Genomic DNA, 50,080 nt, shown 5'->3' on the forward strand with positions numbered 1-50,080 from the left:
TGCAGCGGTCGGGCATTCGCTTGGTGGGCAGACGGTGGGGATGTTACTTGGCGCGCGGTTGACCGATACCGCCGATCCGGAGGCGCAGGATGTCAACCTTCTGGAGCCGCGGATCAAGGTCGGTGTGTTGCTGGCAGCCCCCGGCAATGGCGGGGAGAGCCTTAGCGAGCATGCGCGTGCGAACTATACCGCGCTTAACCCCGATTTTTCCCATATGACGACACGCACCCTTGTGGTGGCAGGGGATGAGGACGATAACCCGCACCTGACCACGCGCGGGGCGGCATGGCATACCGACCCGTTCCATTGCAGCCCGGGCGGTGATTATTTGCTTACACTCAAGGGCGGCAAGCACGGGCTGGGCGGTATTGCAGGCTACGATGCCAAGGAAGCCGATGACGAAGATCCCGATCGCCTTGCCGTGACCCAGCGGATGAGTGCGGCCTATCTGCGCAGCGCATTTGATAAAAGCGACCCGGCATGGGCAAAGGCGTGTGATGCGCTGGTAACCCATGGTGCGGAACTGGCGCATGTGACGGGCAAGTAAATTTCGATGTGCTTTGTGGGCCATGGTGGTGGGTGGCGTTAGCAGTCGGGGGCTGTGCAGATTGCAGTTACCCGCAATCGGGCGTAACGTGATGACCGTCCTGAACAACGTCCCTGAACATCATGGCCCAAAGCGAACTTGAGAAAATGCAGGCCGGTGACTGGTATTCCTGCCTTGATCCGGAACTCACCGTGATGCGCCATCGCGCCCTTGAGGCCTGTCATGAGCATAGCGTGCTTTATCCCGCAGAGCGCGGCAATATCGGGCCGAAACTGCGCGCGCTGTTTGCATCATGTGCGGATGATGTGCGGATCGAGGCGCGGTTTCATTGTGCCTATGGGGTGAATATCCATCTCTCTGAAGACGTGTTTTTAAATGTCGGCTGCGTGATCCTTGATACCGCACCCGTCAAGATCGGGCGGCATTCGATGCTCGGCCCGAATGTGCAGATTTATTGTGCCGATCATCATCGCGATCCGGAGCTTCGCAAACAGCATCTTGAGATTGGCCGGCCAGTAACGATTGGCGACAATGTCTGGATCGGCGGCGGGGCGATTATTCTGCCGGGGATCACGGTTGGGGATGACGCGATCATCGGCGCCGGGGCCGTGGTGACGCGCGATGTTGAGGCGGGTGCGACGGTTGTTGGTAATCCGGCAAAGCCAGTTGCGCGGTAAACTTTTTGCTGAAGCCTACTGTGTCCTGATTCCCGCCTGCACGGCAATGACGGCACCCCCCAAAAAAAAGAGGCAACCGGCCAGGGGTGGACGCGGTTGCCTTGAGTTGGGACAAACCTTAATTCAGGATGTCACAGGGAAGCATTGAGGTCGTGAAGGTCGTAAAGTCCGGTCAGGCAACGTCATCCGTTGCCGGGTGGCGTTTGCGGCCCGTGATCATGGCGCGCACCAGATTTTCGTGATGGCGCAGGCTGGCCAGCAATACGCCGCCGACATGCAGCAGCACCAGGAACAACAGGCCGTTTGCCAGCGCCTCGTGAGTTTCCTCAACCCATTCAGAACCCCAGAACATGGTGGTGGTGTACATCCAGCCGGTCAGCGCGCAACCGGCCATGGCGAGCATGAGGGCGACGATCATCGCCGCCCCGGCCGGGTTATGGCCGAGATAACGGGGTTCGGTGCCGCGCAGGATATCGCCAAGATATTGAAGCGTTGCCGCCGGGCTTTTAATGAACTGGGTGAAGCGGGCATATCTTGTGCCGATCAGGCCCCAGATCAGGCGCAGCGCAATCAGGCCGCCCGCGGCATAGCCCGCCCAGTGATGCAGGCTGTCCCATTCATCGGCCGTGATCCAGGCAATGACGAAACTTGCCGCCAAGCCCCAGTGGAACAGGCGGACAAACGGGTCCCATACTTTGACAGACATGATGCGTGCTCCTGACTGTTGAATGCGTTTTTAGCTGGCTGGTTCAGAGAGGCGGCTTTGACCGAGGACACCCGTGCAGGCAGGCACGGGGTCGGGGACAGACTTTCGGTCAAAGCCGCACTCACCCGAGGGAGGCGCGATTAAAATCAGTCGTCTTCCTTGACGAGCTCAAAGGTCGCCGGGTTGAAATAGGCTTCAACCTTTTTGCCATCGGCCTTGACGGCATAAACTTCGTAGCAGCCTTCATCTTCCTTGATCTTGCGGACGTCCCAGCCCTCGGCTGTCAGCTTTTCCTTGAGCGCATCCATGCTCTGCCATTCGGATTTCGGCACGTTGCAATAATCGTCACTTGCCTGTGCGGTGTGGGCAGTCAGGCCAAGGGCGGCGGTGGCAAGAAGCGTGGTCGCAAACAGGCCAAAGGCGGCTTTCTTCAAAACAGTGTTTTTCACGGCTCGGTTCCTTCATAAGATAGGGGATATGTCATGATCGGTGCGGAGTATGGCGTGCTTCCCTGACAACAACCTGAACCCGATATTTTTCGACGTTCAGCACACTGTCAGGAAACGCCCTTAACCAAGGGCGATTGTGCAAAGTTTTGCGATGAGGTTGGCGTGCGTATTCTTCTGGTCGAAGATGAATTGATGCTGGCAGACGCGGTGCGCGATCATTTGCTGGCAAGCGGCGAGGCGGTTGATCACAGCGCAAGTGTGGTCGATGCCGAGATCATGCTGCGCGGGACCAACTATGATGTGTTGCTGCTTGACCTTAACCTGCCCGATGGCAAGGGGCTTGATCTTCTGCGCGATCTTCGCCGCAAGGGATCGGCCACACCGTGTATTATCCTGACCGCGCAGGATCAGATTTCGGATCGGATCGAAGGATTGAATGCCGGGGCGGATGATTATCTGGTCAAGCCGTTTGATCTGAACGAGTTATCGGCGCGTTTGGCCGCCGTGTCGCGGCGCTATAGCGGCAATCCCAATCCATTTGTCGAGCTGGAGGGCGGGGTGGAGGTCGATCTTGCCGGGCGGTCGGTGCTGCGCGATGGCGAACATATCGATCTGACATCACGGGAATGGGCGCTGTTTGATCAGATGGTCAAACGGCCGGGACAGACCTTATCGAAACGCCAGCTTGAAGAAGCGCTTTATGAATTCGGGGCCGAGATCGAAAGCAACACGGTTGAGGTTTATGTCAGCCGGTTGCGCCGCAAGCTTGGCCGTGACGTCATCAAGACCGTGCGCGGTGTTGGCTATCGGGTTGAGGGATAATGAAGATCAGGGCGCAAAACAGTCTTCAGTTCATTCTGACCAAACGCCTGACCTTAATTGTCGCGGTGTTTTGGGTGATCGGGGCACTGTTTGCGGCCTATACGGCGCGCCATGAGATGGAGGAGGGCGCCGATACCGCCCTTATCGAGACGTCACGGCGGACCTCGACCCTTATCATCGATTATCTTGAAAACCATCAAGGCGCGGGCGGGATCGTTGTTTTGCCCGAACCGGGCTTTGACGCTGTTCATGATGATGACGACGACAGCGATCATGACGATCATGATGGTGATTTCGACGATTTCGATAACTTCATGCAATATCAACTGCGCGATGCAAAGGGTGACGTGCTGCTGCGGTCGCAAAATGCACCGGAGACGCCGTTTGATACGCCATTAAAGCCCGGTTTCAGCGATGGTGATGAGGTGCGCGTTTATACCAGTGTGACCGGCAATGGCGATCTGTTCATGCAGGTGGCCGAACCGACCGAGCATCGCAATGAAGCGATCATTGAAACCATGGTGTCGCAGTTTACGCCGCTGATTTTCCTGATCCCGGTGACCATTCTTGCGGTGGTTTATAGCGTGACCCACGCGCTTGCCCCGGTGCGCCATGTCCGTAATGAGATCGAAACGCGGGGCGAAGGCAACCTGACCCCGATTGCGCAGGATGACCCGATCGAAGAAATCAGCACCATTGTCACGGCGGTCAACCGGTTGATGGCAAAGCTTGAGGCGGCACTCAGTGTCGAGCGCAGTTTTACCGCCAACAGTGCCCATGAACTGCGCACCCCGATTGCCGTGGCGTTGGCGCAAACGCAAAGGCTTTTGGCGGAACTGCCCGCGGGGCACGCGGCCCGCAAACGTGCGGTCCAGACGGAAGAGGCGCTTAAGCGCCTGTCGCGGTTGTCCGAAAAGCTATTGCAGCTGGCACGCGCGGAATCAAGTGGGGGCTTTAGCCCGACCGGGCATAATCAGGACCTTGGCCCGACGCTTAATCTGGTGATTGAAGACCTCAAACGGGCCGGGATGGAAGGGGCGCATATCCGTTTTGATACGGAAAATCTGGCGACATTATCGGCCAATATTGACCTTGATGCCTTTGCGATTTGCATGCGCAACCTGATTGAAAATGCCCTGAAATATGGTGCGGATGACGAACCCGTCGATATCCGTGTAGTCGAGGATCACATCGTTCAGGTGTCCAATGGCGGCGTGCCGGTCAGCCCGGCAGAACTGGCGCAACTGACCACCCGGTTCAAAAGATCGAGCAACAAGGCCGATGGTTCGGGATTGGGTCTGGCGATTGTCGAGGCGATTGCGCGCAATACCAAGGCAGAGCTCAAGCTTTATTCCCCACGGCCCGACCATGCGGACGGGTTCATGGCCGAGCTTCGGTTGCATCAAAGCTAATGCTCATAAACCTCATCCAGCCGCCAATATCCAGAAGGCTGCGGGGTGATCGGATGACTAGGGGTAAGGGTAACTTCCCTGACAATACAAGACTGGCGCGTGAGCTACTGTTCGTTTCTCCACCAATCACCTTACAGTCCCAAAAATCAGAAGACGGTTCTGATTTTTGGGACTGTAAGGTTAAGGTTTTTAGTGTCACTTTTTTGATATACAATCTAGGGTAGTGTCTGCTTCTTGTTGTAAGTCAGAAGGTTTTCTTATGCTGTGCACGTTTTCTCGAAATTTTCCAAAGAAAGTAGAAGGATTTCTTGAGAAAGAGCGCAAATTAAGCCGACGCTTTCGAGAGGAGACGGTTACAGATTTACTCGTTGGAGGGATATTAGGTGTTTGCGGCAGAAACGTCATTGTTGACTTTTCTGACGAGGTGAACACCGGTGCTGATTTGGAGCTGGTGTACTATGATATAGCTACCAATCTGCATTTCAGGCTTGTTATACAAGCGAAGCGGTCTTTTGGTCGTGGTAAGTACTGGAAGAGGCACAGCGTGCGAGAGTTGTTCCATCGCACGAAAGGCACAAAAAGACTGCAATCGGATGTTTTGATCAAGTGTGCAAGTACATCTGCAGGCTCAACGTATCCGTATTATCTCATTTACAACACGAAACATACATGTGAGCTAGCCCGCAAAGCTGGAGCTCATCAATTGCAGGGAGTCAATGTTGTAGATGGATACTTTATGAATAGTCGTGTGAAGCGCGCAGCAAAACTTTCAAGACCGTCAAAAATGAAAAGTTTAAAGGAGCTTCATCTTCAATTTTTTCCGCTATCAACGCTATTATGTTTTGGTCTTCGAGTAAGGGGCATTATTGGTCGAGCAATGGCTCTGTCGGTTGGTTCGACGGACAGTATTGAGCAATCAATAATTGTATCATCTATTCCAACGCCAACAGATATTCTCAATGTGGTCCGTAAGTGTCGCGAAAATACAATTGAAAGTCTCGCTCAAACGGAAATTGAGAAGAAAGAGGTCGAAAGCTCAATTCCGATGCCCAAGTTGTCCGCACAGTTGCCACCGCATATCCGGAGCTTGATAGACGGAGAACCGGTCGGAGAAAAGGATGCGGGAACTTCAGTGATCTTTATTTCTGATTCATCACTTAGGTAATGTTACTTGCCCACCCCGACCTTGATCGCGAGTTTGCGAAGCGGGCCGATGCGGTTGATGGCGGTGAGGCCAGCATAGCGCAGGTCGCGCAGTGTTTTGGGTTCGAACATCGACGCACGGTTGAGCAGATCAATGCCGCCGACCCGCATGACGGTTTTGGGCAGTTGACGCCGTTCGTAGGATTTCAGAAGCGGGGTCGCGCCGATATCCTCATTATGCAGTTTGGCCTTGGCCATCAGTTCGGCCAGGGTTTCGATGTCATGCAGGCTCATATTTAACCCTTGCGCGCCAATTGGTGGCACGACATGGGCGGATTCCGCAATCAGGGCAAGGCGGGCGGCAATCAGGCGCGATGGCACTTGCGAGATCATTGGCCAGACGGCGCGCGGGCTTGCGACGGTCAGCGGGCCAAACAGGTTCATGGTGTCGTGGGTGATCTCGGCTGACAGGGCCTCGTCACTCATGGCATTCAGTTCATCGGCGCGGGCTGCCGGGACCATCCAGACGACGGACGAGCAGGGCTTGCCATCAAGGTCGGGCATGGGGACCAGTGTTAGTGGGCCGCCGGTGCGGTGGATTTCGGTCGAGATGTTGTCATGCGGTTTGTTGTGGGTCACGACAAAGACCAAAGCACTTTGATCATAGGCCCAGCGTTTGTGTTTGATCCCGGCCATGTCGCGCAAGGACGAGTTCCGGCCATCGGCAGCAATGACGACTTTGGCCCGAACGGTCTGGCCTTCCGAAAGCGTTACTTCGCCATAGCGCGAGGTGCCTTTAAACGCCGTCACGGTGGTGGAAAAGCGGAAATCGACATTATCAAGTTCGGCCAGGCGCGCCATCAGGGCGACACGGGCGGCCTTGTTTGAGACGTTCCAGCCAAAGAAGCCGTTTTTGGTTTCAGAACCATCAAAGTCGGCGGTTTCGCGCGGGGTGCGCTCCGCACCACCGGCATCAACAATCCGCATGACGCGAAGCTCAGCCCCGGTCGGTTTGATGGCATCCCAGACGCCAGCTTTTTTAAGCGTCTCGATGCCCGGCTCAAGGAAGGCGGTGGTGCGCAAATCGGTACCTTCGCCGATGTCAGAGGGGGCAGGGTCGACAATCACGATCTGATGGCCATCGGCGGCAAAACGCGCCGCGGCACTCATTCCGGCGATCCCGCCGCCTGCAATCAGAATATCGGTTTCGATCATGACTGTTTATCCCATTCTCTGGCCGGATATGGCGGCACGCATCTGTGCGGCTATGACCGGCAAATCGTTGCGGGCAATGTGCCCTGTTGGGTCACTATACGCAACGATTTTGCCATCCGTTTTGATCCAGATTACGGCAAGGCGATTTTGGTGAGTGGCGATAAGGCGGGCACGGGGATTGCCCCATAAGGAAAATTGGGCCATTTTGGGAGTGCCTTCCGCGAGGAGCGCCTTCCGCCACCACCCCAAAAACAAGGAATAAGATCATGCTCGCCTGGGTATATCTGTTTATTGCGATCAGTCTTGAAGTGATCGGGACGATATCGCTGAAATTCTCCAACGGATTTACCGATTGGCGCTTTACGTTTCTGAGTCTTGGCGTCTATGGGCTCAGCTTCTGGGTGCTGTCGCTGACATTGCGCATCATTCCGGTCGGCACGGCCTATGCGGTGTGGGCCGGGCTTGGGACGGCAGCCGTCGCAATGATCGGCTGGCTGTTCTTAAAGGAACCGATGACGGCCCTTAAGGCCGTATTCCTGCTGATGATCATCGGCGGCGTGGTTGGTTTGAAGTCGATCAGCACGGAAAGTTAATGGTGTTAGCATTGGCGCGTCAGGAAACGGGCCTTGTCATGGACTTGATGTCGGCTGCGATGTCCTGATGAACCGGTGACCAGCCGAGATCGCGGATGGCAGCCTGGTTTTCCATAGCCTGATGATGGGCAAGGCCGGCTGCCCAACTGCCAAGCCGGTCCATGGCGGTTTGGGTGCTGATTGTTTCAATCTGGCAATCATTATCCCCGAAATGCTTGGCAATCAGTTGAGCGAGGCGTTGATTGGTCACACCATTGATGGCAACACCGAACCAGGATGATCGCGGTTGGGCATGGCATAGGGCCCGGCGATAGAGGTCGGCCAGATCGTCGGTATGGATTATCGGCAGGCTAACCTCCGGGCTTCCGATAACGGTGACGCGGTTTTCGGCGCGTGCGGTTTCGATATTGCGCGCCAGCATTCCGTAATGGCCGTGTCGGCCCGTGGCATAGACACAAGCCGGATGGATGATGATCCCGTCAATGCCATCATCGCCAAGGACGCGGTGAATGCCTGCACACATCCATTCAAAGTCTGGCAAGGGTGCGAATGGTGCGCTTTCATTGATGACGTCATGCGGGTTGGTTTGGGGAAACAACCATGTGCCGCCGGTATAAATAAAACGCACCTGATCGGGCATTTGGCGGGCGGCGGGGATCAGGTGATCGAGCAGGATGCGATCAGTTTTGGCCATATCGCCGTCAAATGTGCAGGCGGTGTGAATGATGGCATCGACTGAAGGCAAGTTGTTGATCCACGCGGCGGGGTCGGTAATGTCGCCCATGATCGCGGTTGCGCCAAGATCGGTCAGCATTTTGCGACTGGTCTTGGACCGGGCGAGGGCGAAGACATGGTGATCATGGCAGATCAGGTTGTTAACGATGGCCGAGCCGATCAGACCGGAGCCACCCGTGACAAAGATGCGCATTTTGTTTTCTCGCTTGAATACGATGCGATCCTTGTCCAACCTCAACTGTGGTTGAGGTCAATGCGAAATGTTGTCATTCATTTTTGGACACCATCGTCCAAGTGTTATGACGGCTTGCGCGGTGGTTCCTTGAGGAAGGTTTTGTTAATTTTGCCTGATCGGGTTGTTGAAGTGGCTTGAGGCATTGACGCCAGATGATTGGCAAGGACAAGGTTACACTCAATATTCTATGCCCGTGATTTCAAGACAAGAGTGACAATTGTTGTTGGACGCTGTTTCGTGATCGAAAAGACCGGCCCTTTGTATCTTCAGCGACTTGTCCAGATGTTATGCATCTGTGCGCCGTTGTTATGGCTTGCCGGATGCACCGGGGTGACCGTCGGCAAAATATCTTCGTCCGATTATCTGGCAGATCGGCGGAATGACATCCTGACGACGGGGCGCCTTGGTCAGCAAAGCGTTTCTACATTGATCCGCATCGGGTTCAGAACGCAGTATCAATGCACGAACTATATTGATGCTTGTCGCAACCGGGTCAGTGAGTCCGACCAGGTCTCCGACGAGGAGAGACTTTCGCTGCTGTCGGAGTTGTGGGTGTATGACGCGATACACAGCGAGGAAACCGAACCCGGTGTTGATAAATCCATTTTGGTGGACAAATGGCTGAATGCGGCGCGATCTGCATATGGATACCTGTTCTTTACGCAGCGTGACCCGGAGGAACGGGCGTTTGAAGATCGTCAAACCCAAGTCCGCGACTATTACAATTACGCAACCCAGCGCACGTTCCTGCTGATGTTTGATATCCGCAAGGAAGCCGGATTTGAAACCGATCAAGCTGTTTGGGCAAAACGGGCAATCAAGGGTTGGCAGGTACTGGTTGATATGACCGATATACACCTGCCGCCTGAAAGCGATGTTCCAGAAGACTTGATCGCTGCCGGATCACTGACCTTTTCGGGGATTGAGCATATTTATCGGCGGGACGGGCTTGGCAGCGAACTTGTCGTTGTTGGTCGAGCCCCTCAGGGCAGGAAGGTTTCCGGCCTGCCATTCGAGCAGACTTCATATCCCGTCGTAACAGGGGTGATCGAGTTTTCCGGGCGCAGTCTTGAGGAAGTAATGGGGAACAATAAGGCCGTCCTGCGCCTTCTCGACCCATATCGCTCGGCAAAGCTTTCGCTTGCGGGAAAAGACGTGCCTTTTGCCGGTAACTTCACATCGGGATACGGGTTGTGGTTGGCTCGTGGCGATTTCACACGGCAATCCTGGCGCAGCTTCTTTGGTCTTGAAGGTGGCATCGACGAGCCACGCATCATCATGATGCAACCCTATGACCCAGACAGGCGGGTCATTTTGATGTTGCATGGATTGGTGAGCGGACCGGCCGCGTGGGTTAACACAGCAAACGACATTCTTGGCGATAGCCGTCTGCGTCGGAGTTATCAGGTGTGGCAGGTTTATTATCCGACCAATGTTCCGATTGTTGTTACCCATGCAGAAATAAGACGGGTTTTGCGTGATACGCTTGATGTTCTCGACCCGACCCGTACTGCGCAGGCATCGAAAGACATGACGATTATCGGGCACAGTATGGGCGGGATTTTGGCGCGCCTGATGGTATCAGAATCAGGAGATACCTTTTGGGATGCCATCCAAAAGAAATACAGTCTCGATGAAGAACATTTTGAAAGGTTGCAGAACGATTTTGCGGACTATTTGCACTTTTCGCCGATCAAAGAAATTGATGACGCAATCTTTATCGCAACCCCTCATAGCGGGACCCCGGAAGCGGACACAACATTGTCACGGTGGATGTCAAAGCTGATTAGCTTGCCTACCAATATGGTCTCGCAGTTGAAGATGCAATCACATATCGCCACGTTGAACGATCAACAACGCGAAGTGATCAATATGATCGTCGATGAATGGGGAACCGCCAACAGTCTGACCAGTTTGAGTACTTATAACCAATTCCTGTTATTGGCCGCAGATATTCCAATAAGCCCAACGGTGCGGTATCACTCGATTATTGGCGTGACAGAACCTGACGTCCCGCTATTTGCCGCAGATGACGGTTATGTGCCCTATGTAAGTGCACATATCGAAGGGGCAGATAGTGAAACTGTGGTTACGTCATCGCACAGTGTGCAGGCCAGCACAGAGGCCATCAATGTGATCCGTGCTATTCTTGCCGAAAAGGTTCGTCGGAATAGCGGTTCGGGGCACTAAACTGGTTTCAGACCTCTTGCAGAGCATTCCCGCAACCGCACACCAAAAAGCGATGCGACATCAGGCGATTTCGAAAATGCCATCAATTTCAACCGCAACACCGAGCGGCAGGGCGGCAACGCCAACAGCGGAGCGCGCATGTTTGCCCGCATCGCCAAAGATTTCGACCATGGTGTCAGACGCGCCATTGACGACTTTGGGCTGATCGGTGAAGTCGGGGGCGGAATTGACAAACGCGTTCAGTTTGACAACGCGGGTGACCTTATCAAGATCGCCGATGGCGGCCTTGAGTTGCGCAACAAGGTTGAGCGCGCAAAGGCGGGCGGCCTTCTGACCGGTTTCGACGTCATAGTCGGCACCGAGTTTGCCGATAAATTTCAACTCGCCATTTTCCATGGTGATCTGACCGGAAATATGAACCAGCTTGCCCGAAATGACATAGGGCACATAGTTTGCAACCGGTGCGGTCGCAGTCGGAAGCGTAATGCCGAGATCGGCAAGATGAGCGTCGATTTTACCAGCCATGATGATCCATCCTTTTGCTTGGCAGATGTTCAAATTTGTCCCCAACTTATCGGGGTTGCGGGGCAAACAAAACAGTTTCTTTGTATCGATGCAATCGTGCGCAGGGGCGTTGTGGCAAGTATTTGTGCGATCCTTTCAAACAGTTGAATAAAATCGAATTGCCATAAGGGGAAAGGCCCGTAACAATGGGTTATTGGCAGCACGGCGAAAACCTGCTGCCTTGTTTTTGGGAATTTGATGCGGTGCAAACCGCGTAGGGGTTGGGTGAGATGACGTTGCGGGATCGGTTCGGGAGTGTTCATGGTGGCTGGATTGCCCTTTTGGGGGTTGTGATCCTGTCGCCCGATGCGCTTTTGCTGCGTCTGATTGCGGCCGATGATTTTACAACCGCGTTCTGGCGGCTGGGCTTTTTGACCGTGGCGCTTTTGCTGGTGGCCCTTTGGAACGGGGCCAAGCGGGGCGAGGGCATCGTGCAATCGATCCGGCCCAACGGGTTCGAGATGCTGACCGGTCTGTTTTACGGCGGGACCTGTACGCTTTTCATGTTTTCGGTACGCAATACCGATGCCGCCAATACCCTGATCATTATTGCCGCGACACCGCTTCTGGCCGGGTTGATTGGCGTGTTTATCTTTAAACGTTCGCAGCCGATCCGGACATGGGTTGCCTCGGTCGTGGTGTTTGTTGCCTTGCTTGGCATGTTCAGTGCCGGGTTTGGCGGGAAAAACGCGCTGGGGGATATGTTGGCCCTTGGGGCGGCGATCTGTATGGCGGGTTATTTCAATGTGCTGGGTGCCAAGCCCGAAGTTGATGCGCTGAAGGGCATGTTGTTTGGCGCGTTTGTCGTCACCCTGATCCTGCTGCCCGGTGCCGAACCGTTATCGCCAATTGGTCTGGATTGGGTGTGGCTGTTGATGCTGGGCTTTTGGGTGTTGCCGGTATCGTTCCTGCTGATTGCGTATGCATCGCGCAAAATTCCCGCCGCCGAGGTCAGCCTGATCATGCTTAATGAAGCGATCTTTGGATCGTTTCTGGTCTGGGTGTTTGTCAATGAAGTGCCCGACGAAATGACCCTGATCAGCGGAACAGTGGTGATCACCACGCTTGTCATTCACAGCCTTTTGGGGCTACGCGCCAGCAAACGCGCCAACAAACAAGCAAGGGCCGCGGCCTAACGGATCCGCAAGCATTCCGGGTGACTTCAGCTTGTTGTCAGCTTCGCACGGTATGCGAGGGGCATGGTTCATTGCCCCAAGGATGCCCGGATGCGTCGAATTCGTTCCTTTTTGCACCTTTCACCGATTGATTATCGATTTGGCCTTTTAACACTCGCGGCCTATTTCACGCTGGTTCTGAACTGGAAGGTCCTTAGCCACTTTTACGGTATTCTGCAGGGCCTTGGTGATTATGACATGGGCTTTGCGATCAGTGCGCCGTTTGTTCTGATCTGTGCGTCACTTGTGGTTTTCACGCCTTTTTCCTGGCGCTATCTGTTCAAGCCGTTCTTTGTTTTTCTGATCATCACGGGTGCGCTGGCGCATTATGCGATGTTGAAATACGGCATCGTGTTTGATCGCGGCATGATCGAAAACGTGGTCGAGACCAATCAGGGTGAAGCGCTTTCATATTTCAACTTGCAGGCCGTATTGTGGTTTGCCGTGACCGGGCTTCTGCCGGCCGCGATGCTGATCCTTGTGCCGCTTAAATTCCCGAAAACGATTTTGCGCGGGATCGGGCAGCGGCTGGTTTTGATGATCTTGCCGGTTTTGGTGTTGGGCGGGATCGGATCGCTTTATTTCAAGGATTACGCATCGGTCGGGCGCAATCACAAGGTTCTTGGCAAGGAGCTTGTGCCATCGAACTACATCGCCGGCACGATCCAGTTGGTAAAGCGGCGATATCTTTATGCCGACATGCCGTTTCAAACCATCGGGCAGGATGCGCGCAAGGTCGCGCCAGACGGCGATAACAAGCCGACTTTGATGTTTCTGGTGATCGGTGAAACCGCACGCGCCCAAAGCGTTGCGGCCAATGGTTACACGCGCCCGACATCGCCCTTTACCAGTCAGATTGACGGCATGCTGGCGTTTCAGGATGTGTCATCGTGCGGCACGGCAACCGCAGTTTCGGTGCCGTGCATGTTTTCGCCGATGGATCATGCCGGTTATGACGGCGACGTCGCACGTCACAGTGAAAGCCTGATGGATGTGCTGACACATGCCGGTGTCGACGTTCTGTGGAAGGAAAATGACGAGGGCTGCAAAGGGGTGTGTGACCGGGTGCGCCATATCGACATATCGCCCGATGATTTCCCCGGAGATTGCGTGCTTGGCACCTGTTTTGATGCGGTGATGCTGCGCGGTCTTGAGGGGGAAGTCGCATCAGGTGAACCGCACGATCAACTGATTGCCTTTCACCTGATGGGCAGTCACGGGCCGACCTATTACAAACGCTATCCCGATGAGCATCGGGCCTTTGTCCCCGATTGCCCGCGCAGTGATATTGAAAATTGCAGCGCCGAAGAACTGATCAATACCTATGACAATACGATCCGATATACCGACTTTATCGTCGCCCAACTGACCGAACGCCTGAAAGCTTATCAGGACGATTACAACGTGGTGTTGCTTTATGTGTCGGACCATGGGGAGTCCTTGGGTGAGGGCGGATTGTATCTGCATGGCGCGCCCTACATGCTCGCGCCCACGGAACAAACCAAGGTGCCGATGATGATCTGGATGTCGGACGGCTATGCCGATGCCAACCGGATCGAGCGGGATTGCTTGGCAGCCCAGGCACAAACGGGCCGCTTTTCGCATGACAATCTGTTTTCAACCGTGCTGGGCGCGATGCATGTTGCGACCGGACTTTATCGCCCGGAAACAGATATATTTGCTGCCTGTGGGGCGCCGGTAATACACGCCGCGCGCCGGTGAGGGCGTTGGGCAGGAATTGACACGCGCGGTCCGGTAATTTAAATGAGTGTACTCAGTGAGTATGCTCATTTAAATCGGAGGCGTTGATGAATATTCGAGCTGCGCGACGTGAAGAAACGCGCCAGAAGATCCTTGATGCCGCGCGTGACTGTTTCTGTGCCGGGGAATTTGACGCTGTCAGCACGCGAGAGATTGCAAAACGTGCCGGCGTTGCCGAAGGAACGATCTTCAATCACTTTCCGACCAAGGAAGATCTTCTGATCTGCTGCGTTGGGCAACAGATGGCAGAGGCGATTGAAAAGGGTCTTTATACGATGGACCCGGAATGGTGCTTTGTGGACAAGATGATGCATGTTGCGTCCTATCGCTTCACGCAGGTGGGACTTAATCCCGGCTTGTGGCAGGTGATCATGCAGCAGATTGTCTTTTCACCAAGAAAGGGGGCGGTGCATGCCGTTATGGAAAGCAGCGGATTGATTGCAGCCATTCAGGCCCTGATCGAGGAAGCGCAGCTTTCAGGCGAACTCAACCGTGATTTGCCGCCGGTTTTGATCCAGAAAACCCTGATGTCGCTGTTTTTATTCACCATCCACGAGCATTTCAGTACGCAGAATTTTGACTGCGAGGATATGTGCGGGACCTTGCGTGAACTGCTTGAAGTGCAGGTCAAAGGGCTTTGGGCGTCCGAGCCGCACTTGGCCGCATAACGACATAATCGCGTAAGCCTATTCGCCGATCAGATGCAGGGTGACCTTGCGGTGATGGGGTGCACGGCGATGTTCGAACAAATAGATCCCCTGCCACGTTCCAAGCACGGCCCGGCCATTGGATACCGGGATGGTCAGCGACACATCGGTCAGGGCCGATTTGATGTGGGCGGGCATGTCATCGGGCCCTTCGCAGGTATGGCGATAGAGGCTGGGATTTTCCTGCACCAATTGGGCAAAGAAGGTTTCAAGATCAAACCGGACATCCGGGTCGGCATTTTCCTGAATGGTCAGGCTGGCCGAGGTGTGACGGACAAAGATGGTCAGTTGCCCGCGTTCAAAACCGGTTTGGGCCACCCATGACTGGATCGGTTCGGTGACTTCGTACAATCCCTGACCGCTTGTGGTGATTTCAAGGGTGATCTGATCTTGCGAAAGCATGACGTCCGTCCGGCTTGGCAGCCGGACGGGATCATGTAATCAATCCGTCAGGCCGCAGGTTTGAGCTCACCCTGATCGTAGAAGCGAAGGGCGGTCATGGCAAGGTTGCCGAACTCGTAGCTGTCATGGAGAAGATCGGGTTCGAAATCATCTGATGCAGCACCCAGCGCAACATAGAACGGCATCAGGTGATCATCGTCCGGATGGGCCATAGCGGCGTGGGGGGCAAGGCTTCTGTAATCAAGCAGGGCGTTGATATCGCGTGCCTTGATCTTTTCCACCATCCAGTTGGTGAATTCCTTTGCCCACGGATCAATCGCACCTTCGTTGCGATCAAGCGCACGCAGATTATGCGTCATCGCACCGCTTGCGACCACCAGAACACCCAGATCGCGCAAACCGCGCAGCTTTTTGCCAAGTTCGAAATGTTCGCGCGGGCCACCGTGACCGAGCATGGAAAGCTGAAAGACCGGAATATCGGCATTCGGGCGGGCAAGGATCATCGGCATCCATGCCCCGTGATCAAGGCCGCGTTTGGCATCGGTCTCACTGCCGATTTGTGTAGCGATTTGTTCTGCCAGTTCCGGGTCACCGGCCACATCATAGTGCAACTGATAAAGCGGCTGCGGGAAACCATAGAAGTCATGAATGGTTTCCTGGCGTTGCGCGGTGGAGATCGTCGGGCGTTCGGTCTGCCAGTGGGCCGAGATCATGACAATGGCACGCACGCCATCGGTCAGTTTCGAAAGCTCATCGACAAAGAAATGGAAAGCCGGGGTGCTTTGACGCGCCACCAGCATTGGCGAGCCATGGGAAATAAACATTGGCGCCAGGCTTTGTGCAGTGCTGTCGGTGTTTGCTGATGGATCAGTCATTGGAATACCTCATCGGGCTATTCAACCATTTGAATTGAATATGCGTGTCGCATCTGGCCTTGACCAGTCACCGTTCGTCAACAGTCTGTTGCCATTTTCCGGTTTTGTTTGTTTCAGGGAAACTCTGATAGGGGCCTTGAAGCCAGATTTTCTGCGGGTTTGCGTCGCAAAAATGGGAAGTTCTGGGTGGGGTGCAAAGTAGGGTGACCCTATGCGTTGGCATAAGAAGCCCATTGAAAAGCGAAAGAAATAGGCGCAGGGTGAAAAAAGGAAGAGTTTTCCACATATGGCTGTCAAGGTATGACGCATCAAACAAACCCCAAGTCTGCGCTGCTTGAAAGGTCGCGTTTTTCGCTTGGCGAGCTGCCAAGAGCAAAACAGTTCGAGATCTGGAAAGAAAGCATCAACTGTATTTACAGTGTCGAAATGGATCGCAAAACCCGCGAGGCAGGTTTTGTGGCGAACCTTAATTCATGGCGGCATAGCGACCTTTTGATGATCGAGGCGCAAAGCTGTTCACAAAGCTTTTCGCGCACATCGCAAATGATCGCCGCCGACGGCATGGATCATTACAACATCCAGCTTTACACCGATGGCGGGGTAAAATCCGAGATCGGCATTGGCGGAGATGTTCTTCAACCCGGTGGGTTGCTGCTGCTTGATCTTTCGCAGCGGACCGAGGCGCAGACCAGCGATGGCTTCAAATCGATGCATCTGTTTTTGCCACGGCATCTGGTCGAGGATCATCTGACCCATCCTGATGATCACAATCTGCGTTTTTTGTCAGAGCGTGACCCGCTGGTCAGCATCCTGTTTCAGCAAATTCTGGCGCTTAATCGCTATATCAACGAGCTTGCCGATCACGAGATATCGGTGTTGCAGAAAACGATCGTCATGATGCTGTCGGCCTGCCTGAATGCCGCAGACGGAGGGACCCGTTCCACCGACGCAATGCGCCGTGATATCGAAAAAGGTGTGATGATCCGGCGATATTTTCGGCAAAATCTGTTCGCCGCAGAATTGACCGCGGACAAGGCCGCCAGTGACCTTGGCCTGTCACGATCAAGCCTGTATCAGCTGTTTGAAAAACATGGCGGGGTTAAAAACTATCTGCGTGAGATGCGGCTGCGCCATGCCCTGAAACTGTTGGGCGACCCCAAAGAACGGCGGCGGTCAATGTATGACATTGCGCTGGAATGTGGTTATGAAACCGATGCCGGGTTTATCCGGGCGTTTCGCGCGAAATATGGTGTCACGCCAGGTGATGTCAGGGCCGGACATCGACCGCATGCGCACCATGCTGGTGATGGTGTTGATAAGCGCTATGAGAACTGGCTGCATACGCTGGCGTAGTGCGGCAGTCTGCGGAGCATAGAGCGGATAGTCGGGGAATTGATGCCACTGCCCACGGGACTTTGCCGGTGGACAGTGGCGGAAATATTATCGTTTGCCACCCATGATGAGCAACAGCAAGCCACCGATCGCGCTGGCAATACCGCCAATCAGATACCAGACCGTTTCGTCGGTATAGCGGCCAAGGAAGGTTTCCGAAAGCTGATCAACAGCACTTTCGGATGCGTTATAGCCCGTTACCAAAAGGGCAACACCGACTACAAGGGCGACAACGCCCAGAATACGGCCAAGGGACATGATGTTTGCTCCTGTCTTTATCTGTTTTGGTTAGCACCGCCCTGTGCAAGGGGGCATGGCAGGCGCCAACATATTGAACAGAAAAGATAACGCACGATCCCCAGGCTTGTTCCCGACGGCTCATGTTCGATCAGGACAATGCGGAAATCACATCAGAGCTCTGAGTAAGTGAACAATATTCCGAGGCCAGTACAGCGGCATAAAGATCAAACACATCCTGTGCCGGGAAGGTCTTGCCGTTGGCATCTGTCACATCAATCGCGGTGGTGGCATCAAGTACCAGCCAGTTTTCAAAGCCAAGGCAATGGGCCATGCGGATGGTGACATCCATGGAATTATGGATAACCACACCGGTAAAGATCAGGCGTTTGATGCCGCGGTCATGCAGGTGCTTTTCCAGTGACGTTCCGACAAAGGCACAGTTTTGCTGTTTGGCAATCACGGTTTCGCCGTCGATGGGCAATGCTTCGTCCTTGAACGGCTGGCCGGGGCCATCGACATAGAAGCTTGAGGCCGGGTTGGCTTCTTCGTGGCGCACGTGAATGACGGGCAGGTTTCTTGCGCGAAAGTCTGCAAGCAGTTTTGCAATCACATCGGCATAGCCGGGATTGTTTTTGGAATTCCAGCGCGGATCATCAATGGCCTTTTGCACATCAAGGACGATGAGGGCGGTGTCGTTGTCCAGGAGGGGCAGGGACATGGGAATACTCCGTCAATAAATGGGCCAAAAACAAAACCGGCCGGGAAATCCCCGGCCGGTTTGCTGATCACATCAGGTGTTCGGAAGGGACAGACCCCTTAGGAGCAACCGGTGGTCGCGCCACAAGAGTCACATTTCAGGCAGGTGCCGTTGCGCACCAGAGTGAAGTTACCGCAATCCGGGCAACCATCACCTTCGTAGCCTTTCATGCGGGCTTCGCGGATCTGTTCCATTTTGGCATCGGTTTTGGCGATGACTTCTTCGCTGGTGGTCAGGATCGCATTGTTCTGCGGTGCTGACGGTGCAGCGGTGGTCGCGCTTGCGGTGGTTTCGTGGCTGTGGCCATGACCGTCGGTGCCGGTGGATTTGACTTCCACGACGCGTTCTTCGGTCTGAACACCGCCATCAACCACATAGAGGTTGCGACGCACGAAGCCACTTGATGCCACCTTGCGGATGGTTTCAATCGCCTGATCGCCGGTTTTCTTGGCTTCTTCACCAAGGTCACCTTCGCTGACACCTTCGCCAACCGCATCCGGAAGGATGTCGGACGGCTGAACGTGGGCGAGGTCGTTACGACCAAGATAGGAGATCGCCAGTTCGCGGAACATGTAATCAAGGATGGAAGTTGCCATCTTGATCGCATCGTTGCCGGAAACCATGCCGGACGGCTCGAAGCGGGTGAAGGTGAAGGCTTCGACATATTCTTCGAGCGGCACGCCATACTGCAGGCCGATGGACACCGCGATTGCGAAGTTGTTCATCAGCGAGCGGAATGCAGCGCCTTCCTTGTGCATGTCGATGAAGATTTCACCAAGCTTGCCGTCTTCGTATTCACCGGTACGGAGATATACCTTGTGTCCACCAACGGTCGCCTTCTGGGTGTAGCCTTTGCGACGGCCCGGAAGGGAGCGACGGTCGCCACGAATGACGCGTTCGATGATTTTTTCAACGATCTGCTCGGACGCCTGGGCTGCCTTGGCAGCGGTCGGCTGATCTGCGTAATCGTCTTCTTCAACCAGGGCAGAGTTCAGCGGCTGGCTGAGTTTCGAACCATCACGATAGAGCGCGTTGGCCTTAAGGCCGAGACGCCAGGACAGCATGTAAGCATCTTTGCAATCCTGGATGTTTGCGCTGCTTGGCATGTTGATGGTTTTGGAAATCGCACCCGAGATGAACGGCTGAGCCGCGGCCATCATGCGGATGTGGCTTTCAGCTGAGAGGTAACGCTTGCCGATACGGCCGCACGGGTTTGCACAATCAAAGACAGCGAGGTCTTCGTCACGCAGATGCGGGGCACCTTCAAGGGTCATTGCGCCGCAAACATAGGTGTTTGCCTGTTCGATCTGTTTTTTATCGAAACCGAGGGCGGCCAGCATGTCAAAGTCCATGCTGTTGATTGCCTTGGCATCCAGACCGAGCTGGTTGACGCAGAAATCATCGCCAAAGGTGTATTTGTTGAAGACGAATTTGACATCAAATGCGTTCTTCAGCGCACCTTCAACCTTGGCAATGGCGTCGTCGTCAAAGCCCTTGGCTTTCAGGTCATCATGGGTGATGGACGGCGAGCCAACAAGGGTGCCATGACCAACCGCGTATTTTTCAATGTCGCGGATCTGGTTTTCGGTATAGCCGAGCGTTGCAAGCGCAACCGGAACGGTGCGGTTGATGATTTTGAAGTAACCGCCACCAGCAAGCTTTTTGAACTTCACGAGGGCAAAGTCAGGCTCGATACCGGTGGTGTCGCAATCCATAACCAGACCGATCGTGCCGGTCGGCGCGATAACGGTGGTCTGGGCGTTACGGTAACCATGCTTTTCGCCAAGCTCGACCGCCTTGTCCCAGGCTGCACGGGCGGCAACCGGAAGATCGGCATAGGGGCTGTCAGCAGCAACCAGCGGAACCGGGTTGATCGACAGGCCTTCGTAGCCTTCCTGTTCACCGTAAGCGGCACGGCGGTGGTTGCGCATGACACGCAGCATTTCAGCGGCGTTGTCGGCATAACCCGGGAACGCACCCTGTTCGCTGGCCATTTCAGCCGAGGTTGCATAGGAAACACCACACATGATCGCGGTAAGCGACGCGCCAATCGCACGGCCTTCGTCGCTGTCATAGGGGATGCCCATGCTCATCAAAAGGCCGCCAATGTTGGCATAGCCAAGACCAAGGGTACGGTAACGATAGGAGAGTTCTGCAATACGGTCAGACGGGAACTGTGCCATCAGAACTGAGATTTCAAGAACAACCGTCCACAGACGGACAGCATGTTCGTAAGCCTCGATATCGACGCCGCCGTCATCAGAACGGAAGTTCATCAGGTTCAGCGATGCGAGGTTACATGCGGTGTCATCAAGGAACATATATTCCGAGCACGGGTTGGACGCATTGATGCGACCCGAGTTCGGGCAGGTGTGCCATTCGTTGATCGTTGTGTCGTACTGGATGCCCGGATCTGCGCACGCCCAGGCAGCTTCACCAACCTTGTCCCACAAATCGCGGGCAGAGATGGTTTTGGCAACTTTGCCATCGGTACGGCGGATCAGTTCCCAGTCACCGTTATCAAGAACAGCCTGAAGGAAGTCGTTCGACACACGAACAGAGTTGTTCGAGTTCTGACCCGAAACGGTCAGGTATGCCTCGGAGTCCCAATCAGTGTCATAGGTCTTGAAGCTGATTTCGGTGAAGCCCTGACGGGCGAATTCGATGATCTTGTTGATATAGGAATCCGGGATCATCACAGCGCGGGCAGCCAAGACAGCTTCTTTGAGCTGCGGGTTGGCGCGCGGTACAAAGCGATCTTCGGAGTCAGCGGCACCGTCCCAGTTGGTGCAAGCAGCAAGAACTGCGGTCAGGTGCTTTTCAGCCAGTTTGGAACCGGCGACGAGGGCAGCAACTTTCTGCTCTTCGACGACTTTCCAATCAATATATTCTTCGATGTCCGGGTGGTCGATATCAACGACAACCATTTTGGCCGCACGACGGGTGGTGCCACCCGATTTGATGGCGCCAGCAGCACGGTCACCAATTTTCAGGAAGCTCATCAGGCCGGAAGAACGACCGCCGCCAGACAAGCTTTCGCCGCCACCACGTACGTTGGAGAAGTTAGAACCGGTACCGGAACCGAATTTGAACAGACGGGCTTCACGTGACCATAAGTCCATGATGCCGCCTTCGTTAACCAGATCATCGGCAACCGACTGAATGAAGCAGGCATGCGGCTGCGGATGCTCATACGAGCTGGCCGATTTGGTCAGTTCGCCGGTTTTGAAATCAACATAGGAGTGACCCTGTGCCGGGCCATCAATGCCGTACGCCCAGTGCAGACCAGTGTTGAACCACTGCGGCGAGTTCGGCGCACCCATCTGGTGGGAGAGCTGATAGCGCATTTCATCAAAGAAAGCCTGAGCATCGGATTCGGCGTCAAAATAGCCGCCTTTCCAGCCCCAATAGGTCCAGGTGCCTGCCAGACGGTCAAAGACCTGGGTTGAGCTGGTTTCGCTGATGTAGCGTTTTTCAGCCGGCATTTTGTCAAGCTTGGCGGTGTCAGCGGTCTTACGCCACAGCCAGGACGGGACGTCCTTTTCCTTGACCGGTTTAAGGGCAACCGGAACACCGGCCTTGCGGAAATATTTCTGTGCCAGAACGTCACTCGCGACCTGTGACCAGGAGGCGGGCATGTCGATGTCATTCATCTCAAAAACAACGGAACCATCCGGGTTTTTGATGACAGATGATAACTTACGAAATTCGATGTCGGCGTAAGGGCTGACACCTTCCTGAGTGAATTTTCTGGTAATCCGCATGGTCTGCTCCGGTTCTGATCAGACGTAACAGGGCGCTATCTGGTGATGCGCCAACATCGCCTGACTTTATATAGTTTGCTCAATGCTCTTGCGCTGCCCCTGATGCCGATATTTTCCAGCATTTCCAGAGCCCGCAGGTATGGGTATTCGGTGGTTTGGTCCCCCCTTGGAACCATCCGGTCCGTGGGAAAGACTATAATGGCAAAATTTCGCCACAGTCCACTAATCTTTGTGGTTGACAGTAATTTTTACCACAACATGTAGTGGGTCGATTGCTGTCTTGTTGATTCGATGCTGGTGGGATTCTCGTTAACAATCTCTGAATCGGTCCGGGAGGCCCGGAAAACTGCGATTTGTTTCGCAGCGCGATTGTGTGTCGGTCCTAAGACTCGGACTACATATTGTGTGGGAACGCGTTAAACCCACCCAACGTTTGATCAAGCTAACGCCGTTTTCATTCCATTTCCAGTGCCAAGCTGAAAATTAGACACTGCATGGTTTTTCGTAGCATGGAAACCAATGATAACAGTTTGATATTTATATGAAAGTCTTGTTTCGGATCTGTGTGAAAAGGCAGGGGTATCAAGCCTTCCGGCCTACTACATATATGGGGCGCATTGTGGATAAGGAGGTGGACAAAGCCCCCAGATGTAGATGGATCAAAGAGTCGTCGCCCCACAAGCAGTTGTGGGTTGTTTTCAGATGGAAATTTCCATTAAAGGCAGGCTCTGATTTATTCGTGGGCGGGGCAGGGCGAGGAGCCGGTTTGCAAACAGATATAAATTGTCTTGCGATTGTTGAGGCCGGGGGCCCTGAAACATTGACTTTCCACGAACATCACGACATATAAGTCACTTGATTGACAGGGTGTATCACCAAACACGCTGTACTGCCTTTTGCCGCCATCGCGTAAAGCAGGCGGACAAACCAGATCTGGAGAGAGACCCAACATGGCCACCGTCGGCACCCGTATTTATACTGCGCTGTTTGGCAAGCGCGTTGGCGAAGACCGTTTCGGCAATACCTATTACACCGAAAAGACTCCGGCAAAGGGTCGTCGCACCAAGCGTTGGGTTGTTTACAAAGGTGTCGTCGAAGGATCCAAGGTCCCGGCTGAATGGCATGCCTGGCTGCATTACACCCTTGATGCGCCGCTGTCTGAAAAGGCCGAAGACCGTTATGACTGGCAGAAAGAACACCAGCCGAACCTGACGGGCACCAAGCATGCCTATCGTCCGAAGGGCCATGAATATAGTGGCGGCAAGCGTGCACCGGCGACCGGTGACTATCAGGCTTGGTCGCCGGAAGGCTGATTGATCCGAAAGAATACCGATTAACAGGCGGGCGCGGGGCAACTCGCGCCCGTTTGTGTTTTCGATATGTTTTGCCTGAATTCTGTTTCCCGATGGCCCGTTTGCGGCGGTTGTCTTTTGGGTGGTTGTTTTTCGGGGCGGGGCAATACAGTATAGGGTTTTGACCCTAAGTCTCAAAGAGATACAGAACGGATAAGGTCGATGAGCAACAGACTGATTGAAACCATTGCCGGTGCTGCCGTGATCGCTGTTGCGGTCGGATTTGCGGCCTATTCCTATTCACGCGCCGGGATCAGTACGGTGGAAGGCTATGAAATCATGGCAAGCTTCAATCGCATAGATGGTCTTGTTGTTGGCAATGACGTTCGTGTTTCAGGTGTAACCGTCGGAACGGTGACCGCCCAGGAACTTGATCCCGATACATATATGGCGGTCGTCAAAATGTCGGTGCGATCCGATCTGGCATTGCCGATGGACAGTTCGGCCAAGATTGCGTCTGACGGGTTGCTGGGTGGCAAATTTGTTTCTCTTGAGCCGGGCGGGGATATCGACATGATCGAGGCCGGTGGCGAAATTGAGTTCACCCAAGGGTCGGTAAACCTTGAAGACCTTATTGGTCAGGTTATCTATTCTTCGACCAACAGCGATAATTGATTGATCAGAGGGCCCGCGACAAGCGGCCATGATTTTGCCGGGATTGCACAGCAAGGTGCGGCGCAGAGAACGCAGCAAGGCGTCGGTCAAAGTAGAATACAGACCTGCCTTGCCCCAAATGTCGGAGCGGTTGATGAAAAAGACCGGAAATGTTGATCACTTTCCCACCTGGCAGGCCAGCGATGGCTCGCCGCTTTCATGCGTGGAAAAGATCAAGGTTCTCAATGACAATTTCGGCGAACTGCGCGAGATCATGCAGGACGCGCTTGAAGATGCGCTTTTGATGGGCTGTGACGAAGAGCAGTTCCGTAATGTGATGCGCGATCTGGTTGCCGAACTGCATAATCCCTATAACAAAAGCGACGAACAGGACTGAAGACCACAATGAAACGATCCTTTGCGATTGCCGCGATTTGTTCGACATGTGCAATGATCGGAACGGCGTCTTCGGCGCTTGATTATCGCCCGGCCCCGGTTGCCCAGTTGCAGGGCTTGGATAAAATTACCGCCCGCATTTCGACCTTTGAAGTGCCAGTAGGGCAGGTTGCGCGTTTCGGGACACTCGAAATCCGGGTGGATGCGTGTTATCGAACGCCCCCGGAAGAACTCCCGGAAAGTGCGACTTTCCTTGATATTGCCGACATTCGTGAAGATGGCAACACACCCCGCAAGGATCTGTTTTCCGGTTGGATGTTCGCATCAAGTCCCGGTTTGTCGGCCCTTGAACATCCGGTCTATGATGTGTGGCTGAAAGAATGTCTTGATCCGGCCGAGGGCGATGCCAGCGGCGGCGAATCCGCCCCGCAAGGCCAGGCCGCCCCGGAGCAGCCATAAATCCGATCATATCCAGATTGGCAACAAGCTGACCGCAAATGTGGTCAGCTTTTTTTGTGGTGCGGCTGCATGATTTTGCAGGATTGGCGAAAAACCAACGGTATCGCGAACGGCCGCCTCGATGGGATTGGGGCTATATTGTCAAGAATATGGCGAATGTTTTTGCTATTGTTTCCAAAACCGAAAATATGTGTTGCGGTTTCGTTGGCTTGAGAGCGCCGGGTAGGCCTGTCATGCTCAACTCACGATTTATTGCGGTGCAATGAACCTTTGCATCTTGTGAACATGAGGGAATTCAAAATGTTTAAGTCAATTAAAAAGGCCGGTGTTGCGCTGGCAGTTGCTGCAGGTCTTTCAGGGGCGGCCTTTTCTGCCCAGGCGGCTGACACCTATACGCTTGATCCGTCCCACACCAGCGTGATTTTCATCGTTAACCACCTTGGTTTCTCGGACTTCCAGGGCCGTTTTGCCGGCACCACCGGTGAGCTGACCCTTGATCGTGAAAATCCGGCAGCGTCCTCGGCGACCATCACCATTGATCTCAACCAGATCGATACTGGTGTCGAAGCGCTTGACAACCACATGAAGACTGCTGATTTCTTTAATGTTGAAAGCTTCCCGACCGCAACGTTCACCAGCACCTCGGTCGAGCTGGTTGGTGACAATGCGGCAACCGTCACGGGCGACCTGACCCTTCTTGGCGAAACCAAGCCGCTGGTTCTTGACGTTACCCTTAGCGGTGAAGGCACCCATCCGATGACCGGTGACGAAGTTGTCGGTTTCTCGGCAGACGGTGTTGTGACCCGTACGGATTACGGCATGGACTTCCTCGTGCCGGGCGTTGGTGACGAAGTTACCCTTCAGATTTCTTCGGAATTCCTGAAGCAGAAGTAATCCGGCTTTATTGGATTTCGGGTGTGCGCTGTGGCAAATTTGCTGCGGCGCACATCACATTTCAGACCCGGGCAAGACATGGGCAGGCAGCAAGGAAAGCCGGTTATGACAATTCGTAGTACGAAGCACGCCTTTGGCGCGGTGACCAAGACCTTTCACTGGGTGATGGCGCTTCTTGTCATCAGCGTTTTTTCGATTGGCTGGTACATGGACTTCCTGCCGCTGGGGATGGAAAAGCTGGAGTGGATATCGCGCCACAAGTCACTTGGCATAACGGTTCTGGCGTTGGTGGTTCTGCGCGTTATCTGGCGCGTAAGTGAGCCGAGCCCGTACGAGCTTGGCAAACTTCAGATCGAGCGTCTGGCGGCAAAGGCCGGACATCTGGGATTGTATTTGTTGATGTTTGCCATGCCGTTGACCGGCTGGACCATGTCGTCGGCCGCGAACTTCCCTGTCAGCGTCTTTGGCCTGTTTACCTTGCCCAATCTAGTGTCGCCCAATCAGGAACTGTTTGAAACCTTGCGCACGGTGCACTGGGCATTGTCATGGGCGGTTGCCGGACTGGTCGGTGTTCATTTTCTGGCGGTACTCAAACATCATTTTTGGGATCGCGACGCGACATTGCGGCGTATGTTGCCCTGCAAACTCGAGGAAAACTGACATGTTTCAGATGAAACGCAAAATGCTGCCTGCATTGGCAATTGCCACGACCATCGCCGGTTTTTCCGGGGCTGCACTGGCCGCCGACCAATGGGTGGTGGACGCCAACGAAAGCGAAATTGAATTTACGGGTACTCAGCTTGGTGCGGCGTTTGAAGGCAAGTTTGAATCCTTTGAAGCCGACATCGTATTTTCACCTGATGACCTTGCCGGGTCCTCGGTCGAGGTCCTGATTGATATTGCATCGGTCAATACCAGCAATGGTGACCGTGACAGTCAGATCGTCTCGCCAGACTGGTTTGATGCGGCACAATGGCCGACCGCGAAGTTTGCAACCAAGTCCTTTAGCGAAGTTGCGCCGGGCAAGTACGAAGCGGTTGCTGATCTGACGATCCGTGATGTCACCCGCGAAGTAACCTTGCCGTTTGATCTTGAGATCGAAGGCAACAAGGCCGAAGCCGAAGGGACGGTGACGATCAACCGCACTGACTTTGGTGTCGGGCAGGGCCAATGGCAGGACACGTCACAGGTTGGTGACGCCGTAACCATCAAAATCGAGATCGAGGCCATGCGTCCTAAGCCGGCACGCGCTTGACCATCCGAAAAGAAAGCCGCCCCGGAAAGGCTCCGGGGCGGCTTTTTTGCACGTGTCCTGAATTACTTGGTGTGTGCGTTTATTTGGTTGCGCTTTTGCGCAAGTTATCGAGGAAGGCCTCAACAGCGTCATCAAGGGCGACCGCCTCGGAGACCAGTTTTTCGGCTGTACTGGCAAGCTGGTTGGTGCCCGAAGATACCTTGCCAGCGTTGCTGTTAACCGTCTCGATGCGTTCGGATACTTCGCGCGTGCCGTCAGCTGCCTGCTGAACGCTGCGTGAAATCTCGCCGATGGCGGCGTGCTGTTCTTCGACCGCAGCCGCAATCGCCGTTGAGCTGTCAGCGACCTGGGCGATGGTTTCGGAAATCAGACGGATGGCATCGACCGCCTCGGTGGTTTCGTTCTGAACAGCCAGGATCTGCTGGTTGATTTCCTCGGTTGCCTTGGCGGTCTGGTTGGCAAGGTTTTTGACCTCGCTTGCCACAACGGCAAAGCCCTTGCCGGCATCACCCGCACGCGCGGCCTCGATGGTGGCGTTCAGGGCTAGCAGGTTGGTTTGTTCGGCAATGTCACCAATCAGACTTGCGACGTCGCCAATCCGCTGTGCGGCCTCGGACAGGCCAGTAACGGTCTGGTTAGTACGGGTCGCCTGTTCATTGGCCTGATTGGCGATATTTGCCGAGGTTGCAATCTGCTGGGCAATTTCATCGGAGGATGCGGACAGTTCCTCGGTCGCGGCGGAGACCGTCTGAACGTTGCTTGATGTCTGGGTGGTTGCCGAGGCAACAGCAGCCGACAGTTCGCTGTTCATGTTGGTTGCGCTGCGCATTTCATCGGTGGCCGATTGCATGTCCTTGATCGACCTGGAGATCGAACTGATCAGACCCTTGACCTTGACGTCAAGAGAATCGGCCATTTCCATCACGGCTTTACGCTGATTTTCTTCGGCTTGTTCTTCAAGCGCTCGCTGATTTTCCTGAAGCTTGCGGTTTTCAAGTGCCTGCTCGCGGAAAGAAACCACCGTGCGCGCCATGTCGCCGACTTCGTCCTTGCGGCCCTGGCCTTCGATTTCGCCTTCGAGATCACCTGACGAGATAATCCGCATCCGGGCGGAAAGGGTTTTAAGTCCGCCGGTGATATCGCGACCAATGGCCAGACCGGCTAGGGTCAGGATTAACAGAATCACACCGCCAATGATGACAACAAATGTTGCCTGTTCACGGAAAGCCGCATCGACGTCATCAATATAGATGCCCGTACCGATGATTGAGCCCCATGGCAGGGGTTCGGCAAAGGACAGCTTTTCGAAGGTCAGTTTTTCATCTTCGCCGGGTTTGGGCCAGTGATAGGACGAGAAACCGCCGCCAGCCTTGTTACCGGACGCGATCAGATTGCGGATGAAATAATTGCCTTGGGAATCCTGAGCGTCGTTCAGGCTTTTGCCGACAAGTGCTGGATTGGCACCGTGCATTTCGGTCATGCCGTCGGTGGCAAAGACAAAGAAATATCCGATCTTGCCGTCATATTTGCCGGCACCGGCCAGCTCGTAGAATTGGGTGATTGCGTCTTCCTGACTGAGAAGACCAGCATCAACCTTGTCCTGATAGGACTGCGCGATTGAAGTGATGTAGTTGGTGGTGGACCGGATCTTGTCCTTGCGATCTTCAAGGAGTGCATCGCGCAGGGTGGAGAGCTGAAGCCCGCCAACGACAATGACGCCAACGAGCGCGATGACAGACAAGATGACGATTTTGTAACCAATCTTTAGATTGCCAAGCATATGGTTTCTCCGCCAGACGAGGCCTTGTTGATCAAAATATACGAATATATTGGTGTAGTTTCAGATCATATGCAAGAGAGATTAGCCTAAAGTGTAGGTTTATGTATAGTCAAACGTCGAAGTAACACTTACTGATGGCCGTTCAGTATTGTGTTAAGATATTGACTGAATTTCATTTATAAGTTTCGGAGCCATCAAAAAAGGCCAGGGCATTTCTGCCCTAGCCTTTCGGATGGTTTGCGTGTTGATACGGATCAGTCGGTTGCGCGTTTGCGCAGATCGGCAAGGAAGTGTTCAACCGCCTCATCAAGCGATTTTGCTTCGTCGACCAGTTTTTCGGCCGACTGCGCCAACTGGCTGGTGCCAGACGATACGCGACCGGCATTTTCGTTGACGGTCTCAATCCGCTGGGAGACTTCGCTGGTGCCATCAGCAGCCTGCTGAACGTTACGCGAAATCTCGCCGATGGCGGCGTGCTGTTCTTCGACTGCGGCTGCAATCGCCGTTGAGCTATCGGCGACCTGTGCGATGGTTTCGGAAATCAGACGGATCGCCTCAACCGCTTCGCCGGTTTCATTCTGAACCGAGAGGATCTGCTGGTTGATTTCCTCGGTCGCCTTGGCGGTCTGGTTGGCAAGGTTTTTGACCTCGCTTGCGACCACGGCAAAGCCCTTGCCAGCATCACCGGCACGTGCGGCCTCGATGGTGGCGTTCAGGGCCAGCAGGTTGGTCTGTTCGGCAATATCACCGATCAGCTTGGCAACATCGCCAATCTTCTGGGCCGCATCCGCCAAACCAGTAACGGTCTGGTTGGTGCGGGTGGCCTGTTCGTTGGCCTGATTGGCGATCTCGGCGGAATGGGAAATCTGCTGGGCGATTTCATCGGAGGATGCGGTCAGTTCCTCGGTCGCGGCAGACACAGTCTGAACGTTGGTCGAGGTCTGGGTTGTTGCAGATGCCACAGCCGCAGAGAGAGAACTGTTGGTGTTGCTGGCTTCTTCCATCGAGGATGTGGCTTTTTTCATCTCGGTGATCGAGCCCGAGATCGAACGGATCAAGCCTTTGACACGCGATTCAAGGCTGTCGGCCATATCGGTGATGTCCTGACGGCGTTGCTTGTCGGCCTGTGCCTCAAGCTCTTGCTGGCGGGTCTGCAGCTTCTGGTTTTCAAGCGCCTGCTGGCGGAAGGCAACCACGGTGCGTGCCATGTCACCAACTTCGTCACCCCGGTCCTGACCTTCGATCTCGCCTTCAAGTTTGCCACTGGCGATTTCGGTCATGCGGCTTGAAAGCTTGCTTAGTCCGACCGTGATGTTGCGGCCAATTGCAAAGGAAACGGCCAGCATGATCGCAATGACAATCGCGATGACGACCAGAACGAAAATCGCCTGTTCCCAGAAAGCCGCATCGACATCATCAATATAGATGCCAGTCCCGATGACGTCGCCCCAGGGCAGGGTGGCGGCAAAGGACTGTTTTTCAAAAAGGTCTTCTTCGGGGTGGCCGGGCTTTGGCCACAGATAGGTGAAGTATCCACCCGCCGGTGCCTTGGCGACATCCAGCATGTTCTGAATGATGAAGGAACCGCTCGGGTCCTGAAGTTTGCTAAGATCCTTGCCGACAAGGGCGGGGTTGGCCGCATGCATCATGTTGACGCCCTTGCTGTCATAGGCAAAGAAGTAACCCGTGCCATCGTCGAACTTGGATGCCGCAGCAACCCGGTAAAATTCGGTGACGGCTTCTTCCTGACTGAGCTCGCCGCTATCGACCAGGTCCTGATAGGACTGTGCGGCCGTCACAAGCATTGTGGTTGTGGCTTTAACCTTGTCCTTGCGGTCTTCGAGCAGGGCTTCTCGCAATGCAAAAAGTTCCAGCGCCGAGATTACAAGCAGTGCAACCAGTGACAGCAAGGTCAGGCTCGCGACCTTCTTGCTGATCTTGATGTTTTGTAACATGTGATCTGTACCCGTGTATGTTGCCATTTCAGCAGCGATGTCAGGGGGATGGCACCCTTTTCTTACCCCTTGATGCGCGTATATTTTAAAACAGTTACCTGTCGAAAAGTATAGTAATATTTAGCCCTGTTAAGGAAATTCACTAATCAAAAGTTGTGCCTGTTGCGGTGCGGCAACATGGGCCCATGCAGACGCAGACAAGTGGCGTTGCAAAGGGTTCGGTCAGGAATCAAAAAAGGACATCTGCGATCATTGCAGATGTCCTTTTTAAATGTCTTGCGACGGATCAAACCCGTGGGATCAGGCAAGCACCTTTGTCAAAAATCCTGCGGCTATGCCAAGGCCTTCTTCGTCAATGCCATGTTGCAAGCCGGGCCTTTCATGAAGGCTGACTTCAATGCCATTGGCAGCAAGCGTTTCCTTGGCAAGGCGTGATGCCTCAATCGGTACGACCGGATCGGCGGTACCATGGACCAGCACCATGGGCGGACGGGATTTGATTTCAGCACCAAAAGTCTGTTCGCCAAGCAATGCACCGGAAAAGCCGACAACGCCGGCAATTTCATTATCACGTCGGGGGGCAGTTTGCAGGGACATCATCGTTCCTTGCGAAAAGCCAACCAGTGCGACTTTGTCCGCAGACACGCCATGGGTTTCCATGACGTGATCGATGAAGTCATCGACATAGGCCGCACTTTTGCGGGCACCTTCGGCCATGGCAGCAAGCGCGCCAGACATGGTTTCCGGCGCACGACGCAGGAATTCGGGATCATATTCGGCCAGACTGAACCATTGGCGTCCGAACGGCGACATTTCGCACGGGAAGGGCGCGTTTGGTGAATAAAAGGTGGTGTCGGGCAGGGCGCGTGCCAGATGCGGCGCCAAACCGATCAGGTCATTTCCATCCGCGCCATAGCCATGCAGAAAGATGACAATGCTTTTGGTGGTGCCCGAGGCAGCCGGTTTGGCCGGACCAGATAACAATGTGTCGGTGCTCATGCGTGCTTTCCTGAATTTCCCTTTGCACCTGCTTAGCAATGCAGTCGACTGACCACCAGCATTTTTTGTCACAAAACCAAAGGTTCCCGGACGGCCGTGATTGCAGGAAACCCACAAACCGTCATGACCTGTGGATAACTTTGTGGATGGAAAAGCAGGTTTGGGGAAAATTATCCTGTAAAATGTCAAAAACATCAGTTTTGGTCTTGGGTGCTTATTCCTCAGTATAGATTTTTTGAGTTTTCTAATTTAAAAGATGCAGATGTTCTGTAGTTAATTTTAGTAAATAAAAACAAATAGTTATTTGATTTTCCTGTTCTTGGTGTTTGGACAGCCCGTGGCAGGCACCCGATTATGGGGGCAGATTTTCGACGGCAATTCGCGCACAAGCTGCATGAGGCGGGACAAAAAGTTAACGATGTGGATTTTTTGGACAGCCGGTCATTAAAAGGTGCCTTTTGCCGCCTGGTAATCTGTGCCACAAGAATTCTTCCGGTTCGCCCGGATGCCCCACAGCATGATCCATAGACCGAGGTCCAAATGAACCGCACGCGCCGCTGGTTCGGCAAGGGTGATCGACGCGTTCTGGCGTTGACCCTGCCGATTATTCTTTCCAATGCGACTGTTCCGTTGCTTGGCGCGGTCGATACGGCTGTGGTCGGACATCTCGATAGCCCGCATTATATCGGGGCGGTTGCGGTTGGCGCGCTTATTTTTTCCTATGTGTTCTGGAGCTTTGGCTTCTTGCGCATGGCAACTACGGGCCTTGCGGCACAAGCCTATGGACGGCGTGACCCAAATGGCGTGCGTGCAGTATTTGCCCGCGCGGCCCTGATTGCCGTGGTTGCCGGTTTGGCGGTGATGGTGTTGCAATGGCCGATCATTGAACTGGCGATGAGCCTGATTGCGCCGACACCGGCGGTCGAGGCCGCCGCGCGCGATTATTTCCATGTCCGGATATGGGCGTCGCCTGCGACGCTGATGCAATATTGCATGCTGGGCTGGTTGCTGGCGATGCGTGACAGCCGGGCTGTGTTCATTTTTCAGGTGGTTCTCAATTCGCTGAACATCATCCTAGATATCCTGTTTGTGCAGGGGTTCGGTTGGGACGTGCGCGGAGTGGCCGGTGCCACGGTGATTGCCGATTATTCGGGCGTTGTGTTGGGCTGGTTCCTGATGCAACCGCATCTGAAAAGATTGGGTGGGACATGGCGCGGGATTGGTCTTTTTGATCGTGCGCAACTGGCCCGGCTGATGAAGATTAATGGCGATATCTTTATCCGCACCATGGCGCTGACATCGGCCTTTGCACTGTTTACCAGCTTCTCCGCCCGGTTTGGCGAGGTGACGCTTGCTGCCAACGCGGTTTTGCAAAACTTCCTGATGTTCGGGTCATTTGCGCTTGATGGTTTTGCCCATGCGGCAGAAACCCTTGTCGGGCAGGCCTATGGCGCGGAAAAACGCAAACAGTTCCTGTGGGCGGTGCGCAAGACAACCGTTTGGGGGATTGTTTCAGCCGTGGTGATGGCTGCCCTGTTTGCTGCATCGGGACCATGGATCATTGATGCCCTGACCAGTATTCCGGAAGTCCGCAGCGCATCCTATGAATATCTGATGTGGGCGGTGGTATTGCCGATTACCGGGGTGTTGGGCTTTCAGTTTGACGGGGTGTTTCTGGGCGCGATGCAGACCAAGCATTGGCGCAACATGATGTTGCTGTCAGTCGCGATCTATGCCGGTTTTGCCTGGTGGGCCGTGGTGACGGGCAGCAACCATTTTCTATGGGCCGCGTTTAACGGCTTCTTCCTGCTGCGCGGGCTGACACTGGCGGTGCTGTTCCCGACAATCATTCCCAAGCAGCGTCCGGCGGTGGCGTAGAGCGCTTGTCAGGTTCGGAACTTGCTGATTAAGGTCCCCGCCTTCGCGGGGATGACGGTGCCATACCATATGGTTCTTGCCGTCATGCCCGCGAAGGCGGGCATCCAACTGATATCAGTCGGCGTCAGCAACCGGCAGGGTGGTGCTGTTTTTGACTTCGTGGAGCGTGAAGCTTGATTTCATGTTGGCGACGCCGGGCAGCTTCATCATGACTTCGGACAGGAAGCGCTGATAGGCGGCCGGGTCCGGCACAACGATGCGCATCATATAGTCCTGATTGCCAACCATGGCATAGCAATCAACGATTTCCGGGTGTTCCTGCACGGCCGTTTCAAAGCGACGGAGTGACGGCTCGTCATGCTGGGTCAGCGATACGGTAACGAAGACATTCACACCAAGGCGAAGATGGGCCGGGTCCAAAAGGGCGACATATTTGCGGATGACGCCACTTTCTTCGAGCTTGCGCAGACGCCGCAGGCAGGGGGAAACGGACAGGCCGACCTTGTCAGCCAGTTCGACCATGGAGATTCGACCGTCTTCCTGAATTTCACGAAGAATTTTGCGATCAATTGCGTCGAAACCGTTGCGCGCCATAGCGTGCCACACTCCTTTGGACGATAAGATAACGGGCCGAAATTCGCCCGGAGAACCGTATTTTCGGAAGGGTGGATTTTGCCAAATTCCCGACCGGGCGTACATAATTTCTGCTGCGCGATAAGCCATGACTTCGCGTTTCTGTCAATCTTTGCGTCGCCAAACGGTGCAATTTTTACGTCGAAATTCTGTATATGATCGCAATGCGGTGCAACAGATCTTAACCACACCGTGCATGCCAAAGACTTGCAACAGGCAAGCAATGCAAGTATGACCTTCAATTCCTTGGAATGCCTGCAGTTGTGAGCATCTGCAGCGGAAGTTATCGTTGCCGTGTGCCATCCGGGCAGTGTAGTATAATCGTACCAATTTACTTATTTCGATTGTGATTATTCTCCTGCCGGGAGCCCGGGGGAGGTTGGCAATGTCTGACACTCGTCTGACACTCGTCTGACATTGGCAGCCGATATACTGAAAGGCACGTATGGTGGACGCTGCGCAAGACACGCCGGGATATAACCTGGTTACAATTGGCGAGCATAAAATCAATATTCGTCCGGCGGTTCAGGCAGATCTCGCCAATGTTGTCGATCTTGATGACCGGACCACGGGACTGCGCAAGCCGGATTACTGGGACGACCTTTTTACCCGTTATGGCAACCGCAAGGATTCCCGTTTCTTTCTGATTGCCGAAGAAAACGGAACGCTTCTGGGCTGCATTTTCGGTGAAGTCCGTTCGTGGGAATTCAATTCCGTGCCGTGCGGTTGGGTTGGCACCGTTAGTGTCGAACCGGACCTGCGCATGGGCGGGATCGGTACCATCCTTTATAACGAAATCTGCCGCTGTTTCCGCAAGGCCGGGGTGACCAAGATCCGGACCATGATCCCGCGCGATGCGACCGACTTGATGTCGTTCTTCCGCGCGCAGGGCATGATGGCGGGGCCATTCATCCAGCTGGAAACAGATATGGAAGAGGGGGAATAAGCCAATGATGTCCTTGCAAAAGGCGACGCTGTTTGCCCTCTATGCCGTGCTGGAACTGGCCGAAGATACCGACCGCCAGCTTTCAGCATCGGAAATTGCCGAGCGTTACAATATTTCAACCAACCACCTGGCAAAGGTCCTGCGTGATCTGGGCCGGGCGGGGCTGGTTGAATCAGTCCGTGGTGCTGGTGGCGGTTATCGTTTCTGTGGCAATGCCAAGCGCACGACACTTTTGGATGTTGTGCAGTTGTTTGAAGAGGTCGGCACAAGCCCGTCCAACAGCATCGTGCAGAACACCAATGCCGGTGCGGCGCTTTCGATGGTGATGGATGAGATCGAAGAGATCACCCATGCCACATTGCTGTCGATCACGATCGAGACGATGCTGAAACTGATGCGCAAACGTCGTCCGGAAAAACCGACATCTACCGGATTGTTCCGCGCGGTTTAACGCATAAACCAAGCACAGACACATACACCAGATAAACAAAAGGCCGTCAGATTGCTCTGACGGCCCTTTTGATTGGCGAACGCGCGGCGGGCTTAGCTTTCGCTTTCTGCCGGGGCCGGTTCTGCTGGTGTCTGGGCGGTATCCGCAGCCTTGTCAGCGGTTTCTGCCTTTGGGACAGCTTTCTTGCGCGGACGGCGCGGTGCGCGCTTTTTGACTTCCTTGGCCGGTGCAGCGTCAGACTTTGCGTCGCTTGCGGTTTCAGCCGGTGCCTCGGTTGCTGCTGGTGCAGCATCCTCTGCCGGTGCTTCGTCGCTGGCCTTTTTGGTCGAACGGCGCGGCTTTCTGGCCGTCGTTGATTTCGACTTTTCAGCAGCAGGCTTGCGCTTGGCCGTGGTGGTCTTTTTCGGTGCTTCTTCTTCGTCGTCAGAAGGCTTTTTGCCAAGGCTTGAGGCCGGCACTTCGGTCAGAAGGAAGCTTGGAACGTGATCGCCAAAGCCGATGACTGTTTTGTCATCGCGGTCGTCACGGTCACGGCGATTGTTGCGGTTGTTACGGTCATTGCGATCATTGCGGTCGTTGCGATCATAACGCTCGGTCCGATCCGGACGCTCGGTGCGGTTGCGATCAGTGTTGCCCGCGTTGTTACGTGCGTCGCGTGCCGGTGCCTTGGGGGCATCGGCGTCTTTTTGCGGTTGCGCCTCGGATTTGGCCGGTGACGGGGCGTCAGTTGCCGTTTCCTTTTTATCCGATCTTGCCGGACGGGCGGGTTTGTCGTCACGCGTATTGGGCTTGCGGCTTTTCTTGTTGCGACGCTTCTTGCCGGTAAAGTCCAGCTCCAGCGTCTCGATGCCTTCAAGTTCCGTCAGCGGGATGTCCATATTGATGGACTTGTTGATCGCAGCAACAAGTTTGCCATCCTCTGGCACGGCCAGAGTAAAGGCCTTGCCATCGCGGCCAGCGCGACCGGTACGACCGGTACGGTGGACGTAATCTTCGGCGTTGAACGGCACATCGAAGTTAAAGACGTGCGAAACATCGGCAACGTCAATACCGCGTGCGGCCACGTCCGAGCAGACCAGAAGGGTGATCTCGCCGGTTTTGAACTTTGCCAGCGTTTCGGTACGTTCGCTTTGCGCCAGATCGCCATGCATGCGACCAGCATTAAAGCCGTGCTTGGTCAGCGATTTATAGAGGATGTCGACGTCTTTTTTGCGGTTACAGAACACAAAGGCGTTGCGGACATCTTCGGCGCGGATCAGGCGGCGGAGGGCTTCGCGCTTGTCGAAATCATCCAGGACAAGGAGCTTGTGTTCGACCGTGGTTGCCATCGTCGAAGGCGGCGATACGGTGATTTCCTTGGGATTGGACAGGAACTTGTCGGCAAGGCGTTTGATTTCCTTGGGCATGGTCGCCGAGAAGAAAAGCGTCTGGCGCTGCTTGGGCAGCATGTTGACGATCTTTTCGATGTCGGGAATGAAGCCCATGTCGAGCATGCGGTCGGCTTCGTCAATCACAAGCAGTTTGCAATCAGACAACAGCAGCTTGCCGCGCTCAAACGTATCAATCAGGCGACCCGGGGTCGCAATGATGACATCGGCACCTTTTTCAAGGACCTTGCCTTGCTCGGCAGCAGATTCGCCACCAATAATCAACGCCTTGGACAGCGAGATATATTTGCCATAGGTGTCAAAGTTTGCAGCAACCTGGGTGGCCAGTTCGCGGGTGGGTTCCAGAATGATGGAACGCGGCATCCGCATGCGGGCCCGACCATGATGGAGAATATCAAGCATCGGCAGGGTGAAGCTGGCCGTTTTGCCCGTACCCGTTTGCGCACAGCCCAGAATGTCGCGTGCCATCAGCACCGACGGAATAGCTTGGGCCTGGATCGGGGTTGGGGTGTCGTAGCCGGCGTCTGCGACGGCTTTGAGGATATCTTCGCTCAGACCGAGATCGGCGAAATTCATATGGTTCGTTTTCCCGCAAAGAAATGCGTTAAGGTTAAGCGGATCGCTAGAAATCTGATTGCGTCGTAAAGCCAACCCTTAATTAAGTCAAGAAAAACGCCGCTTAATTGCCTTGGAAAACCCATTCGGCGGGCTTTGAGAGGCTTGTTTGCAACAATTTGACAGCGTAATCTGCCACAACAGCTCATACTCGGGGAGAAAAACAGTGCTGATGGACGCAACCCGTTCAAGTTTGCTGATAATCGACGTTCAGGAAAAACTCTATCCGGCCTGTCTGGAACCGGATCAGATCATCGCCAATTGCTGTTTTCTGATCAAATGCGCCAATCGCCTTGAGGTGCCTGTGATCGTCACCGAACAGTATCCCAAGGGTCTTGGACATACGGCCAAACCGATTGTCGACCTTCTGGAAAAGCCGGGTGATGCTGCTGATGGCGGCAATGTCGTTTCCAAGGTGGCATTTTCCGCCGTTCCGGCCGACGGCTTCATCGAAAAGATGGAAGAAAATCAGGGACGTGATCAGGTGGTGGTTGCCGGCATGGAAACCCATGTCTGTGTGCTGCAAACCGTGATGGACCTGATCGAACGCGGTCGGGAAGTTTATGTCGTCTCTGATGCGGTGACATCGCGCAGCCAGCATGACAAGATTTTCGGCCTAGAGCGCATGCGCGATGCCGGGGCGAAAATCGTAACCCGCGAAAGCGTTATGTTTGAATGGCTTCGGGTGGCAGGCACGCCGGAATTCAAGGAACTGAGCGCGCTGATTAAATGAGTTCGATCTCAAAGAAATATACCGGGCACGTCGATGGTGATGGCGTGCCCGTTGTGTTTTTGTCGGGCATGCTGGCCGATCAGCGCATGTGGCATCCCGCGATTGCGGCATATGACGAACTTGACGATCCGGCCAAGCCCTTACTTAAGCCGGTATTCTGTGAATTGTTTTATCAGGATACGGTTGCAGATATGGCGCGTGCAGTGCTTGAAACCGCGCCGGATCGCTTTGCGCTGGTGGGGATGTCGATGGGCGGCTATGTCGCCTTTGAAATCCTGCGTCAGGCCCCGGAACGCGTCAGTCACCTGATGCTGGTCAATACAAGGGCAACGGCCGACAGCGAGGCGGTGCGACGTCGGCGTTTGTTGCTGTCGCGCATTGTCGCGGGAAAGACGCCGTTTGTCGCGGTCAATGACGGCATGCTTGATGAGATGCTTCACCCCGATAATCGCAATGATGCCGGGTTGGTTTCCCTGTTGACCGCAATGGGTGACGCATGCGGGGTAGGTGTGTTTGAACGCCAGAACCATGCGGTTGCGACCCGCCCGGACAGCATGACCGATCTTGGCAATATTGTCGTGCCATGCAGCGTTGTTGTCGGCACGCATGACCGTATCATAAGCCCTGAAAGCCATCGGGAGATGGCCGATGCCATTCCCGGTGCGACCTATCAGGAAGTACCCGGTGCGGGGCATTATGTGCCACTTGAGCAGCCCGTTGAGTTTGCCCGGTCACTAGCAGCGCTTTTGGCGCGTCAGCAACCCGGTTTAAATCGACCGCAGCGGCGGTCATCATCATCGCGCAAGTGAGGCGGGAAAAGCTGATAGTTTATAGTGTCCGCACTATTTTCGATCTGCTCGGCGAACCGCGCCTTGTTAAAGTGCCCACGGGTTTCTGAAATACTTTTGTCCCCGACGCAGAACCCGAAACGCACCGTTACCTCATCGCTTGCCTCGTCCAAGGGCAGGGATTTGGGATCGGTGCAAAGCTTGGCCCCAATAGTTGATTGTTCCGGATTGACGACGGCAACCAAGCGATTTTCCGGCTTGATGGTTTCGCTGTCTTTGATGTCGTTTGTATCGGTCACAAAGCGAAGGCGCGGTGGATAACCGTGGTTGGACATGATTGTGCGCCAGAAATCATCAGAAAAGCTTTTATTTGCATCTACGATTTCAAGCATCATCACGCGGCTTGGTGCTCCGGCAGTTTTGAAGCTTTGTACCTCGGCGACGTTATAACGAGCTGGCTCAATCGTGGCGAGGTTGCAACCACCAAGCATCAGTAGACCTATTACTGTGGTGGCAATTGATACCGTGCATTTGAGTGAATGTGGTTGCATTCTGTTTGGGGCATGCATGGGCTTTGATCCTTTCAGGCTTGCTCAGAGCAACGAGCTTAGCCTCAGATATTGTCCGAAAATTGCCAAAGTCACGCGGCTGCGCCGATTTTTAAGGGCAGAAAACAAAAAACCCGGCACAAAAGCCGGGTTCTGTTGGTGTTTCGAGAAGCCGATCAGACGTCAATATCCTCGACGAAGCGGGCGTGTTCCTGAATGAACTGGAAACGTAGTTCCGGTTTTTTGCCCATCAGGCGGGTTACAAGATCCTTGGTCTGTCCGCGGGCATCCGGTTCGGCAGCATCGGGCAGGGTAACACGCAGAAGGGTGCGTTTCTTGTGTGCCATGGTGGTTTCGCGCAGCTGTTGCGGCGGCATTTCACCCAGACCCTTAAATCGGGAAATCTCGACCTTGTTCGGGTTCTTGAACTCGGTTTCGAGGATGACTTCCTTTTCGGCGTCATCCATGGCGTAGATTGACTTGCCACCCTGGGTCAGGCGGTAAAGCGGTGGCATCGCCAGATATAGATGGCCGTTTTCGATCAGGCCAGGCATTTCCTGATAGAAGAAGGTCATCAGAAGGGATGCGATATGTGCGCCATCAACGTCAGCATCGGTCATGATGATGATGCGTTCATAGCGCAGATCACCCAGCCGGAAATCGGACCCCGAACCGCAGCCAAAGGCTTCGATCATGTCCTTGATTTCCTGGTTGGCCATCATCTTTTCATAGGTCGCCGACGCAACGTTCAGGATCTTACCGCGCAGCGGCAGGACGGCCTGCGTTTCGCGGTCACGGGCCTGTTTGGCAGAACCACCTGCAGAGTCACCCTCCACCAGGAAGATTTCAGTGCCAGCCGCGATTGAACGCGAACAGTCAGCAAGCTTGCCCGGCAAGCGCAGACGACGGGTCGCAGACTGACGCTTGGTTTCCTTTTTCTCCTTGCGGCGCTGACGTTCCTCGGCGCGCAGGATGATGCGTTCAAGCAGACGCTTGGCGTTTTCGGTATCCCCGGTCAGCCAGTGGTCGAAGTGGTCACGCACCGCGGTTTCAACCAGTTTGGTTGCACCCTGGGTACCCAGCTTTTCCTTTGTCTGGCCCTGGAATTGCGGATCGGGAATAAACACCGACAGCATGATGCAGCCGCCGCCAAAGACGTCCTCGGCGGTGATGGCAGCGGCCTTTTTCTGCCCCAGCATATCGCCATAGGCCTTGATCGCCTTGGTAATGGCGTAGCGGAAACCGGCTTCGTGCGTGCCGCCAAGCGGGGTCGGGACGGTGTTACAGTAAGAATGGAAATAGCCTTCGCCACTTTCCGGCCAGCCAATCGCCCATTCAACACGCCCGGCACTTTCTGAAAACTTGGCTTCGCCTGCGAACGGACGGTCTGTAACCATCTCGCGGCCTTCAAGCGTCATCTCGAGGTAATCGAGAATGCCGTTCGGGAACTTCAGGACTTCCTGCTGCGGGGTCGGGTCGTCACTGGTCAGAAGGCTTGGGTCAACCGACCAGCGGATTTCAACACCCTTGTAGAGATAGGCTTTGGAGCGCGCCATACGGAAGATGGTCGCTGCCTTGAGCTTGGCGCGGGTGCCGAAAATCTCGGGGTCGGGTCTAAAAATAACCGTGGTGCCACGACGATTGTTGATCGGACCGCCATCCTGAAGTGGCCCCAGCGGGGTGCCCTTGGAATATTCCTGAAACACCATTTTGCGATCACGGCAGACTTCAACGCGGAATTTGTCGGTTAGCGCGTTCACAACCGACATACCGACACCGTGCAAACCGCCTGACGTCTCATAGGCCTTGCCGGAGAACTTGCCACCCGAGTGCAGGGTGGTCAGGATCACCTCAAGTGCTGATTTGTCCGGAAATTTCGGATGCGGGTCGGTCGGAATACCACGCCCGTTATCGCGCACCAGCACAGTATTGTCTGGCTGCAATTCGAGTTCGATCCAGTCGGCGTGGCCAGCAACCGCTTCGTCCATCGAGTTGTCGAGAATTTCCGCCACCAGATGATGCAACGCGGCATCATCGGTGCCGCCGATATACATACCGGGGCGTCGACGGACGGGCTCAAGGCCCTCGAGAACTTCAATATCCTTGGCGGAATAGGCTTTATCGGTGGACTGGTTTGAATCTTCAAAAAGGTCGGTCATGCCCCGGAACGCAACTTCTTTTATTGTGTTAAAACAAGGTCCAATACCGTATATCTGTTCTTCGATATTATGGTCTTGGAAGCCTCGGCGCTAAACGAGTACCATATCTTTATCGGTTCGTACCAGATGATCGGTGCGCGCCGACCATAAAAATGTGTTTTTGAATCCAATGCAAGTGATGGTCGCCAGATCCGACCATAATTTTGCTGGGCTTGGATGCAGAAAACCGCGACCGGGAGGTCCAATAAAAAAATGGCGTGTCGTAACAGGCGTGCCGCCAACTGGAGTGAGCCTGATGGCGACTGAGAAAGATCAATCCCTTCTTGCGGAGAGCACGATGCCGCGCGGTGAACTTTGCACCCGAACCCTTGCCATGCCCGCCGATACTAACCCGAGTGGTGATATTTTCGGTGGCTGGCTGATGTCACAGATGGATATCGCCGGTGGCGTGATGGCAAGCCAGGTCGCCGAAGGGCGTGTTGCGACCATCGCAGTGGACGGCATGACATTCCATCGCCCGGTTTATGTCGGCGATACAGTTTGCGTTTATGGCGACATCGAGAAGATCGGCAATACATCGATTGTGCTGCATCTCGAATCCTGGGTGCTCCGCCGCAATCAACCGCCACGCATCAAAGTGACCGAGGCGACATTTACCTTTGTCGCGATTGACGCCGAAGGTCGACCGCGCCCGGTACGCAAGGATGAGGCAGACGCTTAAGCCCACGCGAGATCAAATTCAGGAGCCCCGCCATGCAGAGCCGCACTGTGTCCACGCTGTTGACCCGTCTGGTTCTTGTCTGCGGGGCTTTGTTGTTTCCCGTGCTGGCCAACGCCGGCAAAGCCGATGTGGTTGCGGCCAAGGCGACCAAGACCGACGAGAATACCTATCGGTTTGATGTGACTGTGGTGCATGACGACACGGGTTGGGATCATTATGCCAATGTTTGGCAGGTGATCGGGCCGGACGGGACGATCATTGGGGAAAGGGCTCTGGCCCATCCGCATGTCAATGAGCAGCCCTTTACCCGGTCTCTATCCGGTGTGACGATCCCGCCCGATATCAAAGGTGTAACGGTGCGGGCAGGTGATCTGGTGCACGCATTTGGTGGTGCAGAGTTAACAATCGAACTGCCTGTTAAGGCTGGGCAATCTGTCACGGTTTCAAATTAGATCGAAACGTCTGCCCATGTCCCCGGGCCGAAGCCCGGGGCCGGGTGTGGCGCCTTGTTACCAGCTTGCCTTGGCAACACGCATGAAGTTTTGGCCCATGATTTTATCGACATCATCGGGTGAATAGCCAATCGAAATCAAGGCATCTGCAAGGGCAGGGAGCTTGCGCGGATCGAACACCGCAGCCCCACCGGCTGCAGGGCCATAGCCACTGGCGGCGGGCCAATAGAAGTCCTTGTCCACACCATCCGGGAAGTCGTTGGTGCCAGCGACAGATGGCATGGTATCAAGCCCGATACCGACATGATCAACCCCGACCAGATCAACCGCATATTTGATATGGCGGATCATGTCGGGGACTTCCGGCGCATTTTTGGATTTAATGAAACGCTGGAAGCCGCAGATGCCAATCACGCCACCGGTATCGGCACAGGCCTTGATCTGTTCATCATCGATGCAGCGTTCATGACCGCCTAGTTCCCTGGGGTTGGCGTGGCTGAACACGACCGGCTTGGATGAGACCCGCATGATATCAAGCGAGCTTTGCCGTCCGGTGTGAGAGCAATCCATGATCATGCCGCTGGAATTCACGGCCTTGACCATTTCAATACCCAGATCGGTCAGCGGGATATCAACATCATGACAGCCCCCAGAGACCGAATTGTTGCGGTTATAGGCAAAGTGGATCTGCTTCACACCCAGCTTGGCAAAGACCGGCACCATTTCGGGCATGTCCTGGAGCATGACCGAGCCTTCAAGATCAAACCCCACGCCAAGCAGGCCCTTGGATTTGGCAATTGCCAGATCCTCGAATTTCTCGATCTGCATGTATTTGTCAGGGTGCGCGGCGATCTTGGCGCGGAAGGCGGCGATCACGCGCAGGATATGGGCAATGCTGTTCATATCCATGCCGACATTGACACAGACATAGTCGATGTGACCGGCAACATAGGTATCAAGCAGGTCTATCGGTGTCTTTTCATCAAGCGGCAGGCAGGCATGGGCATCCCATGTGAAAGACGGGATATGCCGGCGTTCGTAGTTGGCAAGTTTGCTGTCGGCCGGGGCGAAGGGTGTTGCGAAGCTCAGTGTGGTGGCGGAAGTCATGGTGTCTCCGTTCAGTCCCAGTCGACAAAGCTGTCGACAACGGCGCGGTCATAGCCGCCGGCAGCCTTGTAGAGCTGTTGCGAATAGGGATGTTCAAGTCTGCCATCGGCCAGTTGGCTTGCGGTGGCGCGTTCCACAATACGGCCATGGTTCATGATGGCAATATCGTCGCACATATGGGCCACCACGGCGAGGTCGTGACTGACCATGATGTAGGTCAGGCCAAGTTCCCGGCGCAAGCGTGACAGAAGATTAAGCACTTCGGCCTGAATAGATACATCAAGGGCCGAGGTCGGCTCATCAAGCAGCAATATCTTGGGTTCAAGGATCAGGGCGCGGGCAATCGCAACACGCTGGCGCTGCCCACCGGAAAGCTGGTGGGGATAGCGGAAGCGGAACGAGTTATCGAGCCCGACCTGTTCAAGCGCCTGCACCACGCGGGCATCGGAATTGCCAAGCCCGTGGATATTGACCGGTTCGGTCAGGATGCGGTCAATGGTATGGCGCGGATGAAGCGATCCGAACGGGTCCTGAAACACCATCTGCACAAGGCGATAGAATGTCTTGTCGCGTGTGGGGCCGAGTTCCTTGTTATTGACCAGAATTTCACCTTCCCAGTCATCGACAAGGCCGGTGATGGTACGAAGAACGGTTGATTTGCCTGATCCCGATTCACCAACAAGGCCGAAAGACCCGTTTTTCGGGACCTTGATATCGACATCCTTGAGAACGTGGTTGTCGTCAAACCAGGCATTGAGTTTGTTGATTTCAATCATGTGTCTACCCCTTAACCTTCGGCCCAGCTTGCTTCGCGTTCAAGGATCGGCAGATCAGAATGATCGCCATCCATTTTCGGCAAGCAGTTCAAAAGTCCCTTGGTGTAGGGGTGTTTGGCTTCGTGCAGGGCGGAGGCCTTGATTTCTTCCACCACATGGCCCTGATACATGACCAGCACACGGTCGCAGAAGCTTGAAACCAGTTGCAGGTCGTGACTGATGAAAATCAGCGCCATGCCACGATCGCGCACCAGATCATCAAGGATTGCCATCACCTGAAGCTGCACGGTGACATCAAGGGCCGAAGTCGGTTCATCGGCAATGATCAGTTCCGGATCAGGGATCAGCATCATGGCGATCATGACGCGTTGCCCCATGCCGCCCGATACTTCATGCGGGTAGGAATTGAACACGCGCTCTGGATCGCGAATTTTAACCGCATCAAGCATATCAATCGCGCGGTGGCGGGCTTCCTTGGCGTTGACCTTGTGGTGTTCGCGGTAGGCCTCAATGATTTGATCGCCAATGGTCATGACAGGATTCAGCGAATATTTCGGGTCCTGCATGATCATGGAAATGCGCGCACCGCGCACCTTGCGCCATTGTTTGGGCGTCAGGTTTGCCAGATCGACATCATGGAAGGTCATTTGATCGGCGGTAATTTTGCCGTTGGCCGCTGTCAGGCCAAGTATGGCACGCCCGGTCTGGGATTTGCCAGACCCGGATTCGCCCACAATTCCAAGCCGTTCACAGCCAAGATCAAACGAGACGCCACGTACAGCATGGACATCACCCTTTGGCGTATTGAATGTGACTTCGAGGTTTTTGACCGACAGAAGGGTTTCATTGGACATGATCAATCGCCTCCACGCGGGTCAAGAACATCACGCAGGCCATCACCCAGAAGGTTAAAGCCAAGGCTGACAATCAGAATGGCAATACCCGGAACCGTGGCAACCCACCATTGTTCAAGCAGGAACTGACGGCCATCAGAAACCATAGCCCCCCATTCCGGCATCGGCGGCTGTGCACCCAGACCAAGGAAGCCAAGACCAGCTGCAATCAGGATCATGCCCGCCATATCAAGGGTCACACGCACAACAAGCGAGCTGATGCACATCGGCATGATGTGACCGGTTATCAGACCCATATTTGATGTGCCCTGAAGACGGGCGGCCTCGATGAAGTCGGATTTGCGCACCGTGATGGTTTCAGCGCGTGCGATACGGGCATAGGGCGGCCATGCGGTAATCGCGATGGCAAGAATGGCATTTTCAATCCCCGGGCCGAGGGCGGCCACAAAGGCCAGTGCCAGGATCAATTTCGGGAACGCCAGGAAGACGTCGGTGATGCGCATCAGGGTCGCATCAATCCAACCGCCAAAGAACCCGGCCGCTGTGCCCACCAGAAGCCCGACAGGGGCGGCGGTAATTGCCACGAGGCCAACGATCAGAAGGGTATATTGCGCGCCAAAGATCACACGGGACAGGATGTCACGGCCCAGTTGATCTGTGCCAAACCAGTGTTCGGCGCCGGGTGGCTGAATACGGTTGGTAAGGTCAGCTGCCAGCGGATCATAAGGGGCGAGAAGCGGGGCAAAGATCGTTACCAGAATAAGGCCGATCACGATCGAAAGGCCGATCATGGCAAGCTTGTTTTCGGTAAATTTCAACCAGCCCAGCCAGACGCGGCCACATTTTGCCTGCCAGCGCGATTGCGGCGCATCAGATGTCAGCCATTGTTTCAGGCCGGTTTGCGAAGTGTTTGTTTGTGTTGTCATGATTATCTCCGCGCTCTGGGATCGAGCAGGCGGTAAAGCACGTCAGAAAGCATATTCACGCTGATAAAGACCGCACCGACCACAATCGTGCCACCAAGAACCGCATTCATATCGGCGTTGAGCAACGAGTTGGTGATGTAAAGGCCAAGCCCCGGCCAAGCGAAGACGATTTCGGTCAAGACCGATCCTTCGAGCAGGTTGGCGTATGACAGCGCAATTACGGTTACGAGCGGAACCATGACATTGCCAAGGGCGTGGCGCCAGATGATGCGATGTTCGGAAATGCCTTTGACCCTAGCGGTCAGGATGTACTCCTGACTCAGCTGTTCGAGCATGAAGGAACGGGTCATGCGGGCGATATAGGCCAACGAGAAATAGGCCAGGATCGAGGCAGGCAGAACAATGTGCGAGACCGCATTCCAGAACAGGTCTATGTCGCCTTCGATCAGGGTATCAACCAGCATCAGACCTGTGGTGGGTTCAATGAAGTCAACGTAGAACGAATCAAGACGCCCTGGACCAGCAACCCAGTCGAGCTTCATGTAAAATACCAGAAGCCCCATCAGACCCAGCCAGAAGATCGGCATGGAATGGCCGGCGAGACCGATCACGCGAACCACGTGGTCCGGCCATTTACCCTTGTTGATAGCGGCAAATACGCCAGCGGGAATACCCAAAGCAACACCGATGATCGTGGCAATGGTTGCCAGTTCAAGAGTGGCCGGGAAGACGCGCTTGATGTCGTAAAGCACAGAGTTGGAGGTCAGCACGGATTGGCCGAAATCGCCCTGCAAGACATTGGAAACATAGATAAAAAATTGCTGCCAGAGCGGCAGGTTAAGCCCCATTTCTTCGCGCACACGGTTGTACGTGCTTTGCGATGCATGATCACCAACAGCGGCCAGCACCGGATCAATCGGCAAGACGCGACCGATCAGGAATGTGACAAGCAGCAGGCCAAAAAATGTAATGGCAAGCGAGAACACCAGCCGCAGGAAAGTTCCCGTCGGGCCGGAAGCGAAACGGGCGCGGTTGCGCCCGTCCCGTTTTTTGCGTTTAACAGCGGACATTACGACCGTTGTCTCCTTCGTCGAGATTAGTCTTTGGTGACATAACGATAATAGTTGTTATCGAATGACGGACCGAGGACGAAGTTGTTCACGTTACCGCGCATGGATGCGATCTCGGTTTCCTGGAACATGATCACGAACGGACCGTTTTCCAGAACTGCTTTCTGAAGGTCGACATACATCGCAGCACGTTTCGCATCGTCGCGTTCCAGCGTGGCGGCATCGGTTTTTGCCGTCAAGTCACCGGCATCCCACGAGTTACGCCACGCAAGCGGCTTGGCAGCGGCATCGTCGGAGTTGTCCGGGTTCCATGCAAAGGTCGATGCGTTGGTGTGCGGATCCTGATAGTCCGGGCCCCAGCGACCGATATAGATATCGTGCTGACGGGCGCGGTATTTGGTCAGGGTCTGCTTGCCATCACCCGGAATGATTTCCAGATTGATGCCAGCCTGTGACCAGGTCGCCTGGATCGACTGAGCCATCGCCATGATCGCGGTGGTGTTACGGGTATCCATGGTTACGCTGAACCCGTCCGGATAGCCGGCCTCGGCCAGAAGGGCCTTGGCTTTTTCGACATCCAGGGAATAGGGGTTCTCGTTATATGCGCCCAGGAAACCTTCAGGCAGGAAGGCCTGATGGATCTGCGAACGACCAGCCAGGATGGTTTCGGAAATGCCTTTGTAATCGACAAGGTATTTCAGAGCTTCGCGGACTTTCGGGTTCGACAGATATTCGTTTTTCTGCGACAGACCGAGATACCAAAGAGCACCTTTGCCCTTGGACATCATCTTGATGTCGTCATTGTCAGAAATGGCAGCCAGCTGATCGGCTTCAAGGTTACGGGCAATGTCGATATCGCCTTTTTCAAGGAGGAGCTGCTGAGCTGCGGCTTCCTTGACGCTCTGGATAATCACGCGCTTCATTTCTGGCGCGCCATCCCAGTAATCTTCATTGCCGGTCAGGCTAAGGCTTTCACCTGCGGTCCATTTGTTCAGTTTGAACGGGCCGGAGCCGGCATAGTTGGTTTTGAGCCACTCGTGGCCAAGGTCGCCGTCTACTTCATGTGCAAGGACTTCTTCCTTGTCGACAACCGAGCCAACGCCAGCGGTCAGGCAGTACAGCACGAAGCTTGGTGCGTAAGGCTTGTCGACTTCCATGACCAGCGTGGAATCGTCGGTGGCGTAGATCTTTTCCTTGACGTTGTCGGCGGTGAAACCGAACTGGCCCAGAATGAAGGCCGGCGACTGATCCAGCAGGATCACGCGCTGCAAGGAGAAGGCCGCGTCTTCGGCGGTCAGCTCGTTGCCAGAGGCAAAGGTGATGCCGTCACGAATTTTGAAGGTAAAGGTCTTGCCGTCTTCGGAGACATCCCAGCTTTCGGCAACGACGCCATAGATCTTCGACACATCGTCATTGTCGAAACCGATCAGGCGGTCATAGGTGTTACCGGCATATTCAGCGCCCGAGAATTCGAAAATCTGTGCCGGGTCGAGCGTGATGATGTCATCAATGGCAAAAGCCATGACCAAAGCATTTTTCGGCGTTTCGGCCTGTGCCATCATAGGTGCGGTCGCGAGCGCGGTCCCCATGACCAGCCCTGCAATAAATTTGCGCATGATGCGCCTCCCGATTGTTGTTGTGGGACTGCAGGCCAATGCGTGGACTGATCGGCTATCGAAAGGGAGGGCCAAAACGAGACGGGCTCAGCTTTATAACCATCCGGAGTTCTATCGACGCCTTCAGGCCCGACTAATTGCGGGGCGGCCTGCAGGTTCGCTTAGTGCATGTGGAGCTGAGCATAATTTATACGATTAATCAATGACCAGTCGGTCAGCAATGCTGTCTAAATCAGCAAATGGCACAACTTTCCCGAAAATGGATTTCTTAAGGTTGTGTGACGTCTTGGTGAAATTACCCATGCGGGTGGAACGGTGCTTTTACGCCGGGATTTGGCGTTAGAAACAAAAAAGCGCCAGCGAAAAATCGCGGC

48 protein-coding genes (1 of these 48 cut by a window edge) are annotated in these 50,080 nt (G+C 54.6%); 25 read left to right on the forward strand and 23 right to left on the reverse strand.

All coding sequences use genetic code 11. The annotated features are described in order from the left end of the window. Both TH2_RS15795 and TH2_RS15800 read left to right on the forward strand, forming a co-directional pair. Nucleotides 1-547, forward strand: partial view of an alpha/beta hydrolase family protein gene (locus TH2_RS15795; RefSeq protein WP_008891436.1) — the 3' portion only. The gene continues 422 nt to the left of window position 1, outside the view; the window shows 547 of its 969 coding nt (coding positions 423-969); its start codon lies beyond the left edge, outside the window; it ends in the stop codon at nucleotides 545-547. Between the two features lie 122 nt (nucleotides 548-669). Beyond that, the gene (locus tag TH2_RS15800; RefSeq protein ID WP_008891437.1) at nucleotides 670-1,224 is read left to right on the forward strand and encodes a sugar O-acetyltransferase; all 555 of its coding nucleotides are present in this window, start codon (nucleotides 670-672) and stop codon (nucleotides 1,222-1,224) included. A 172-nt stretch (nucleotides 1,225-1,396) separates the two neighbouring features. On the opposite strand, the gene TH2_RS15805 is transcribed toward TH2_RS15800, so the two are convergent. Further along, nucleotides 1,397-1,930, reverse strand: coding sequence for a cytochrome b/b6 domain-containing protein (locus tag TH2_RS15805; protein WP_008891438.1), 534 nt, complete (start codon nucleotides 1,928-1,930; stop codon nucleotides 1,397-1,399). 146 nt (nucleotides 1,931-2,076) lie between these two features. After that, entirely contained in the window at nucleotides 2,077-2,379 is a 303-nt protein-coding gene (locus tag TH2_RS15810) for a PepSY domain-containing protein (protein WP_008891439.1), read from the reverse strand. 162 nt (nucleotides 2,380-2,541) lie between these two features. Here TH2_RS15810 and TH2_RS15815 point away from each other — a divergent pair, with 162 nt between their 5' ends. The 3 genes from TH2_RS15815 to TH2_RS15825 all read left to right on the forward strand — a co-directional run bounded on the left by TH2_RS15815 (nucleotide 2,542) and on the right by TH2_RS15825 (nucleotide 5,778). Further along, the gene (locus tag TH2_RS15815) at nucleotides 2,542-3,201 is read left to right on the forward strand and encodes a response regulator (protein ID WP_008891440.1); all 660 of its coding nucleotides are present in this window, start codon (nucleotides 2,542-2,544) and stop codon (nucleotides 3,199-3,201) included. Then, nucleotides 3,201-4,613 (forward strand): ATP-binding protein, encoded by a 1,413-nt coding sequence (locus TH2_RS15820; RefSeq protein ID WP_008891441.1) that lies wholly within the window; start codon nucleotides 3,201-3,203, stop codon nucleotides 4,611-4,613. Before TH2_RS15815 ends, TH2_RS15820 begins: the two co-directional genes overlap by 1 nt. A gap of 259 nt (nucleotides 4,614-4,872) precedes the next feature. Next, complete coding sequence (locus tag TH2_RS15825; RefSeq protein WP_008891442.1) at nucleotides 4,873-5,778, forward strand: DUF6615 family protein; 906 nt, start codon at nucleotides 4,873-4,875, stop codon at nucleotides 5,776-5,778. A 2-nt stretch (nucleotides 5,779-5,780) separates the two neighbouring features. On the opposite strand, the gene TH2_RS15830 is transcribed toward TH2_RS15825, so the two are convergent. Continuing rightward, complete coding sequence (locus tag TH2_RS15830) at nucleotides 5,781-6,971, reverse strand: FAD-dependent oxidoreductase (protein ID WP_008891443.1); 1,191 nt, start codon at nucleotides 6,969-6,971, stop codon at nucleotides 5,781-5,783. A 266-nt stretch (nucleotides 6,972-7,237) separates the two neighbouring features. On the opposite strand from TH2_RS15830, the gene TH2_RS15840 reads away from it, so the two are divergent. Next, entirely contained in the window at nucleotides 7,238-7,564 is a 327-nt protein-coding gene (locus TH2_RS15840; protein WP_008891445.1) for a DMT family transporter, read from the forward strand. A 19-nt stretch (nucleotides 7,565-7,583) separates the two neighbouring features. Here TH2_RS15840 and TH2_RS20610 read toward each other — a convergent pair whose 3' ends face one another. Then, nucleotides 7,584-8,492: an NAD-dependent epimerase/dehydratase family protein gene (locus tag TH2_RS20610; RefSeq protein ID WP_008891446.1), complete on the reverse strand. Its 909-nt coding sequence runs from the start codon at nucleotides 8,490-8,492 to the stop codon at nucleotides 7,584-7,586. Nucleotides 8,493-8,771: 279 nt separating this feature from the next. On the opposite strand from TH2_RS20610, the gene TH2_RS21790 reads away from it, so the two are divergent. After that, nucleotides 8,772-10,724 carry an esterase/lipase family protein gene (locus TH2_RS21790; protein ID WP_238538720.1) on the forward strand — a complete coding sequence of 651 codons (1,953 nt, stop codon included), beginning with the start codon at nucleotides 8,772-8,774 and terminating at the stop codon, nucleotides 10,722-10,724. A 60-nt stretch (nucleotides 10,725-10,784) separates the two neighbouring features. Here the strand turns inward: TH2_RS21790 and TH2_RS15855 are convergent, their stop codons facing one another. Then, nucleotides 10,785-11,249: a RidA family protein gene (locus TH2_RS15855; protein ID WP_008891448.1), complete on the reverse strand. Its 465-nt coding sequence runs from the start codon at nucleotides 11,247-11,249 to the stop codon at nucleotides 10,785-10,787. 269 nt (nucleotides 11,250-11,518) lie between these two features. Between TH2_RS15855 and TH2_RS15860 the strand changes: the two genes are divergently transcribed. From TH2_RS15860 to TH2_RS15870, 3 genes are all read left to right on the forward strand, one after another. After that, entirely contained in the window at nucleotides 11,519-12,424 is a 906-nt protein-coding gene (locus TH2_RS15860; protein WP_008891449.1) for a DMT family transporter, read from the forward strand. A 90-nt stretch (nucleotides 12,425-12,514) separates the two neighbouring features. Next, nucleotides 12,515-14,185, forward strand: a complete 1,671-nt coding sequence (locus TH2_RS15865) for a phosphoethanolamine transferase (RefSeq protein WP_008891450.1) — start codon at nucleotides 12,515-12,517, stop codon at nucleotides 14,183-14,185. A gap of 86 nt (nucleotides 14,186-14,271) precedes the next feature. Then, a complete protein-coding gene (locus TH2_RS15870; RefSeq protein WP_008891451.1) occupies nucleotides 14,272-14,892 on the forward strand; it encodes a TetR/AcrR family transcriptional regulator in 621 nt (206 codons plus the stop codon). A gap of 18 nt (nucleotides 14,893-14,910) precedes the next feature. Here the strand turns inward: TH2_RS15870 and TH2_RS15875 are convergent, their stop codons facing one another. Together TH2_RS15875 and TH2_RS15880 are read right to left on the reverse strand one after the other, a co-directional pair. Beyond that, nucleotides 14,911-15,333, reverse strand: a complete 423-nt coding sequence (locus tag TH2_RS15875) for a secondary thiamine-phosphate synthase enzyme YjbQ (protein WP_008891452.1) — start codon at nucleotides 15,331-15,333, stop codon at nucleotides 14,911-14,913. Between the two features lie 47 nt (nucleotides 15,334-15,380). Beyond that, entirely contained in the window at nucleotides 15,381-16,208 is an 828-nt protein-coding gene (locus TH2_RS15880) for a DODA-type extradiol aromatic ring-opening family dioxygenase (protein WP_008891453.1), read from the reverse strand. A 300-nt stretch (nucleotides 16,209-16,508) separates the two neighbouring features. On the opposite strand from TH2_RS15880, the gene TH2_RS15885 reads away from it, so the two are divergent. After that, nucleotides 16,509-17,561, forward strand: coding sequence for a helix-turn-helix domain-containing protein (locus TH2_RS15885; RefSeq protein WP_008891454.1), 1,053 nt, complete (start codon nucleotides 16,509-16,511; stop codon nucleotides 17,559-17,561). A gap of 87 nt (nucleotides 17,562-17,648) precedes the next feature. Here the strand turns inward: TH2_RS15885 and TH2_RS15890 are convergent, their stop codons facing one another. From TH2_RS15890 to TH2_RS15900, 3 genes are all read right to left on the reverse strand, one after another. Further along, entirely contained in the window at nucleotides 17,649-17,858 is a 210-nt protein-coding gene (locus TH2_RS15890; RefSeq protein WP_008891455.1) for a DUF3185 family protein, read from the reverse strand. A gap of 130 nt (nucleotides 17,859-17,988) precedes the next feature. Further along, complete coding sequence (locus TH2_RS15895; RefSeq protein WP_008891456.1) at nucleotides 17,989-18,558, reverse strand: isochorismatase family protein; 570 nt, start codon at nucleotides 18,556-18,558, stop codon at nucleotides 17,989-17,991. Between the two features lie 98 nt (nucleotides 18,559-18,656). Then, a complete protein-coding gene (locus TH2_RS15900; RefSeq protein ID WP_008891457.1) occupies nucleotides 18,657-22,361 on the reverse strand; it encodes a vitamin B12-dependent ribonucleotide reductase in 3,705 nt (1,234 codons plus the stop codon). Between the two features lie 950 nt (nucleotides 22,362-23,311). Here TH2_RS15900 and TH2_RS15910 point away from each other — a divergent pair. The 7 genes from TH2_RS15910 to TH2_RS15940 all read left to right on the forward strand — a co-directional run bounded on the left by TH2_RS15910 (nucleotide 23,312) and on the right by TH2_RS15940 (nucleotide 27,311). Further along, nucleotides 23,312-23,674, forward strand: coding sequence for an NADH:ubiquinone oxidoreductase subunit NDUFA12 (locus tag TH2_RS15910; protein ID WP_008891459.1), 363 nt, complete (start codon nucleotides 23,312-23,314; stop codon nucleotides 23,672-23,674). Between the two features lie 201 nt (nucleotides 23,675-23,875). Beyond that, nucleotides 23,876-24,328, forward strand: a complete 453-nt coding sequence (gene mlaD / locus TH2_RS15915) for an outer membrane lipid asymmetry maintenance protein MlaD (RefSeq protein WP_008891460.1) — start codon at nucleotides 23,876-23,878, stop codon at nucleotides 24,326-24,328. Between the two features lie 133 nt (nucleotides 24,329-24,461). Further along, complete coding sequence (locus TH2_RS15920) at nucleotides 24,462-24,704, forward strand: hypothetical protein (protein ID WP_008891461.1); 243 nt, start codon at nucleotides 24,462-24,464, stop codon at nucleotides 24,702-24,704. 8 nt (nucleotides 24,705-24,712) lie between these two features. After that, a complete protein-coding gene (locus TH2_RS15925; protein WP_008891462.1) occupies nucleotides 24,713-25,162 on the forward strand; it encodes a DUF2155 domain-containing protein in 450 nt (149 codons plus the stop codon). A gap of 300 nt (nucleotides 25,163-25,462) precedes the next feature. After that, nucleotides 25,463-26,056, forward strand: coding sequence for a YceI family protein (locus TH2_RS15930; protein ID WP_008891463.1), 594 nt, complete (start codon nucleotides 25,463-25,465; stop codon nucleotides 26,054-26,056). A 105-nt stretch (nucleotides 26,057-26,161) separates the two neighbouring features. Next, on the forward strand, nucleotides 26,162-26,716 hold the full coding sequence (locus tag TH2_RS15935; protein ID WP_008891464.1) for a cytochrome b: 555 nt from the start codon (nucleotides 26,162-26,164) through the stop codon (nucleotides 26,714-26,716). A 1-nt stretch (nucleotide 26,717) separates the two neighbouring features. Then, nucleotides 26,718-27,311, forward strand: a complete 594-nt coding sequence (locus TH2_RS15940; RefSeq protein ID WP_008891465.1) for a YceI family protein — start codon at nucleotides 26,718-26,720, stop codon at nucleotides 27,309-27,311. A gap of 79 nt (nucleotides 27,312-27,390) precedes the next feature. Here TH2_RS15940 and TH2_RS15945 read toward each other — a convergent pair whose 3' ends face one another. The 3 genes from TH2_RS15945 to TH2_RS15955 form a co-directional block, all read right to left on the reverse strand. Further along, on the reverse strand, nucleotides 27,391-29,091 hold the full coding sequence (locus TH2_RS15945) for a methyl-accepting chemotaxis protein (protein WP_008891466.1): 1,701 nt from the start codon (nucleotides 29,089-29,091) through the stop codon (nucleotides 27,391-27,393). Nucleotides 29,092-29,345: 254 nt separating this feature from the next. After that, complete coding sequence (locus tag TH2_RS15950) at nucleotides 29,346-31,046, reverse strand: methyl-accepting chemotaxis protein (RefSeq protein ID WP_008891467.1); 1,701 nt, start codon at nucleotides 31,044-31,046, stop codon at nucleotides 29,346-29,348. A 300-nt stretch (nucleotides 31,047-31,346) separates the two neighbouring features. Continuing rightward, on the reverse strand, nucleotides 31,347-32,045 hold the full coding sequence (locus TH2_RS15955; protein ID WP_008891468.1) for an alpha/beta hydrolase: 699 nt from the start codon (nucleotides 32,043-32,045) through the stop codon (nucleotides 31,347-31,349). A gap of 540 nt (nucleotides 32,046-32,585) precedes the next feature. Between TH2_RS15955 and TH2_RS15960 the strand changes: the two genes are divergently transcribed. After that, nucleotides 32,586-33,923, forward strand: coding sequence for an MATE family efflux transporter (locus tag TH2_RS15960; protein WP_008891469.1), 1,338 nt, complete (start codon nucleotides 32,586-32,588; stop codon nucleotides 33,921-33,923). Between the two features lie 114 nt (nucleotides 33,924-34,037). On the opposite strand, the gene TH2_RS15965 is transcribed toward TH2_RS15960, so the two are convergent. Next, nucleotides 34,038-34,517, reverse strand: coding sequence for an Lrp/AsnC family transcriptional regulator (locus TH2_RS15965; RefSeq protein ID WP_008891470.1), 480 nt, complete (start codon nucleotides 34,515-34,517; stop codon nucleotides 34,038-34,040). Between the two features lie 484 nt (nucleotides 34,518-35,001). On the opposite strand from TH2_RS15965, the gene TH2_RS15970 reads away from it, so the two are divergent. Then, nucleotides 35,002-35,502: a GNAT family N-acetyltransferase gene (locus TH2_RS15970; protein WP_008891471.1), complete on the forward strand. Its 501-nt coding sequence runs from the start codon at nucleotides 35,002-35,004 to the stop codon at nucleotides 35,500-35,502. A gap of 4 nt (nucleotides 35,503-35,506) precedes the next feature. Then, a complete protein-coding gene (locus TH2_RS15975; protein WP_008891472.1) occupies nucleotides 35,507-35,953 on the forward strand; it encodes an Rrf2 family transcriptional regulator in 447 nt (148 codons plus the stop codon). A gap of 92 nt (nucleotides 35,954-36,045) precedes the next feature. Here the strand turns inward: TH2_RS15975 and TH2_RS15980 are convergent, their stop codons facing one another. Next, complete coding sequence (locus TH2_RS15980; protein ID WP_008891473.1) at nucleotides 36,046-37,917, reverse strand: DEAD/DEAH box helicase; 1,872 nt, start codon at nucleotides 37,915-37,917, stop codon at nucleotides 36,046-36,048. A gap of 211 nt (nucleotides 37,918-38,128) precedes the next feature. On the opposite strand from TH2_RS15980, the gene TH2_RS15985 reads away from it, so the two are divergent. Both TH2_RS15985 and TH2_RS15990 read left to right on the forward strand, forming a co-directional pair. Beyond that, nucleotides 38,129-38,689, forward strand: a complete 561-nt coding sequence (locus TH2_RS15985) for a hydrolase (protein ID WP_008891474.1) — start codon at nucleotides 38,129-38,131, stop codon at nucleotides 38,687-38,689. After that, on the forward strand, nucleotides 38,686-39,498 hold the full coding sequence (locus TH2_RS15990) for an alpha/beta fold hydrolase (protein ID WP_008891475.1): 813 nt from the start codon (nucleotides 38,686-38,688) through the stop codon (nucleotides 39,496-39,498). Before TH2_RS15985 ends, TH2_RS15990 begins: the two co-directional genes overlap by 4 nt. Here the strand turns inward: TH2_RS15990 and TH2_RS15995 are convergent. Next, the gene (locus tag TH2_RS15995) at nucleotides 39,444-40,046 is read right to left on the reverse strand and encodes a hypothetical protein (protein WP_157194170.1); all 603 of its coding nucleotides are present in this window, start codon (nucleotides 40,044-40,046) and stop codon (nucleotides 39,444-39,446) included. The genes TH2_RS15990 and TH2_RS15995 overlap by 55 nt on opposite strands. 155 nt (nucleotides 40,047-40,201) lie before the next feature. After that, the gene (gene parE / locus TH2_RS16000) at nucleotides 40,202-42,184 is read right to left on the reverse strand and encodes a DNA topoisomerase IV subunit B (protein ID WP_008891478.1); all 1,983 of its coding nucleotides are present in this window, start codon (nucleotides 42,182-42,184) and stop codon (nucleotides 40,202-40,204) included. A 295-nt stretch (nucleotides 42,185-42,479) separates the two neighbouring features. Between parE and TH2_RS16005 the strand changes: the two genes are divergently transcribed. Both TH2_RS16005 and TH2_RS16010 read left to right on the forward strand, forming a co-directional pair. Further along, complete coding sequence (locus TH2_RS16005) at nucleotides 42,480-42,905, forward strand: acyl-CoA thioesterase (RefSeq protein WP_008891479.1); 426 nt, start codon at nucleotides 42,480-42,482, stop codon at nucleotides 42,903-42,905. A gap of 32 nt (nucleotides 42,906-42,937) precedes the next feature. After that, nucleotides 42,938-43,357: a hypothetical protein gene (locus TH2_RS16010; RefSeq protein ID WP_008891480.1), complete on the forward strand. Its 420-nt coding sequence runs from the start codon at nucleotides 42,938-42,940 to the stop codon at nucleotides 43,355-43,357. Nucleotides 43,358-43,414: 57 nt separating this feature from the next. Here TH2_RS16010 and TH2_RS16015 read toward each other — a convergent pair whose 3' ends face one another. The 6 genes from TH2_RS16015 to TH2_RS16040 are packed head-to-tail and all read right to left on the reverse strand — an operon-like array spanning nucleotide 43,415 to nucleotide 49,706. Further along, entirely contained in the window at nucleotides 43,415-44,464 is a 1,050-nt protein-coding gene (locus TH2_RS16015; protein ID WP_008891481.1) for a dipeptidase, read from the reverse strand. Nucleotides 44,465-44,475: 11 nt separating this feature from the next. Further along, a complete protein-coding gene (locus TH2_RS16020) occupies nucleotides 44,476-45,240 on the reverse strand; it encodes an ABC transporter ATP-binding protein (RefSeq protein WP_008891482.1) in 765 nt (254 codons plus the stop codon). A gap of 11 nt (nucleotides 45,241-45,251) precedes the next feature. Further along, nucleotides 45,252-46,094, reverse strand: coding sequence for an ABC transporter ATP-binding protein (locus tag TH2_RS16025; protein WP_008891483.1), 843 nt, complete (start codon nucleotides 46,092-46,094; stop codon nucleotides 45,252-45,254). Between the two features lie 2 nt (nucleotides 46,095-46,096). Continuing rightward, entirely contained in the window at nucleotides 46,097-47,020 is a 924-nt protein-coding gene (gene nikC / locus TH2_RS16030) for a nickel transporter permease (protein WP_008891484.1), read from the reverse strand. 2 nt (nucleotides 47,021-47,022) lie between these two features. Further along, the gene (locus TH2_RS16035) at nucleotides 47,023-48,090 is read right to left on the reverse strand and encodes an ABC transporter permease (protein ID WP_008891485.1); all 1,068 of its coding nucleotides are present in this window, start codon (nucleotides 48,088-48,090) and stop codon (nucleotides 47,023-47,025) included. Nucleotides 48,091-48,116: 26 nt separating this feature from the next. Then, nucleotides 48,117-49,706 carry an ABC transporter substrate-binding protein gene (locus TH2_RS16040; protein WP_008891486.1) on the reverse strand — a complete coding sequence of 530 codons (1,590 nt, stop codon included), beginning with the start codon at nucleotides 49,704-49,706 and terminating at the stop codon, nucleotides 48,117-48,119. Nucleotides 49,707-50,080 lie beyond the last annotated feature (374 nt).

This window comes from Thalassospira profundimaris WP0211 (genome assembly GCF_000300275.1).
Lineage (GTDB): Bacteria > Pseudomonadota > Alphaproteobacteria > Rhodospirillales > Thalassospiraceae > Thalassospira > Thalassospira profundimaris.

What these genes read in the sequence shown, in the direction of transcription:
- TH2_RS15900 (WP_008891457.1), bottom strand. Translation starts at nt 22,361, where the DNA reads ATGCGGATTACCAGAAAATTCACTCAGGAAGGTGTCAGCCCTTACGCC.
- TH2_RS15985 (WP_008891474.1), top strand. Translation starts at nt 38,129, where the DNA reads ATGGACGCAACCCGTTCAAGTTTGCTGATAATCGACGTTCAGGAAAAA.
- nikC (WP_008891484.1), bottom strand. Translation starts at nt 47,020, where the DNA reads ATGACAACACAAACAAACACTTCGCAAACCGGCCTGAAACAATGGCTG.
- TH2_RS16010 (WP_008891480.1), top strand. Translation starts at nt 42,938, where the DNA reads ATGCAGAGCCGCACTGTGTCCACGCTGTTGACCCGTCTGGTTCTTGTC.
- TH2_RS15820 (WP_008891441.1), top strand. Translation starts at nt 3,201, where the DNA reads ATGAAGATCAGGGCGCAAAACAGTCTTCAGTTCATTCTGACCAAACGC.
- TH2_RS15925 (WP_008891462.1), top strand. Translation starts at nt 24,713, where the DNA reads ATGAAACGATCCTTTGCGATTGCCGCGATTTGTTCGACATGTGCAATG.
- TH2_RS15980 (WP_008891473.1), bottom strand. Translation starts at nt 37,917, where the DNA reads ATGAATTTCGCCGATCTCGGTCTGAGCGAAGATATCCTCAAAGCCGTC.
- TH2_RS16035 (WP_008891485.1), bottom strand. Translation starts at nt 48,090, where the DNA reads ATGTCCGCTGTTAAACGCAAAAAACGGGACGGGCGCAACCGCGCCCGT.
- TH2_RS15910 (WP_008891459.1), top strand. Translation starts at nt 23,312, where the DNA reads ATGGCCACCGTCGGCACCCGTATTTATACTGCGCTGTTTGGCAAGCGC.
- TH2_RS15920 (WP_008891461.1), top strand. Translation starts at nt 24,462, where the DNA reads ATGAAAAAGACCGGAAATGTTGATCACTTTCCCACCTGGCAGGCCAGC.
- TH2_RS15890 (WP_008891455.1), bottom strand. Translation starts at nt 17,858, where the DNA reads ATGTCCCTTGGCCGTATTCTGGGCGTTGTCGCCCTTGTAGTCGGTGTT.
- TH2_RS15865 (WP_008891450.1), top strand. Translation starts at nt 12,515, where the DNA reads ATGCGTCGAATTCGTTCCTTTTTGCACCTTTCACCGATTGATTATCGA.
- TH2_RS15840 (WP_008891445.1), top strand. Translation starts at nt 7,238, where the DNA reads ATGCTCGCCTGGGTATATCTGTTTATTGCGATCAGTCTTGAAGTGATC.
- TH2_RS15955 (WP_008891468.1), bottom strand. Translation starts at nt 32,045, where the DNA reads ATGAGCACCGACACATTGTTATCTGGTCCGGCCAAACCGGCTGCCTCG.
- TH2_RS16020 (WP_008891482.1), bottom strand. Translation starts at nt 45,240, where the DNA reads ATGATTGAAATCAACAAACTCAATGCCTGGTTTGACGACAACCACGTT.
- TH2_RS15860 (WP_008891449.1), top strand. Translation starts at nt 11,519, where the DNA reads ATGACGTTGCGGGATCGGTTCGGGAGTGTTCATGGTGGCTGGATTGCC.
- TH2_RS15995 (WP_157194170.1), bottom strand. Translation starts at nt 40,046, where the DNA reads ATGCATGCCCCAAACAGAATGCAACCACATTCACTCAAATGCACGGTA.
- TH2_RS16015 (WP_008891481.1), bottom strand. Translation starts at nt 44,464, where the DNA reads ATGACTTCCGCCACCACACTGAGCTTCGCAACACCCTTCGCCCCGGCC.
- TH2_RS15940 (WP_008891465.1), top strand. Translation starts at nt 26,718, where the DNA reads ATGTTTCAGATGAAACGCAAAATGCTGCCTGCATTGGCAATTGCCACG.
- TH2_RS20610 (WP_008891446.1), bottom strand. Translation starts at nt 8,492, where the DNA reads ATGCGCATCTTTGTCACGGGTGGCTCCGGTCTGATCGGCTCGGCCATC.
- TH2_RS15805 (WP_008891438.1), bottom strand. Translation starts at nt 1,930, where the DNA reads ATGTCTGTCAAAGTATGGGACCCGTTTGTCCGCCTGTTCCACTGGGGC.
- TH2_RS15975 (WP_008891472.1), top strand. Translation starts at nt 35,507, where the DNA reads ATGATGTCCTTGCAAAAGGCGACGCTGTTTGCCCTCTATGCCGTGCTG.
- TH2_RS15990 (WP_008891475.1), top strand. Translation starts at nt 38,686, where the DNA reads ATGAGTTCGATCTCAAAGAAATATACCGGGCACGTCGATGGTGATGGC.
- mlaD (WP_008891460.1), top strand. Translation starts at nt 23,876, where the DNA reads ATGAGCAACAGACTGATTGAAACCATTGCCGGTGCTGCCGTGATCGCT.
- TH2_RS15875 (WP_008891452.1), bottom strand. Translation starts at nt 15,333, where the DNA reads ATGCTTTCGCAAGATCAGATCACCCTTGAAATCACCACAAGCGGTCAG.
- TH2_RS16040 (WP_008891486.1), bottom strand. Translation starts at nt 49,706, where the DNA reads ATGCGCAAATTTATTGCAGGGCTGGTCATGGGGACCGCGCTCGCGACC.
- TH2_RS15930 (WP_008891463.1), top strand. Translation starts at nt 25,463, where the DNA reads ATGTTTAAGTCAATTAAAAAGGCCGGTGTTGCGCTGGCAGTTGCTGCA.
- TH2_RS15960 (WP_008891469.1), top strand. Translation starts at nt 32,586, where the DNA reads ATGAACCGCACGCGCCGCTGGTTCGGCAAGGGTGATCGACGCGTTCTG.
- TH2_RS15965 (WP_008891470.1), bottom strand. Translation starts at nt 34,517, where the DNA reads ATGGCGCGCAACGGTTTCGACGCAATTGATCGCAAAATTCTTCGTGAA.
- TH2_RS15935 (WP_008891464.1), top strand. Translation starts at nt 26,162, where the DNA reads ATGACAATTCGTAGTACGAAGCACGCCTTTGGCGCGGTGACCAAGACC.
- TH2_RS15950 (WP_008891467.1), bottom strand. Translation starts at nt 31,046, where the DNA reads ATGTTACAAAACATCAAGATCAGCAAGAAGGTCGCGAGCCTGACCTTG.
- TH2_RS16005 (WP_008891479.1), top strand. Translation starts at nt 42,480, where the DNA reads ATGGCGACTGAGAAAGATCAATCCCTTCTTGCGGAGAGCACGATGCCG.
- TH2_RS15855 (WP_008891448.1), bottom strand. Translation starts at nt 11,249, where the DNA reads ATGGCTGGTAAAATCGACGCTCATCTTGCCGATCTCGGCATTACGCTT.
- TH2_RS15800 (WP_008891437.1), top strand. Translation starts at nt 670, where the DNA reads ATGGCCCAAAGCGAACTTGAGAAAATGCAGGCCGGTGACTGGTATTCC.
- TH2_RS15945 (WP_008891466.1), bottom strand. Translation starts at nt 29,091, where the DNA reads ATGCTTGGCAATCTAAAGATTGGTTACAAAATCGTCATCTTGTCTGTC.
- TH2_RS15825 (WP_008891442.1), top strand. Translation starts at nt 4,873, where the DNA reads ATGCTGTGCACGTTTTCTCGAAATTTTCCAAAGAAAGTAGAAGGATTT.
- TH2_RS16025 (WP_008891483.1), bottom strand. Translation starts at nt 46,094, where the DNA reads ATGTCCAATGAAACCCTTCTGTCGGTCAAAAACCTCGAAGTCACATTC.
- TH2_RS15970 (WP_008891471.1), top strand. Translation starts at nt 35,002, where the DNA reads ATGGTGGACGCTGCGCAAGACACGCCGGGATATAACCTGGTTACAATT.
- TH2_RS15885 (WP_008891454.1), top strand. Translation starts at nt 16,509, where the DNA reads ATGACGCATCAAACAAACCCCAAGTCTGCGCTGCTTGAAAGGTCGCGT.
- TH2_RS15880 (WP_008891453.1), bottom strand. Translation starts at nt 16,208, where the DNA reads ATGACTGATCCATCAGCAAACACCGACAGCACTGCACAAAGCCTGGCG.
- TH2_RS15895 (WP_008891456.1), bottom strand. Translation starts at nt 18,558, where the DNA reads ATGTCCCTGCCCCTCCTGGACAACGACACCGCCCTCATCGTCCTTGAT.
- TH2_RS15830 (WP_008891443.1), bottom strand. Translation starts at nt 6,971, where the DNA reads ATGATCGAAACCGATATTCTGATTGCAGGCGGCGGGATCGCCGGAATG.
- parE (WP_008891478.1), bottom strand. Translation starts at nt 42,184, where the DNA reads ATGACCGACCTTTTTGAAGATTCAAACCAGTCCACCGATAAAGCCTAT.
- TH2_RS15870 (WP_008891451.1), top strand. Translation starts at nt 14,272, where the DNA reads ATGAATATTCGAGCTGCGCGACGTGAAGAAACGCGCCAGAAGATCCTT.